Source organism: Rheinheimera soli, assembly GCF_021290985.1.
GTDB lineage: Bacteria > Pseudomonadota > Gammaproteobacteria > Enterobacterales > Alteromonadaceae > Pararheinheimera > Pararheinheimera soli.
In genome coordinates this window covers 1-57,671 of sequence record NZ_JAJOYU010000015.1, presented here as the reverse complement: position 1 = coordinate 57,671, position 57,671 = coordinate 1, and the positions used below count along the sequence as shown (strand labels likewise).

At 45.6% G+C, this 57,671-nt stretch carries 51 protein-coding genes and 9 tRNA genes (1 of these 60 running past the window's edge); 42 read left to right on the top strand and 18 right to left on the bottom strand.

Translation table 11 applies throughout. The annotated features are described in order from the left end of the window. Positions 1-326, bottom strand: the 5' end (the start) of a protein-coding gene (rnt, locus tag LSG37_RS11970) for a ribonuclease T (RefSeq protein ID WP_233080089.1). The gene continues 352 nt to the left of window position 1, outside the view; only the first 326 of its 678 coding nucleotides appear in the window; its start codon is at positions 324-326; its stop codon lies beyond the left edge, outside the window. A gap of 130 nt (positions 327-456) precedes the next feature. Here rnt and LSG37_RS11965 point away from each other — a divergent pair, with 130 nt between their 5' ends. After that, positions 457-1,323 (top strand): OmpA family protein, encoded by an 867-nt coding sequence (locus LSG37_RS11965; RefSeq protein WP_233080088.1) that lies wholly within the window; start codon positions 457-459, stop codon positions 1,321-1,323. A 30-nt stretch (positions 1,324-1,353) separates the two neighbouring features. On the opposite strand, the gene LSG37_RS11960 is transcribed toward LSG37_RS11965, so the two are convergent. The 3 genes from LSG37_RS11960 to mnmC are packed head-to-tail and all read right to left on the bottom strand — an operon-like array spanning position 1,354 to position 4,240. After that, positions 1,354-1,791: a response regulator gene (locus LSG37_RS11960; RefSeq protein WP_233080087.1), complete on the bottom strand. Its 438-nt coding sequence runs from the start codon at positions 1,789-1,791 to the stop codon at positions 1,354-1,356. Then, positions 1,776-2,390 carry a response regulator gene (locus LSG37_RS11955; protein WP_233080086.1) on the bottom strand — a complete coding sequence of 205 codons (615 nt, stop codon included), beginning with the start codon at positions 2,388-2,390 and terminating at the stop codon, positions 1,776-1,778. Before LSG37_RS11955 ends, LSG37_RS11960 begins: the two co-directional genes overlap by 16 nt. A gap of 5 nt (positions 2,391-2,395) precedes the next feature. Then, complete coding sequence (mnmC, locus tag LSG37_RS11950; RefSeq protein WP_233080085.1) at positions 2,396-4,240, bottom strand: bifunctional tRNA (5-methylaminomethyl-2-thiouridine)(34)-methyltransferase MnmC2/FAD-dependent 5-carboxymethylaminomethyl-2-thiouridine(34) oxidoreductase MnmC1; 1,845 nt, start codon at positions 4,238-4,240, stop codon at positions 2,396-2,398. Positions 4,241-4,405: 165 nt separating this feature from the next. On the opposite strand from mnmC, the gene fabB reads away from it, so the two are divergent. The 10 genes from fabB (at position 4,406) to purF (ending at position 17,320) form a co-directional block, all read left to right on the top strand. Continuing rightward, entirely contained in the window at positions 4,406-5,620 is a 1,215-nt protein-coding gene (gene fabB / locus LSG37_RS11945; RefSeq protein WP_233080084.1) for a beta-ketoacyl-ACP synthase I, read from the top strand. Between the two features lie 131 nt (positions 5,621-5,751). Then, entirely contained in the window at positions 5,752-6,900 is a 1,149-nt protein-coding gene (locus LSG37_RS11940; protein ID WP_233080083.1) for a 4-phosphoerythronate dehydrogenase, read from the top strand. A gap of 137 nt (positions 6,901-7,037) precedes the next feature. Beyond that, positions 7,038-8,057: an aspartate-semialdehyde dehydrogenase gene (locus tag LSG37_RS11935; protein WP_233080082.1), complete on the top strand. Its 1,020-nt coding sequence runs from the start codon at positions 7,038-7,040 to the stop codon at positions 8,055-8,057. A 190-nt stretch (positions 8,058-8,247) separates the two neighbouring features. Next, positions 8,248-11,253 (top strand): FimV/HubP family polar landmark protein, encoded by a 3,006-nt coding sequence (locus LSG37_RS11930; protein WP_233080081.1) that lies wholly within the window; start codon positions 8,248-8,250, stop codon positions 11,251-11,253. 181 nt (positions 11,254-11,434) lie between these two features. After that, entirely contained in the window at positions 11,435-12,229 is a 795-nt protein-coding gene (truA, locus tag LSG37_RS11925; RefSeq protein ID WP_233080080.1) for a tRNA pseudouridine(38-40) synthase TruA, read from the top strand. A gap of 135 nt (positions 12,230-12,364) precedes the next feature. Next, positions 12,365-13,237: an acetyl-CoA carboxylase, carboxyltransferase subunit beta gene (gene accD, locus LSG37_RS11920; RefSeq protein ID WP_233080079.1), complete on the top strand. Its 873-nt coding sequence runs from the start codon at positions 12,365-12,367 to the stop codon at positions 13,235-13,237. Positions 13,238-13,246: 9 nt separating this feature from the next. After that, positions 13,247-14,527 (top strand): bifunctional tetrahydrofolate synthase/dihydrofolate synthase, encoded by a 1,281-nt coding sequence (folC, locus tag LSG37_RS11915; protein WP_233080078.1) that lies wholly within the window; start codon positions 13,247-13,249, stop codon positions 14,525-14,527. Beyond that, positions 14,524-15,237 (top strand): SPOR domain-containing protein, encoded by a 714-nt coding sequence (locus LSG37_RS11910; RefSeq protein WP_233080077.1) that lies wholly within the window; start codon positions 14,524-14,526, stop codon positions 15,235-15,237. Before folC ends, LSG37_RS11910 begins: the two co-directional genes overlap by 4 nt. Positions 15,238-15,296: 59 nt before the next feature. Then, positions 15,297-15,785: a CvpA family protein gene (locus LSG37_RS11905; RefSeq protein ID WP_233080076.1), complete on the top strand. Its 489-nt coding sequence runs from the start codon at positions 15,297-15,299 to the stop codon at positions 15,783-15,785. 20 nt (positions 15,786-15,805) lie between these two features. Next, entirely contained in the window at positions 15,806-17,320 is a 1,515-nt protein-coding gene (gene purF, locus LSG37_RS11900; RefSeq protein WP_233080075.1) for an amidophosphoribosyltransferase, read from the top strand. Between the two features lie 100 nt (positions 17,321-17,420). Here purF and LSG37_RS11895 read toward each other — a convergent pair whose 3' ends face one another. The 4 genes from LSG37_RS11895 to LSG37_RS11880 form a co-directional block, all read right to left on the bottom strand. Beyond that, positions 17,421-18,020: a Yip1 family protein gene (locus tag LSG37_RS11895; protein ID WP_233080074.1), complete on the bottom strand. Its 600-nt coding sequence runs from the start codon at positions 18,018-18,020 to the stop codon at positions 17,421-17,423. Positions 18,021-18,194: 174 nt separating this feature from the next. Further along, positions 18,195-18,962: a tRNA isopentenyl-2-thiomethyl-A-37 hydroxylase MiaE gene (gene miaE, locus LSG37_RS11890; protein WP_233080073.1), complete on the bottom strand. Its 768-nt coding sequence runs from the start codon at positions 18,960-18,962 to the stop codon at positions 18,195-18,197. Positions 18,963-18,981: 19 nt separating this feature from the next. After that, positions 18,982-19,731, bottom strand: a complete 750-nt coding sequence (gene lpxH, locus LSG37_RS11885) for a UDP-2,3-diacylglucosamine diphosphatase (protein ID WP_233080072.1) — start codon at positions 19,729-19,731, stop codon at positions 18,982-18,984. Then, positions 19,724-20,218, bottom strand: coding sequence for a peptidylprolyl isomerase (locus tag LSG37_RS11880; protein ID WP_127686255.1), 495 nt, complete (start codon positions 20,216-20,218; stop codon positions 19,724-19,726). The genes lpxH and LSG37_RS11880 overlap by 8 nt, the downstream gene beginning before the upstream one ends. 139 nt (positions 20,219-20,357) lie before the next feature. On the opposite strand from LSG37_RS11880, the gene cysS reads away from it, so the two are divergent. Then, on the top strand, positions 20,358-21,737 hold the full coding sequence (cysS, locus tag LSG37_RS11875) for a cysteine--tRNA ligase (RefSeq protein WP_233080071.1): 1,380 nt from the start codon (positions 20,358-20,360) through the stop codon (positions 21,735-21,737). A gap of 65 nt (positions 21,738-21,802) precedes the next feature. Here the strand turns inward: cysS and folD are convergent, their stop codons facing one another. Then, on the bottom strand, positions 21,803-22,660 hold the full coding sequence (folD, locus tag LSG37_RS11870) for a bifunctional methylenetetrahydrofolate dehydrogenase/methenyltetrahydrofolate cyclohydrolase FolD (protein WP_233080070.1): 858 nt from the start codon (positions 22,658-22,660) through the stop codon (positions 21,803-21,805). 243 nt (positions 22,661-22,903) lie between these two features. Here folD and LSG37_RS11865 point away from each other — a divergent pair. The 4 genes from LSG37_RS11865 to LSG37_RS11850 all read left to right on the top strand — a co-directional run bounded on the left by LSG37_RS11865 (position 22,904) and on the right by LSG37_RS11850 (position 23,286). Beyond that, positions 22,904-22,980, top strand: a tRNA-Pro gene (locus LSG37_RS11865). Positions 22,981-23,009: 29 nt separating this feature from the next. Continuing rightward, positions 23,010-23,086 (top strand) — tRNA-Arg (locus LSG37_RS11860). 27 nt (positions 23,087-23,113) lie between these two features. Next, positions 23,114-23,189, top strand: a tRNA-His gene (locus LSG37_RS11855). A gap of 20 nt (positions 23,190-23,209) precedes the next feature. Further along, positions 23,210-23,286: transfer RNA gene (locus LSG37_RS11850), tRNA-Pro, on the top strand. Between the two features lie 220 nt (positions 23,287-23,506). On the opposite strand, the gene fadE is transcribed toward LSG37_RS11850, so the two are convergent. Further along, positions 23,507-25,969 (bottom strand): acyl-CoA dehydrogenase FadE, encoded by a 2,463-nt coding sequence (gene fadE / locus LSG37_RS11845; RefSeq protein WP_233080069.1) that lies wholly within the window; start codon positions 25,967-25,969, stop codon positions 23,507-23,509. Between the two features lie 160 nt (positions 25,970-26,129). Here fadE and LSG37_RS11840 point away from each other — a divergent pair, with 160 nt between their 5' ends. Next, a complete protein-coding gene (locus tag LSG37_RS11840) occupies positions 26,130-26,894 on the top strand; it encodes a class II glutamine amidotransferase (RefSeq protein ID WP_233080068.1) in 765 nt (254 codons plus the stop codon). Between the two features lie 21 nt (positions 26,895-26,915). Here LSG37_RS11840 and LSG37_RS11835 read toward each other — a convergent pair whose 3' ends face one another. From LSG37_RS11835 to LSG37_RS11800, 8 genes are all read right to left on the bottom strand, one after another. Then, positions 26,916-27,647 (bottom strand): DUF3108 domain-containing protein, encoded by a 732-nt coding sequence (locus tag LSG37_RS11835; protein WP_233080067.1) that lies wholly within the window; start codon positions 27,645-27,647, stop codon positions 26,916-26,918. Beyond that, a complete protein-coding gene (gene purN / locus LSG37_RS11830; RefSeq protein WP_233080066.1) occupies positions 27,628-28,278 on the bottom strand; it encodes a phosphoribosylglycinamide formyltransferase in 651 nt (216 codons plus the stop codon). The genes LSG37_RS11835 and purN overlap by 20 nt, the downstream gene beginning before the upstream one ends. A gap of 8 nt (positions 28,279-28,286) precedes the next feature. After that, entirely contained in the window at positions 28,287-29,330 is a 1,044-nt protein-coding gene (gene purM, locus LSG37_RS11825) for a phosphoribosylformylglycinamidine cyclo-ligase (RefSeq protein WP_233080065.1), read from the bottom strand. 143 nt (positions 29,331-29,473) lie between these two features. Then, complete coding sequence (locus LSG37_RS11820; protein ID WP_233080064.1) at positions 29,474-29,881, bottom strand: hypothetical protein; 408 nt, start codon at positions 29,879-29,881, stop codon at positions 29,474-29,476. A gap of 13 nt (positions 29,882-29,894) precedes the next feature. Continuing rightward, positions 29,895-30,788 carry a LysR family transcriptional regulator gene (locus LSG37_RS11815; RefSeq protein WP_233080063.1) on the bottom strand — a complete coding sequence of 298 codons (894 nt, stop codon included), beginning with the start codon at positions 30,786-30,788 and terminating at the stop codon, positions 29,895-29,897. Between the two features lie 15 nt (positions 30,789-30,803). Next, positions 30,804-31,769, bottom strand: a complete 966-nt coding sequence (gene cmoB / locus LSG37_RS11810) for a tRNA 5-methoxyuridine(34)/uridine 5-oxyacetic acid(34) synthase CmoB (protein ID WP_233080062.1) — start codon at positions 31,767-31,769, stop codon at positions 30,804-30,806. Beyond that, positions 31,766-32,506, bottom strand: coding sequence for a carboxy-S-adenosyl-L-methionine synthase CmoA (gene cmoA / locus LSG37_RS11805; RefSeq protein WP_233080061.1), 741 nt, complete (start codon positions 32,504-32,506; stop codon positions 31,766-31,768). Before cmoA ends, cmoB begins: the two co-directional genes overlap by 4 nt. Before the next feature lie 64 nt (positions 32,507-32,570). Further along, positions 32,571-33,410, bottom strand: a complete 840-nt coding sequence (locus LSG37_RS11800; protein ID WP_233080060.1) for a DUF72 domain-containing protein — start codon at positions 33,408-33,410, stop codon at positions 32,571-32,573. Between the two features lie 95 nt (positions 33,411-33,505). Here LSG37_RS11800 and LSG37_RS11795 point away from each other — a divergent pair, with 95 nt between their 5' ends. The 25 genes from LSG37_RS11795 (at position 33,506) to mobF (ending at position 57,471) form a co-directional block, all read left to right on the top strand. Then, complete coding sequence (locus LSG37_RS11795) at positions 33,506-36,325, top strand: transporter substrate-binding domain-containing protein (RefSeq protein WP_233080059.1); 2,820 nt, start codon at positions 33,506-33,508, stop codon at positions 36,323-36,325. Positions 36,326-36,408: 83 nt separating this feature from the next. Beyond that, positions 36,409-38,184 (top strand): aspartate--tRNA ligase, encoded by a 1,776-nt coding sequence (aspS, locus tag LSG37_RS11790; protein WP_233080058.1) that lies wholly within the window; start codon positions 36,409-36,411, stop codon positions 38,182-38,184. A gap of 100 nt (positions 38,185-38,284) precedes the next feature. Further along, positions 38,285-39,025, top strand: a complete 741-nt coding sequence (locus LSG37_RS11785; protein ID WP_233080057.1) for a YebC/PmpR family DNA-binding transcriptional regulator — start codon at positions 38,285-38,287, stop codon at positions 39,023-39,025. Next, entirely contained in the window at positions 39,025-39,546 is a 522-nt protein-coding gene (gene ruvC, locus LSG37_RS11780) for a crossover junction endodeoxyribonuclease RuvC (protein WP_046520634.1), read from the top strand. Before LSG37_RS11785 ends, ruvC begins: the two co-directional genes overlap by 1 nt. Positions 39,547-39,573: 27 nt before the next feature. After that, positions 39,574-40,197 carry a Holliday junction branch migration protein RuvA gene (ruvA, locus tag LSG37_RS11775; RefSeq protein ID WP_233080056.1) on the top strand — a complete coding sequence of 208 codons (624 nt, stop codon included), beginning with the start codon at positions 39,574-39,576 and terminating at the stop codon, positions 40,195-40,197. A gap of 23 nt (positions 40,198-40,220) precedes the next feature. Continuing rightward, positions 40,221-41,231: a Holliday junction branch migration DNA helicase RuvB gene (gene ruvB / locus LSG37_RS11770; RefSeq protein WP_233009493.1), complete on the top strand. Its 1,011-nt coding sequence runs from the start codon at positions 40,221-40,223 to the stop codon at positions 41,229-41,231. Between the two features lie 827 nt (positions 41,232-42,058). Continuing rightward, a complete protein-coding gene (gene ybgC, locus LSG37_RS11765) occupies positions 42,059-42,484 on the top strand; it encodes a tol-pal system-associated acyl-CoA thioesterase (protein WP_233080055.1) in 426 nt (141 codons plus the stop codon). Then, positions 42,459-43,142, top strand: coding sequence for a protein TolQ (gene tolQ, locus LSG37_RS11760; protein ID WP_233080054.1), 684 nt, complete (start codon positions 42,459-42,461; stop codon positions 43,140-43,142). Before ybgC ends, tolQ begins: the two co-directional genes overlap by 26 nt. After that, positions 43,142-43,573, top strand: a complete 432-nt coding sequence (gene tolR / locus LSG37_RS11755) for a protein TolR (protein WP_008899232.1) — start codon at positions 43,142-43,144, stop codon at positions 43,571-43,573. Before tolQ ends, tolR begins: the two co-directional genes overlap by 1 nt. 1 nt (position 43,574) lies before the next feature. Further along, positions 43,575-44,480 carry a cell envelope integrity protein TolA gene (gene tolA, locus LSG37_RS11750; protein ID WP_233080053.1) on the top strand — a complete coding sequence of 302 codons (906 nt, stop codon included), beginning with the start codon at positions 43,575-43,577 and terminating at the stop codon, positions 44,478-44,480. 4 nt (positions 44,481-44,484) lie between these two features. Beyond that, on the top strand, positions 44,485-45,834 hold the full coding sequence (gene tolB / locus LSG37_RS11745) for a Tol-Pal system beta propeller repeat protein TolB (protein WP_233080052.1): 1,350 nt from the start codon (positions 44,485-44,487) through the stop codon (positions 45,832-45,834). 42 nt (positions 45,835-45,876) lie between these two features. Then, on the top strand, positions 45,877-46,383 hold the full coding sequence (gene pal, locus LSG37_RS11740) for a peptidoglycan-associated lipoprotein Pal (protein WP_233080051.1): 507 nt from the start codon (positions 45,877-45,879) through the stop codon (positions 46,381-46,383). Positions 46,384-46,404: 21 nt separating this feature from the next. Continuing rightward, positions 46,405-47,265, top strand: a complete 861-nt coding sequence (gene ybgF, locus LSG37_RS11735; protein WP_233080050.1) for a tol-pal system protein YbgF — start codon at positions 46,405-46,407, stop codon at positions 47,263-47,265. A gap of 17 nt (positions 47,266-47,282) precedes the next feature. Next, complete coding sequence (locus LSG37_RS11730) at positions 47,283-47,528, top strand: hypothetical protein (protein WP_233080049.1); 246 nt, start codon at positions 47,283-47,285, stop codon at positions 47,526-47,528. Positions 47,529-47,603: 75 nt separating this feature from the next. Next, positions 47,604-47,679, top strand: a tRNA-Lys gene (locus tag LSG37_RS11725). Between the two features lie 27 nt (positions 47,680-47,706). Further along, a tRNA-Lys gene (locus tag LSG37_RS11720) sits at positions 47,707-47,782 on the top strand. 17 nt (positions 47,783-47,799) lie between these two features. After that, positions 47,800-47,875 (top strand) — tRNA-Lys (locus tag LSG37_RS11715). A 21-nt stretch (positions 47,876-47,896) separates the two neighbouring features. After that, positions 47,897-47,972, top strand: a tRNA-Lys gene (locus LSG37_RS11710). 78 nt (positions 47,973-48,050) lie between these two features. Then, complete coding sequence (gene nadA / locus LSG37_RS11705; protein WP_233080048.1) at positions 48,051-49,109, top strand: quinolinate synthase NadA; 1,059 nt, start codon at positions 48,051-48,053, stop codon at positions 49,107-49,109. Between the two features lie 115 nt (positions 49,110-49,224). Continuing rightward, a tRNA-Ser gene (locus tag LSG37_RS11700) sits at positions 49,225-49,314 on the top strand. 96 nt (positions 49,315-49,410) lie between these two features. After that, positions 49,411-50,970, top strand: coding sequence for a site-specific integrase (locus tag LSG37_RS11695; protein ID WP_233080047.1), 1,560 nt, complete (start codon positions 49,411-49,413; stop codon positions 50,968-50,970). A 215-nt stretch (positions 50,971-51,185) separates the two neighbouring features. Next, the gene (locus LSG37_RS11690; protein WP_233080046.1) at positions 51,186-52,748 is read left to right on the top strand and encodes a site-specific integrase; all 1,563 of its coding nucleotides are present in this window, start codon (positions 51,186-51,188) and stop codon (positions 52,746-52,748) included. Positions 52,749-52,928: 180 nt separating this feature from the next. Next, the gene (locus LSG37_RS11685) at positions 52,929-53,219 is read left to right on the top strand and encodes a hypothetical protein (protein ID WP_233080045.1); all 291 of its coding nucleotides are present in this window, start codon (positions 52,929-52,931) and stop codon (positions 53,217-53,219) included. Continuing rightward, positions 53,216-54,886 (top strand): type IV secretion system DNA-binding domain-containing protein, encoded by a 1,671-nt coding sequence (locus LSG37_RS11680; protein ID WP_233080044.1) that lies wholly within the window; start codon positions 53,216-53,218, stop codon positions 54,884-54,886. Before LSG37_RS11685 ends, LSG37_RS11680 begins: the two co-directional genes overlap by 4 nt. Then, complete coding sequence (gene mobF / locus LSG37_RS11675; protein WP_233080043.1) at positions 54,883-57,471, top strand: MobF family relaxase; 2,589 nt, start codon at positions 54,883-54,885, stop codon at positions 57,469-57,471. Before LSG37_RS11680 ends, mobF begins: the two co-directional genes overlap by 4 nt. Positions 57,472-57,671 lie beyond the last annotated feature (200 nt).

The following is a 57,671-nucleotide window of genomic DNA, read 5'->3' as shown; positions in this document are numbered from 1 at the left end:
TCTGCATCCTTCTGAGCTTTACGTACAGCACGGCAAATTTCAGTCAGGGCTTCTCGCTCTGAAACGGCGCCACGAAGCGGGTTGTAGGGGTCTATACCATTAAAAGCCAATGAGCTTGCTTCCATGTTGGCACCCTCAAAAGGTTCAATATGAAAATGCAAAGTTTGGCTTGGAACAAGCATGCCTTTTTCGTCTATAGTCAACAAAGTTGCAGCGATTTCTAACAATGCATCTGTTTTTGCATTAAAGCCTGCGGTTTCTACGTCGATAACAACAGGGAAGTAGCCACGAAAACGTTGTGCTAACGGATGTAAAGCTTGAGTCATAAGACCTGTGTCCTGATAAGATTGGCAGGTATTATGCCAAAGAAATTGCAAAGCGTCTTGTTTGAGTACCTTGTTTGTCTGGGTTGAAGTTGAAAAAACAACGAGTGTTGAGATGAAAAAAGGGAAACCTATGCGATATAAGCTTTGGCTGGTGCTGTTTTTGCTTTCTGCTACGCAGGCAGAAGCAGGATTGCGTCAGTATTCGGCTACATTGGACCAATCCACCTGGTCTTTACAACAAAACTCGCCTTTAGTGTGCGAATTGAGTCATCCGATCCCTCATTTTGGTGAAGCTTTTTTTAGAAGTATGGCCGGGAAAGAGTTGAATATGCAGTTTGAGCTAAGCATGCTGCGCCTGCCGGATCATTATGCTTTAGCTGAAGTTTTGTCAGTACCACCGGTCTGGCGTCCGGGTGAACAGGCAAAAGCCATCAGCAGTATGAAAATGCTGAAGCAGTTTGATGGTGATTTAGGTAAAGCTGAAAGTTGGATTATGCTGACGGAACTGGAACAAGGCTATAGTCCGACCTTTTATTTCTCCGATTGGTACAGCCCTTACGACAAGGTCAGTGTGTCTCTGAATCCAGTGCATTTTATTGGGGCTATGGACCAATTTACCCAATGCGTCAGCGCATTGTTGCCTTATACCTTTGATGATATTGCTTTTACTGTGTTGACTTATGAGTCGGGTGGCGACGAGTTGACCAAAGCCTCGAAAAAACGCCTCGAGCAAATTGCACAGTATTTAAAGCATGATCAGAGTATCGAAAGTATAGATATTCAGGCTTATAGCGATTCTTACGGTGGTCGTTGGATGAACGAACAGTTGTCGATCAAACGTGCAGATTCAATCAAAAGCAAACTGGTTAGCTTTGGTTTGGAAGAAAGCAGAATTCGCACTGAAGGTTTAGGTGAGAAACGCCATGTGGCTTCAAATGAAAGCTCATTAGGCCGCGCCAAAAACCGTCGGGTTGTGATTCAAATGGAAAAGCCCTGATTTTTCAGGGCAGCTAATGAAAACACAGCATTAATCCGCTGTGTTTACTACTTTGTCGAAATAACGATCGAATTGTTTTAACACAGCCAGAATTTTATCTGCGCTAAAAGGTTTGACGACAAAAGAGGCCGCTCCTGCCGCTATACTGGCTTTGACATTGTCCAGTGTACTGACACCACTGACCATCACAACAAAACAATCCGGCTTTTGCTGTTTAAAGCGTTTCAACAGTTCAATGCCGGAGCCGTCCGGTAATTCAATATCAAGGAAGACCAGATCAGGTTGTTGTTGACTAAATGTGAGCAGGGCGGACGCAGCATTATGGGCCTGAAAATAGCTAAAGGCCTTGTGCTTTAAATTGTGCTGAGAAAATAAGGCCGTCAGATTGTGTCTTAATAACTGTCTGTTGTAGTCCAGATCGTCAACCAATAAGATTCTCTGATCACGCACTTTTATTTTATTTTGCATGCTTGGCATTGCTCTAGAAAATAGGTTGCTCTCGCTGGTTTTTGTTGCTCTGAAAGGGTAGTCCAAGTCTGTTGTAACTGGTCAGCGAGCTGACTGATTTCTTCAAAACCAAAGCTGCCAGCACTGCCTTTTAACTGATGCACTATAGCTGAGAAATCAGCCCATTGTGATGAATCTGCCAGCATTTGCAATTGATGCAGCGATTGTTCGACATGAGCTGCATAGGCATTTTTAAGTTCAGGAGGTATCTCTAGCGTTAACTGAGGAATAACATCAAATTGCGCAAGTTTGTGCTGCACCAGTTCCCAGTGCAGCGGTTTTGTTAACGCCAGATCAAAACCAGCATCTGTGACTTTTTCTGCGGACATTGCAATAATAGGTCTGTCGTATCCAAGCTGACGCAGCATTTGCATCGCACTGATGCCGTCGAGCACTGGCATCTGAACATCCATAAAAATCAGATCAAATTGATAACTTAATGCCTGTTGCACTGCAATATCGCCATTTTCTGCCCAAAATACCTGATAACCTACACTTTGTGCCTGTAGCATAAAGAGTTGGGCCAGTAGTGCATCATCTTCAGCAAAAAGTAAGTTCAATTGAATTATTCCGCTGCGCTTTGGTGAAGATACCTTTGGATATCAATACCATCCAGTTGTTGTGTTGTTAAAGGTAGCGGCTCTTTTGCAATCAGACAAGCTAAAACCTCTGCCAGTAAAGGTGCCCAGGTTAAGCCCCGGGCACCCAAAGCACCAAAACGCCACAGCTGCTTTTGCTTACCCAGTACAGGCATATGATCCGGTACTGTGGCACGTAAACCTGCTTTGGCTGACATCACTTCAACGTCCTCAAACCAATCAGGTTGCTCTAATGCCTGATTTACTAAATCGAGGTTTTGTTGATCATCTCCAGCAAGCACTTCACTGTGCCCACTGTTGCGATCAAAGGTGGCTCCGACACAATGCAACTGCTGATAAGCAGGGGTGATATAACCCTGATGACAAACCACAGTTTTTAGCGGCGTCATCCTCTGGCTTTGCAGATGACTGACCTGACCACGAATTTGTCGAAGCGGAAAGGACTCCTGATGATCCAGAGTATTTAATTGTGCGCCTGTTGCCAAAACCACTGTTTTCGCATGCAAAGTTCCGGCAGATGTTTCCAGCATACAATGCTGTTCGTGTTGAGTGATCGCTTGCACTTGAGCGTTGTAGTGAATGTCGACACTTTGGCTGCCAAGCCATTGTGCCATCTGCTGGCAATACTGTTGTGGGCATAACCAGCCTGCGGTTGGAAAAAATAAGCCGTCATAAGGCAAAGCCAGCCCTGCAATTTCTGAAGCCTGCTCTTTGGTGACGCTACTAAACAAGCCACTTAACGCAAAAGGTTGCTGCTGGATTTTATGCTGGCGTTTAGTCAGATTGTCATTGCAGGCCAAAGTTAATACACCACACCAGTCTGCTGCTACTGCTAATTTACCTAACCAGCCAGCATAAAACTGTCTGGCATATAAAAAGCTCTGGCAACTTAAAGACGACATCAGATCGTAAGTCGCATGCAGGTTAGGGTACACAGCTCCCTGACGGTTGTGGGATGCACCCATACCCGCTTCTGCATCCGCACACAGCAATTGGACTTTTAATCCTTTTTGCCATAACGCAAAAGCCGCATTGATGCCTGCGACACCAGCGCCTACAACCGTGATGTTGTCTGGTTGATCTAAGTTCAATTCGGCAGCCTGTTCTGCACTGGCAATCAACATTTCACGCTTTTGACCATGGCCTTTGGTTTTTTTGGCAGAAAAACCTGCGTCATTTAAACCTCGACGGACAAAACCTGCACAGGTAAAGGTAGAGGCCGTAGTGCCGCTGTGGCTCAACCTGAACATCTGGTTAAACAAATTTTGTTGCCACATATCCGGGTTTTTACTGGGTGCAAAACCATCTAAAAACCAGGCATCGACTTTGTTCTGTTCCGGCACTTGTGGCAGTAGTTCATTGACATCACCCAGCCATAAATCCAGCACCACAGCGCCGTCATCAAAGGTCATTCGATGTGGGCCTGGTAAAGCAACAGGGTAGCTCTGTATTAATAAGGCGGTCAGTTCTGCCAGTTGGGGCCAGGCCGCTAAAGCTTTGGTTAAGTCTGCTTTACTCAGGGGGTATTTTTCAAAACTGCTAAAGTACAAACGCTGACAGGTCGTTGACGCTGTTTTGTACTGACGAAAACGCAACCAGGTCAGCAGAAAATTTAAACCAGTACCAAAACCAGTTTCGGCGATATGGAAAAAAGCTCGCGAGTGAGTAAACCAGCGTTCAGGCAGCTGATTTTTATGCAAAAACACATAATCGGTCTCGTCGAGGCCGCCATTGTCGGAAAAATAAATATCGCCAAACAGGTCGGAAACCGGTGTGCCAGCGTCGTTATAGTGAACCTGTGCTTGTTGCAAGGACGTCAAACCCTATCGAAAAAGAATAAGGTATTGTAACTTAGCCGCAATACAAATAGATAATAGTGTACAACTGTGCGCTGAAAGCGGACCAGTTTCTAAAAGAAACTCCGTACAATGTGCCGCAATGATAAAAAGACATCCGATTTTTTGTTTGGAGTAAGCATGAAAAGAGCAGTGATCACAGGGTTAGGCATAGTGTCCAGCATTGGTAATGATAAACAGCAAGTGCTGGAATCATTAAAAACAGGACGCTCTGGTATTAAAGCGTCTCAGGAATTTGCCGATATGGGCCTGAGATCACAGGTCTGGGGCCAGATTGAAATTGATACCGCCGCATTAATCGACCGCAAAGCCTTACGTTTTATGGGCGATGCAGCAGCTTATGCTTATATCTCTATGCAACAAGCCATTGAAGATGCAGGTTTAACTCCAGAGCAAGTGTCGAATTTCCGCACTGGTTTAGTGGTAGGTTCTGGTGGTGCTTCGTCTAAAACTCAAATTGAAGCTGCAGACACTTTACGAGAAAAAGGCGTGAAACGTGTTGGCCCTTACGCTGTGCCTAAAACTATGTCGAGCACCTGTTCGGCTTGTTTAGCCACTCCTTTTGAAATCAAAGGTGTGAACTACTCTATCAGCTCAGCTTGCGCCACCAGTGCACATTGTATTGGTCATGCAGTGGAACTTATCCAGTTAGGTAAACAGGACATTATTTTTGCCGGTGGCGGTGAAGAAGTGCACTGGACCTTAGCGATGGAATTTGACGCTATGGGCGCTTTATCGACTAAATACAATGAAACGCCTGAACTGGCATCCCGTACTTATGACGCTGACCGCGATGGTTTTGTGATCAGCGGTGGTGGCGGTATTTTAGTAGTTGAAGAGCTGGAACATGCGCTGGCACGTGGCGCTAAAATTTATGCTGAAATCGTTGGTTACGGCGCAACTTCAGATGGCTACGACATGGTAGCACCAAGTGGTGAGGGCGCTGTACGTTGTATGGAAATGGCGATGAAAGACGTCAAAGGTCCAATCGACTACGTCAATACCCACGGTACCAGTACGCCAGTTGGTGATGTGAAAGAATTAGGCGCTATTCAGCAAGTCTTTGGTGGCAAATCTCCTGCTATCAGCGCCACTAAAGCTATGACAGGTCATGCTTTAGGTGCTGCTGGTGTGCACGAAGCTATTTATTCACTGTTGATGATGGAGCATAACTTTATTGCCCCTTCCATTAATATCAATACGCTGGACGAAGCTGCTGCTGGTTTAAATATAGTTACTAAAGCGACAGAAGCTAAATTGACCACTGTGATGTCCAACAGCTTTGGTTTTGGTGGTACCAATGCCACTTTAGTGATGCAAAAATATCAGAGCTAATTTTTCCTCTGTCAAAAAAACGCTGCCTGATGCAGCGTTTTTTTATTGGCTTAGCAAAAATTCAGAAATCCGATGGCTCAAAACATAGACCGTCGTTACAATACCGCCATTGTGACAGTGGACTGATACAGATGAAGATATACGCCGACGAAAATATGCCGTACGTCAAAGATTTCTTTGCTGATTTAGGCGAGGTGACGCTGGTTAACGGCCGTACTTTAACTTCAGAACAAATTACAGATGCTGATGTATTGCTGGTGCGTTCTGTGACTAAAGTCAATGAGCAGTTAGTGTCACAAAGCCCAAAGTTGAAGTTTGTCGGTACGGCCACTATTGGCACTGATCATATTGATCAGAACTATCTGCAACAACGGGGTATTGGTTTTAGCAGCGCGCCTGGTTGTAATGCTCAGTCTGTGGTTGAGTATGTCTTGAGTAGTATCTTTGTGCTGGCTGAAAAGTACCAATGGAATTTGCAGCAAAAAACAGTTGGTGTGGTCGGGGTTGGCAATATAGGTCGTGTGCTGGTGAGTGCTCTTCAGGCCTTGTCCATCAAGGTTTTGTGCTGTGACCCACAACGTGCTGCCACTGAACCTGATTTTCCGCATATTCCGTTTGAAGAATTATTGCCTCAGCTCGATATCGTCAGTTTTCATGTGCCTTTGGTAAAGACCGGGCCAGATGCCACAGTGGACTTATTGAATAGCCGGACTTTAAAGCTGCTGAAAGCCGATTGCGCTGTGATCAATGCCTGTCGTGGTGAAGTGACCAATAACGACGCTTTATTGACGGATGCTCAATGTACAGAGGCTCAGTCTGGTCAGAAACGAGCGCTGGTGCTGGATGTTTGGGCCAATGAACCAGAACCTGATTTAAGGTTAATTCCCTTTACAGATGTAGCCACTGCGCATATTGCAGGGCACAGCATCGAAGGCAAAGCTCGTGGTACTGAAATGCTGTATCAGGCATTTTGCCAACAGTTGGGGTTAAGCCCGGCAAAGACCCTGACGCACGTGCTACCAGAGCCGCAAGTTTCAGAGGTGAAAATAAATTCAAATTTTGGACTTTTAGATGTCCAAAATTTAACCCGGCTGTTATATGATGTGCGCCGGGACGATGCTTTGTTTCGTTTCTATATGATGCAAGATAAGAAAACACAAGGTTTTGACTGGCTTAGAAAGTCATACTCACCGCGGCGTGAATACAGCTCGGTGCGGCTGACAGGACAAGAAGTGCCTGAGTTTTTAACAACATTAGGTTTTAACACCCAAATTAATTGACGTTGCAGCGCGGCGACAAGCGAGCGAGACCCCAGGAGCATAGTAGTCCTATGTGACTGGGGCGAAGAGCGTAGTCAACAATGCGGCAGCGTTAAGTAAGAAGGGTAAAGCAGCCAGTAATCAGAGGGGGAATAACCATGGCTCAGCAATACGACGTCGCTGTGTTAGGTGCTACAGGTTTAGTAGGCCAGCATTTAATTGAAATTTTAGAGCAGCGCGATTTTCCGGTAAATAAACTTTATCCTTTAGCCAGCAGCCGCTCTGCCGGTGGCTTTATCACCTTTAAGGGTAAACAAATCGAAGTACTGGATGCTGAGACCTTTGACTGGACTAAGGTGCAGATAGGTTTGTTCTCTGCAGGTGGCAGTGTATCTGCAACTTATGCACCTCGTGCTGCAGATGCAGGTTGTGTGGTGATCGACAACACCTCTCACTACCGTTACGAAGCTGATATTCCATTGGTGGTGCCTGAAGTGAACGCTCATGCTATTGCTGAGTTTCGTAACCGCAATATCATTGCTAACCCAAACTGCTCCACTATTCAGATGCTGGTTGCGTTAAAACCTATTCATGATGCAGTGGGGATCAGCCGTATCAATGTAGCGACTTATCAGTCGGTGGCTGGTGCTGGTCAACAAGGTGTTGAAGCTTTAGCTAAAGAAACGGCGCAGTTACTCAATGGTCGTCCTTTGGAAGAAGGCAGCAAGTTTGCCCGTCAGATTGCTTTTAACTGTATTCCGCAAATTGATGTGTTTTTAGATAACGGCTACACCAAAGAAGAAATGAAAATGCACTGGGAAACCCAAAAAATCATGGGCGATGCCAGCATTTCTGTAAATGCGACTGCGGTTCGTGTGCCTGTGTTTTATGGTCATGCCGAAGCTGTGCATCTGGAAACCCGTATGCCAATCAGTGTTGAACAGGTAAAAGCGCTGTTAGCCAATGCACCTGGTGTGACGCTGATGGAAGACAATGCTGATTATCCGACTCAGGTAGGCAATGCTGCGGGTCAGGATGATGTGTTTGTTGGTCGTATTCGCCAGGATTTCTCCCATGAAAATGGGATTAACTTATGGGTTGTTGCTGACAATATCCGTAAAGGCGCCGCCACCAACAGTATTCAAATCGCTGAGCATTTAATTCGCGACTATCTGTAAACACAGATTAAAACTAAACAAAGGCTCCTGACGGGGCCTTTGTTGTTTCTAAAGCAATTGATTTAGCTGCCGATATGCAGATAGTGTTTAAGCATAGCCAGTCGCATTCATCTGGTTTACTATTCCAGTGTGGAACGATGTTTGCAGTGTTTTTGTGTCAAAAATAATCTCCGGCCTTAAAGGATCATCGATGCGTTTAGTTGGGCTTCTTATTTTCAGTATTCTGTTGCAGATCTGCAGTGTTAACGCCACTGCAGATACCACCTTGCGTCTTAAAGGCCCAAAAAGCACCGAAAATCCGGCTCGTAGTCGGGTAGGCCCTTTGACACCCAACGATACCTTATGGCGTATTGCCGAAGAAGCAAGGCCACATCCAGGTTTAAATATTTATCAGGTGATGCATGCCATCTATCTGAAAAACCCTCAATCTTTCCTTGATGATAACTTCAACCATCTGAATGTCGGCTCTTTTCTGGCTATTCCTAATGTGGATGAAATCATGCAGGTTGATGCTGTGGAGGCGCAACGTAAGTCGGAAGAAGACGATCGGATCTGGGCTGACAGAGTGCGTGCCGCAGCAGCAGCCAAAGTGAAACAAGGTATAAACACTGCACAGCAAAAAGACGTGGATAAAGCCAAGCAGGAAATTAAGCAGGAGTTGAGCCGCGTTGAAGGGCAACAAAAGGGACAACTTCTTGATCTGCAAAGCAAACTAGCGGAATCAAAAATTACAGTCGAAGCTGTGTTGGCGGACAACACTGCGCTAAAAGATAAGCTGGATCAGCTGGCTGACCAAATGCTGCTGATGAAGTCTCAGGTCGATAAAGACAGCGAAATTCAGCAGCAATTGCAGTTGTTGGTGGCCCAGCAGGCTGAAATGTTGGCACAACAAAAGGCCCAGATAGAGCGGGAGCAGCAAGGGACAAGTTTTGCCGAGCTGTGGCAAAATATTTCCTCCAGTAGTTTGACCTGGGTGTTATTAGCCACATTACCGACCTTATTTGTGTTGTTTGCGGTATTGGGCTGGATCAAACGACGGACCAGAAAATCAGAGCAAATAGTCAGCGCTGCTACGGCAGTGCCTCAGCAAGAATCAGGCTATCGTTCACCCTTACCTCCTTTAGATGAAAGTCTGGATTTTGACGAAAGCAGTCTGATGACGCTGGATGAATCTTTGTTGGATACCGGCAGTCAAGGTATACGGCTGGATGATGAACCTATTGATTTACATGATGATATGTTACTGGATACCAGAGCGGACGAGTTTGACGACATTCTGATGAATGACGATGACTTGCTGGACAGCAAAGATCTACTCGACGCCAGTTCAATGGATGATGAGCTGCTGGATGATTTGTTGGATCAACCGACAAAAGCACCAGCCAAAGAGTTTGATCCAAATAATATTTTATCTGGCGCTGATTTATCCGCTCTGTTTGATGAAGAGCCTGAATTGGATGACCCTGACGATATATTCGCTCAGGCTGTCGCTGAGCAGTTAGCGGAAGAGCAAAAACAAGCAGAGCAGACTGACGATGAACAGGATGAACTGATTGAAGAAATTGAACTGGATGAACCAGATAGCGACACTTTTGCTGTAAGTAATAAGGTTTCCGACGAAACAGATGAGTTCAGTCTGGATGAAATAGAAGAAGTTGAAGAAGTCGACTTTGATTCCCTGCTGGATGAATTGGTGGTGACAAACGAAGCGCCTCAAGCTGAAGAAGTGGTATCGGACCGCTCCCCGGAAGTGCCAGTTGAAGAGGCTGCGGACCTACAGGATCTGATGCCAGAGCAACCTCATTTTGACAGCTCAGAGCTGGATGAATTTGCTGAATCACTTGCTGATGAAGAATTATCCATCTCAGAGCCATCATCGACTGAAGATGAAAGCGATATTGATATTGATGCCTTGCTGGATGGCACAACCAACTGGCCTGACAGTGCAAACACAGATAAGGTGAGTGAGCCTGAACCTGATGCTTTTAGTCTGACTGATGAACCGGATCTTGAGCCTGAAACACAAGATGCTGTTGAAACTACTCTGGAATTTGACGAGGATGATTACCCGCTGAGCCCTGGTGATGTCGCTCTGTTGTTATCCGATGAGCCGGCAGAAGAGCAATCAACAGCAATGCCTGCACATTTTCATGCAGATCATGGCGATTTAGCAGAGCTTATCAACGAACTTGAACCTGAAAGTGACATTCTGGCTGATGATCAGACCGCAAGCCTATCAGAACATACAGATGCGATACCGGATCAAGTCTTAGCCGCAGACTCAGATGATCAGGTTGTGGATGAAATTGATAGCCCAGATGAGATACAGCCTGAGGTATCAGATACCGACGCCGCACAAGGCGCTGAGGAGATGTCAGACGACATTGAAGCCAGTGAGGCATGGCAGGAGCTGACTGATCAGGCTGTCGAGCAGCCATCTGGCGAGTCGGTGCCTGATCTTGATCTGCAGGAAGATTTAAGTGTCAGTCGTGTATCTGCTGCCACCTTGTCAGTGGAGAATCCAAGCAAAGTATTAGAAGAATACCCGGATCTGGAGTTTTCTGATGAAGCTGGTTCTGTTGAAGACACTGATGATGATCTTGAATTGGAACAGGACCTTGAGGACACTGCAGAGTCCGAAGTGATATCGCATGACACGCAACAGGCCAATAACGACATTGCATCAGAACTTGAAGCCTTAGATGACACAGACTTTGATGCGTTGTTAGCTGATTATGCTCAAACTGATGCTGAAATCAGGCTGGCAGATGAAGATATAGCTGATGCTGTGTTATCCGAATTAGCTCTGGATAAAGCTGATACAGAAACAGAGAGCGAACCGTTACCGCAAGCAGAAGTTGAAATACAGCAGAACACTCCATCTGATGATTTGGCATTTTCATTATTGGCGCTGGATAAATTACTGGACGATTCTGAAGATGAGCCGCAACTGACTCAAAATCCTGTACGCAATATTGATGTTGGATTGGAAGATTATCAGGATTTTATTGCCGCACAACACGAACCTGAACTGGATCCGGCTGAGCAGGGGTTTGCTGCCGATTTGGATTTAATTCGTGCTTATATCGAAATTGGTGAGCAGGATGGTGCTGAACATCTGATTGATAAAGTATTAAGTTCTACCGCGCCTGAGCATATCAAACAAGAAGCTAAAAGCTTAAAAGACCAGCTGTAAATCTCAGGGTCAGAGTCAAGACTCTGACCCTTCAGTTTTCAATTTCATACTGACCTCATGTCGCCACAAAACCAAATCATGCTTCTGTTTTTAATACCGAGCTTCGCTTGTAACCGTTAAAATTCGTGAGTTTCCTGTAATCCCTGAGTTATACTTCCGCCCCTAAGTGATGGGAGTCAGAATGCGAATTGCGTTAGGTATCGAATACAACGGTGTAGGTTTATTTGGCTGGCAAAGGCAACGTGAAGTGCCAAGCGTACAAGGTCATCTCGAAGCTGCGTTATCCAAAGTTGCGAATGCAACTATTGAATTATCCTGTGCTGGCCGCACTGACGCTGGTGTGCATGCAACTGGTCAGGTCGTGCATTTTGATACCGATGCCAACCGTGATATGCGCGCCTGGATTATGGGGGCCAACTCCAATCTGCCTGATGGCATAGCCGTACGCTGGGCAAAACAAGTTTCAGATGATTTTCATGCCCGCTTTTCTGCCACAGCTCGTCGTTACCGTTATGTGATTTACAACAATAAATTCAGGCCTGCCATTTTGGGGGCAGGCTTAAGTCATTATCATCAGGATTTGAATATTGAACTGATGCAACAAGCTGCTGTCCATTTGCTGGGTGAAAATGATTTCACCTCATTTCGTGCTATCCAGTGTCAGTCGCACAGTCCCTTCCGTAATCTAATGCATCTGCATTTAAGCCGGACAGGACAGTTTATTGTGCTGGATATTAAAGCCAATGCCTTTTTGCACCATATGGTACGCAATATCACCGGCAGTTTGTTACAGGTAGGAATGGGCTTAAAAGAGCCTGAATGGATAGCAGAATTGCTGGCAGCGAAAGATCGGACTTTAGCAGCAGCGACGGCCAAAGCTGAAGGCTTGTATCTGGTGGATGTGGACTACCCTGAACACTTTGGTATTCCGAAAATGCCACTGGGACCACTGTTCCTGCCCGACAGCTTTTGCTAACAACTACGACCAGTTAGCTATAGGTTCTATCATGGCTTTGTGCTTTAATAAGCGCCGTTAGCCGCATGATCGGCGCTTTTTTACACAATAAACTAAGTTTGGGCTCAAGCCCTGCTGCGATACCAAGGAACAACTATGAGTTGGTTAGAAAAAATTCTGCCCAGAACTTCGTCTTCATCCCGTCGTAATATTCCTGAAGGGGTCTGGACTAAATGTACCTCTTGTGAAGCTGTATTGTACAAGGCAGAACTGGATCGGAACTTAGGGGTTTGTCCTAAATGCGACAACCATATGCGTATCAGTGCCAGAGACCGTTTAAACAATTTCCTTGATACCGGTGGTATGGTTGAACTGGCTGCAGAGCTGGAACCTCAGGATCTGTTGAAATTTAAAGACAGCAAAAAATACAAAGACCGTATTGTTGCTGCGCAAAAAGAAACCAATGAAAAAGATGCCATGGTGGTAATGCGCGGCACTTTATTGGGCATGCCGGTCGTTGTGGCTTCGTTTGAATTTGCTTTTATGGGCGGTTCTATGGCGTCTGTAGTGGGTGCCAAGTTTGTCAAAGGTGTCGAATACGCCATTGAAAACAAAGTGCCTTTTATCTGTTTCTCTGCCAGTGGTGGCGCCCGTATGCAAGAAGCTTTGATGTCTTTGATGCAAATGGCAAAAACCAGTGCGGCTTTAGCCAAGCTGAGCGAAGCAGGTTTACCTTATATTTCTGTACTGACCGACCCTACTATGGGTGGTGTATCTGCCAGTTTGGCCATGCTGGGCGATTTAAACATTGGTGAGCCAAAAGCTCTGATCGGTTTTGCTGGTCCCCGTGTTATTGAGCAGACAGTACGTGAAAAATTACCTGAAGGTTTCCAGCGCAGTGAATTCCTGCTGGAACACGGTGCTATCGACATGATTGTTGACCGCCGCCAAATGCGCGATACAATTGCGCGACTTGTGGCTAAATTCATGCGATGGCCAGCTCCTGCCAAGGAACACCGCGTCGCCTAGTAAGGTGTTATGACCAATCTTTTATCGCCTGCAAGCCAATCCTGCCAGACTCTGACGGATTGGCTTTGTTATATAGAACAGAAACATCCGCAACATCAGATTGAACTGGGATTGGGCCGGGTGCTTAACATCGCTCAGCGTGCCGATTTGCATCTGCTGCCTGGTAAAAAAATTCTGATCGCTGGCACCAATGGCAAAGGCACTACTGCCCGCACTCTTGAACAGCTCTGCGCAGTGCAGGGCTTGTCTGTCGGTGTATACAGCTCTCCTCATTTGCTGCAGTTTAACGAGCGCTTACGCATCAACGGCGAAGATGTAGCCGACACTCTTTGGTGTGAAGCTTTTGCTTTTATCGAGCAATTGCGTGGCGATATTGAACTGACCTATTTTGAGTTCACCACACTGGCGTCTTTTTATCTGCTGAAACAACAGCAACCGGATATTTGCCTGATTGAAGTCGGTTTAGGCGGTCGTCTGGATGCCACTAATATTATCGAGCCTGATTTAAGTATTCTGACCACAGTCGATTTAGATCATCAGGATTATTTAGGGCCAGACCGTGAAAGCATTGGTCGTGAAAAAGCCGGTGTATTTCGCGCAAACAAGCCTGCTGTGATTGGTGAGACTGATATTCCACAGTCGGTACTGAAGTACAGTCAGGATATTGCAGCCCAACTGCTTTGTATCAATACGGATTACCAGTACAACGTCACAGAAGCGAGCTTCAGCTGGCAAGGTGTGCAGAGCCGTTTGGAAGAACTACCTCTGGCAACTGTTCCTTTGCAAAATATTGCGACAGCTCTTACTGCACTGGAAGCCTTAGCTTTATTACCTTCGAAGCAACAGGCAACAGAGGTATTGTCTGCTTTAAGTCTGCCCGGTCGTATGCAATGGTTGAGCAAAACCCCCGGTATTTTATTGGATGTAGCGCACAATCCGCAGTCTGCTGGTTATCTGGCGGCTCAGCTTCAGTTCATCAAAGAGCGTTATGCTCGGGTGCATCTGCTGGTGGGGATGTTAAAAGACAAAGATATTCAGCAAAGTTTGGCACCATTCCACCAACTCGCGGATCACTGGCATCTGGTGGACTTACCTGGTGCTCGTGGAGCTTCGGCGAATATGTTGTTGGGGCAGTTGCCAATACAAAGCAGCTATTGCTGTTATTCAGATTTAGAGTCGGGTTACCAAAAAGCGCTGTTGTCTTTGCAGGCTAATGATTTATTGGTGATTTTCGGCTCTTTTGTTACAGTGTCGGCAGTTCTAGCGCTGCAAAAGGAGACAGATGTATGACCAGCGCCTTTAAAAACCGCTTAATTGGCAGCAGTATTTTAATTATTGCTGCCATCGTTTTTTTACCTGATTTGCTGGATGGGCAAAAACAAGTGGTGAAAAACGAGTTTAAAGCTATTCCGGAACGTCCTGAATTTGCCACAGTGCAACAGGAGCAGGTATTTACTAAGCAGCAATTAGCCGAAAAGCAGCAGGAATTATTGGCGACTCCGGTGAATGAGCCTGCTGCTGATGCAGGATTACCTGATAATAGCTTTGCGCAAGTGACTGCTGGCGCGCCAGGCAGCGAAGCTGCAGCAGACAGTGCAACTATGGTGGCAGAGTCTGCTAACGGCACAAGTACAGATCCTATTCCTGTACCGACTGAAAACCCGTTAGCGCCAGTGAATAACGCAACTGTTGCGCCTGTTGCAGAACAACCAGTTGAATCGAAAGGGAATCCAGCACTCAATGAAACGGCTTGGATAGTGCGGGTTGGTAGTTTCGGTAAAGTGGAAAACGCCACTGCTTTAGTGGCTAAACTGAAAGAAGCAGGTTTTACCACCTTTACCCGTTCAACCACTAATGCTCAGGGCCAGTCTATGGTCAGTGTTGTGGTTGGCCCTGAATTGAAAAAAGAACGCTTGGAACAAAAACTGCCTCAATTGCAGCAACTAACCGGAACTCAAGGTCTGAAGCTGACAGCTTTTAAGCCTATCGAAAATAATTAGGTGTTCAGGCGCGTGTTTTGGTAGAATGCGCGCCGTCCCTAAGCATCCTTTGGTAGCAAATGGTTTGGATTGACTATGCCATTCTGGCAATTATCGGCCTGTCGACTGTTATCAGTCTGGTCCGGGGATTTGCCAAAGAAGCGGTTTCACTGATTATCTGGATACTGGCCTTTTTTGTTGCCAGTTATTATTACCCCTATCTGGCAACCTATTTCACTGAATTGCAAGACGCACTGGTGCGTAATGCGGTCTCCATTGCTGTTCTGTTTATTTCTACTCTTATCCTTGGTGCCTTAATTAACTACCTGATAGGCCGTTTGGTTGAATCTACAGGTTTATCCGGCACAGACAGATTACTTGGCCTGATCTTCGGCGCCCTGCGTGGTGTGCTGGTGGTCAGCGCGTTGTTATTTTTCCTGGATGCTTTTACCACTGCAGATCAAACCGACTGGTGGCAAGCGTCCAAACTAATACCCGAATTTGGTTTTATCATTGAATGGTTTTTTGAGTACATCAAAGCCCATTCCAGTTTTATGCAGCGACCCTAAGCGTGGCGAGGAAATAATCGATGTGTGGTATTGTTGGAATCGTAGGTAAGTATCCGGTCAATCAGGCGTTGTACGACGGTTTAACTGTGTTGCAGCACCGTGGTCAGGACGCCGCCGGCATAGTGACAGTAGACAACAAAACCTTACGCTTACGCAAAGCCAATGGCTTAGTGAAAGACGTATTTGAAGCCCGCCATATGCAGCGTTTGTCTGGCAATATGGGCATAGGCCATGTGCGTTACCCAACAGCGGGTTCTGCCAGTACGGCCGAAGCTCAGCCGTTTTATACCAACAGTCCTTTTGGTATAGCGCTGGCGCACAACGGTAACCTGACGAACTCTGAAGAATTAAAAGACGAGTTGTTCCGTACCGCCCGTCGTCATGTCAATACCAACTCAGACTCAGAAGCGCTATTAAACGCTTTTGCTCATGAGCTGGATATTCATGCCGATATGCATGTAAATCCTGACCATATTTTCCGTGCTGTCGCTAATTTACACCGTAAAATCCGCGGTGGTTATGCGGTGGTGGCTGTGGTGATTGGCCATGGTTTAGTGGCGTTTCGTGATCCAAACGGCATCCGTCCTCTGGTGATGGGTAAACGTGAAACTGCACTTGGCACTGAGTATATGGTCGCTTCTGAAAGTGTTGCTTTAGATGCTGACGGTTTTACTGTGCTGCGTGATGTGGCGCCAGGTGAAGCTGTCTATATCACTGAAGACGGTGAGCTGTTCAGCCAGCAATGTGCTGAAAACCCAAGCTATGCCCCATGTATTTTTGAATATGTCTATTTTGCCCGCCCGGATTCAACCATAGACAATGTGTCTGTGTATGCGTCTCGTGTTGCTATGGGTAAAAAGCTCGGTGAAAAAATCAAAAGAGAATGGGCGCATTTAGATATTGATGTAGTGATCCCAATCCCTGAGACCAGTAACGATGCTGCTTTGCAAATTGCCCACGAGTTAGGTTTGCCTTACCGTCAGGGTTATGTGAAAAACCGTTACATTGGCCGTACTTTTATTATGCCGGGTCAAGGGGAGCGTAAAAAGTCCGTCAAGCGTAAGCTGAATGCTATTTGGCAGGAGTTCAAAGGCAAAAACGTCTTGCTGGTGGATGACTCTATAGTTCGCGGTACTACTTCAGAGCAAATCATCGATATGGCGCGTGAAGCTGGTGCCAAGAAAGTGTATTTCGCCTCTGCAGCTCCGGAAATTCGTTTCCCGAACGTCTATGGTATTGATATGCCATCGGCTAACGAGTTGATAGCTCATGGTCACGATGTGGACAGTATCTGCAAAATCATTGGTGCTGATGGTTTGATTTTCCAATCACTGGAAGATTTAGTCGATGCGGTACGTTCTGAAAACCCAGAGCTGAAGCGTTTTGAAACTTCAGTCTTTGACGGTGTTTATGTGACCAACGACATAGATCAGGCGTACCTGAATCGTTTGGATGCACAGCGCAATGAAGCCTCTAAGCGCAAAAAAGAAGCCGAGTTATCTGCAAGTTTAGATTTGCATAACGAAGGCAACTGATCGCTCTTAGTCAGACTTGTTAATCAAAAAGGGGCCAGTTTTTAACTGGCCCCTTTTACTTTTCTGTAATCGCGATTTGAAAAAATTATCTGATAACAAGCTAATGTGTAAATGCCGGACCGAAGCCTGAGCTCCATAAAATAGCGGTAGCTGTCATCACACAGACCAACAGAATTAATCCTGTGGTCACGACTGAACTGGCGTAGATAAAACCACGTTCTTCAGGAATATGCATCAGAATAGGCACGCCCACATAAAGCAAATACACCGAATAGGTTAAGCCTGCCAAACCCACCAGCATCACAAACCAGAGTTCAGGGAATAAAGCGGCAAAACCTACCATAAAAAGTGGAGTGGAGGTGTAGGAGGCTAATTCCAGTGTCTGGGTATAGGTAGGTTCGGAACCAAAAGTGTGAGCCATCCAGTGCGCCAGGTAAGCCAGCGCGAACACCCCACCTATTAAAGCAATATACATAGCGACAGAAAGCATCATGGCGCTTTCAGCGGTTAAACGTATAGGTTCACCCACACCTATGCTCCAGCCGATGTGCACTGCTGAATAATAAGCGCAAAGAGAAGGAATTAAGGCAATAAGCAGGATGTGAATTAAACTGTATCTGAAACTTTCGTGACGAGCGTCTATCGTATGCCATTCTTCTTTAGGATGGGCATACAGTCCCCATAAGTGATTTAAAATCATAGTTGTTATCCTTGGCTACTACGTTGTTCATTACAGGGCACAAACAAACCCTTACCTTTGTTATGGCTAATAGAACGAGGTTCGTCAAGTTTAAGGCAGAAAATCTGTAGCAAGCAGTGTAAAGCTGTTTCAGGGCTGCAGGTACAGGCTTTTTAGCGGCAGAAAACAACAGTACTAAATGGTCGTTGTGGGGGCACCGCTATGGAACTTAAAATCCGCATCCGGGCTTGAAATCAGTTGTGCTTCAAGTTGGCCAAAAAAGCGCACCCGCTCTGTGATATCTGATTTAGAGATCACCTGAGCCAGTTCCAGATAATCGGCAAAATGCCGTGCTTCTGAGCGAAGTAAAGAGGAATAAAAGCTGGCTAACTCCGGGTCAACAAATTCCGCTAATTTCGCAAAACGCTCACAGGAGCGGGCTTCGATATAAGCGCCGCAAATTAGTTTATCGATCAGAATTTGTGGTTCATGGGTTTTGCAGTTCTGGATAAGCATCTTGGCATAACGGCTGGCGCTGATATTTTCGTAAGGAATGCCACGCGCCTGCATAATCTCCAGCACCTGACAAAAATGGTGCAACTCTTCGCGAATTAACAGCACCATGCGATCGATAATACGATCCGAGTGAGCAAAATCAGAACGGCCTATAATACTTTTATTCAGTTTTTCAGCCTGCTTTAAGCTTTGAATATCACCGTTAAAACGATAAGCGAAGTCTTCAAAAGGCTTTAGCCAGTTCAGTAAGGTTAAAGAGCTGTCTTTATCACAGGCATAACGGCGCAGTAGATACATAGCGGTTTGAGCCGCTTTTAATTCACATATCAAGTGGTCCTGTAATAACACGGCCAAACGTTCTGGCTTTTGTGCTTCCACCAGCCAGCTGTCCGGCGTTTCACACTGTAAAAATTGATGTATAGGCTGAAGTAATTCGGTAAAGCTCATAAAGATCTCGGTACGCTGTTTATTCTGAAATCTGGGGCAGGGCGTTAAAGTGTAGTTGCCAAGCGCCGGCTGATACATCCAGATAAGAACTCTGACTGTACCAGTCCCCTAACACATAACGTTGCGCTGATATGCCATCGGCCAATTGCAATGCATGCACTGCAGGCCTGTGGGTATGGCCGTGAATTAAATGCTGCACCTGATATTGAGCCATCACTTTGGGGACTTCATCCGGCGTTACATCCATAATTTCCGATGTTTTTCCTTTTTTATCCATAGCACTGACACGACGTGCTTTACGCGCCAGATGTTGGCGGTACCACAGTGGTAAAGACAAAATCAGTTTTTGCCACCATTTCTGATCCCACCAGGCCCGGAACTTCTGATAACCAATATCCAGAGTGCAGAGCGAATCTCCGTGCATCAGTAAAGTTGGGGTGCCATATAAATCAACCACAGTCAGAGGAGCAAGCAACTGCATGCCGGAGCGCCTGGCAAATTTTTGGCCGAGTAAAAAGTCTCTGTTGCCGTGGCAAAAATAGACCGGTATCGCGCTGTCGGTTAAAGCTTTGATGGCAGCAGCAACTTCAGTCAGTAAAGGCGAGGGGTTATCGTCACCAATCCAGACTTCAAACAAGTCGCCCAGAATATACAAAGCATCAGCCTCTGCTGCTTTTTGCTGTAAAAAAAGCAAAAACGCCGCGGTAATATCCGGGCGTTGTTCGCTTAAATGCAGATCGGCAATAAAAAGGCTGTGGCCTTTAGCCATGGATTTCTGCTTTTTCGATGATCACAGCATCGTTTGGTACATCAGCATGACCAAACTTGCGTCCTGTAGACACAGTTTTGATTTTGTTGATCACATCCATGCCTTCGACTACTTCGCCGAATACACAGTAACCCCAACCCTGAGAGGTTTCAGAGCTGAAATCTAAAAAGTCGTTGTTGGCCACGTTGATAAAGAACTGGCAAGTCGCAGAATGTGGGTCGCTGGTGCGGGCCATAGCCACAGTACCTGCTTTGTTAGCCACTTTGTTATTTGCTTCGTTTTTGATTGGTTTGCCCGGCTCTTTTTGTTCCATGTCAGGAGTAAAACCGCCGCCCTGGATCATAAAGCCATTGATCACACGGTGAAAAATGGTGTTGTCATAAAAACCTTCTTTGACGTAATTCAGAAAGTTTTCGACTGTTGCAGGGGCTTTGTCGGCAAATAATGCCAGTTTAATAACACCAAAATTGGTATGTAAGCTAACCATGATCATCTCCTATGGCTTAAAAACGGCGATAGTGTACCGCAGCTATTGGAGATCACAAAGCGAGGATAGCTCAAGACATTTGCTAATGTTACACTGTTGCACTTTGTGACCGATGATTTGATGATTTCCCGAGGAGCCCATGCTGCAGATTTTTAATACCCTGACCCGTAAAAAAGAGTCCTTTGTGCCTTTAGTGCCTGGCAAAGTTTCTATGTATGTCTGCGGCATCACTATTTATGATTTCTGTCATGTTGGCCACGCCCGTACTTATGTTGCTTTTGATGTAATGAACCGTTACCTACGTTTCAGCGGTTATGACGTCACTTATGTGCGTAACATCACAGATGTAGACGACAAAATTATCAAAAGAGCCAATGAAAACGGTGAAAGCTGTGACGCATTAACGGCCCGCTATACGGTTGCTATGCATGATGACTTTAATGCGCTGGGGTTAATGCCTGCCGATATTGAACCCCGAGTCACTACTCATATGGCCGAAATTATTGAGCTGATAGAAACCTTAGTGGCTAAAGGGTATGCCTATATAGCCTCTGACGGTGATGTGCTGTTTGATGTCAGCAAGTACGCAGCTTATGGACAGTTGAGTCAACAGAATCTGGACATGTTGCAATCTGGCGCCCGGGTGGAAATTGATCAGGCCAAAGACGATCCGCTGGATTTTGTCTTGTGGAAAATGGCTAAACCAAATGAGCCAAGCTGGTCATCGCCATGGGGCGAGGGGCGTCCTGGCTGGCATATTGAATGTTCGGCTATGAGTGCAAAACACTTAGGCAAACATTTTGATATTCACGGTGGTGGTTCAGATTTACAGTTCCCGCACCATGAAAATGAAATTGCTCAGTCTTGCTGCGCTCATGACACGCCGTACGTCAATACCTGGATCCATACAGGTATGGTGCAGGTGGATAAAGAAAAAATGTCTAAATCTTTAGGCAACTTCTTTACTGTGAAAGATGTGCTGGCAGATTACAACGCTGAAGCTGTGCGTTATTTCCTGATCTCCAGCCATTACCGCAGCCAGCTGAACTATTCGGCAGAGAATTTACTGCAGGCGCATTCAGCTTTAGGCCGTTTGTATACCGCCCTACGAGAAGTCGTACCTGCGACAGACGTCGATATGAATAACGACTATGTCAAAACCTTCCGTGCTGCTATGGATGACGACTTCAATACGGCCCTGGCTTTGCCTGTGTTATTTGAACTGGCGCGTGATATCAACAAAGAAAAAGCCACAGATCCAGCCAAAGCTTCACAGCTTGCGGGCTTATTAATTAAACTCGGCAGTGTGATGGGTATTTTGCAGGGCGATGCAGAGACTTTTTTACAATCAGGCACAGATTCTGATGATGTTTCTGAAATTGAAGCTTTAATAGCGCAACGTAATACAGCACGGGCTAACAAAGACTGGGCTGCAGCTGATGCTGCCCGTGACGCTTTGGTGGCTAAGGGTATTATTCTGGAAGATAAAGCAGGTGTTACCACCTGGCGTCGGGGTTAATAGTCTCCAATAAAAAAGGGCAGAGCGTTAACTCTGCCCCATATCTACTTCGTGCCTGTATCTGACTATTGATCGTGGAACTGCTCACAAGCTTCTAAGGTATTTTCAATCAGGCAGGCTACTGTCATAGGGCCTACACCACCTGGCACTGGCGTAATAAAACGCGCATGCTCTTTGGCTTTATCAAATTCAACGTCACCGACCAGTTTGCCGGATTCTAAACGGTTAATACCGACATCAATCACCAGCGCTCCAGGCTTAATCCAGTCGCCTGGAATAAATTCAGGCTTACCTACAGCCACCACCACTAAATCAGCGCGGCGTACATGCTGTTCCAGCTGTTTGGTGAACTTATGACAGACAGTGGTAGTACAACCAGCTAATAACAGCTCCAACGCCATAGGGCGGCCTACAATGTTCGATGCGCCTACCACTACAGCATCCATACCACGGATTTGAATACCGGTGCTTTGCAGCAGCTTAATGATGCCTTTTGGTGTACAAGGGCGCAGGGCAGGCATACGTTGCGCTAAACGGCCTATATTGTACGGGTGAAAACCATCGACATCTTTCAGTGGATGAATGCGTTCCAGAATAGCCGAAGCGTCTAAACCAGCAGGCAAAGGCAATTGCACCAGAATGCCGTCTACTTTTTTATCGGCGTTTAAACTGTCGATTAAATCAAATAGCTCTTGCTGTGTTGTGCTAGACGGCAAGTCGTAAGAAAAAGATTCAAAACCTACTTCTTCACAGGCTTTACGTTTACTGCCTACATAGACCTGAGAGGCTGCATCCATACCTACCAGTACTACCGCAAGGCCAGGAGCTCTTTTCCCTGCTGCGAGGCGTTGCTGAACTCTTAATGCGACCTGTTGACGGGTAGATTGAGCTACCGCTTTGCCATCTATGATTTGTGCTGCCATAAAACTGCTCTATTGACCTGAAACCTGAGGATTTGTATTTTCGCACAGCTACGTCAAAGAGGCCAAGCAGATCAGTTTAAGTGGCGTAAAAAGTTAAAAAATCAGCATATTTTCGCGCTATTGATGCCTTTTACAGCAAATGGGTTCAAATATTAAGCAATCAGTTTTTTAGCTGCAAAAAAGGTTTGACGCTCCAAGGGTTGGGCTGTAATATTCCGCCCCGTTGCAGTAGTGTAGCGAAGTCGGTGATTAGCGCAGCTTGGTAGCGCACTTGGTTTGGGTCCAAGGGGTCGCAAGTTCGAATCTTGCATCACCGACCATTTAAGAGAGCCTAGCGGCCTCGAATTTGGCGCCCGTAGCTCAGCTGGATAGAGCAACGGCCTTCTAAGCCGTGGGTCATAGGTTCGAGTCCTATCGGGCGCGCCATTGCAACATTAGTAAAGTTCTACCGTGGTGGCTGTAGCTCAGTTGGTAGAGTCCCGGATTGTGATTCCGGTTGTCGTGGGTTCGAGCCCCATCAGCCACCCCATTTTAGACTGGTTTATATGTCGGTGATTAGCGCAGCTTGGTAGCGCACTTGGTTTGGGTCCAAGGGGTCGCAAGTTCGAATCTTGCATCACCGACCATTCTCCCAGTAAAAACAATAACAGCAGCAATGCTGTTTTTTGCTTTCTGGCGTTCTGAAAAGTTGCGACGTCACAGACAACAATTCTTCGTCATCTCTGCTCTCTGTTAAATAATCCTCTGGCTCTATTAGGTTTTTCCTTATTTAGTTTTCTGATCCATTTATTTTCACAGGCATAAAAAAAGCCTGCGCAGGGCAGGCTCGATGTGAGCTATTGCAGCTTATGCGGCAACAGACTTCGCTTTTGGTTTTTTATCAAACAAAGACTTATCAGCAGCCAGTTCCAGTGGGTCAAAATCATCCACGTTGATGGTATGCAGGCGGCCTTGTTCAGCTACTCGCAGCTTCTCTGCTTCAGCTTCAGTGATCACACCCAGCTCTAAGCCTAAAGCTGCGACTTCGTGTAAGCGGAAGAATGGCAGGCGTTTATTCGCTGCATGCACCACTTTATCGAAGATAGGCTCAGCGGCCAGAATATCAGTCAGGGCTTTTTCAATTAAACCGATCTGGTTGTTTGGCTCCAGCGTCAGGTAAAGATTAGTACCTAAGCGACTGCGGGCTTCACAAGGAGTCTGCATAATACGGGACACTTGATGATCCAGCTGATCAGAAGGCTTGCGTAAAGTGCGACCCCAAGGGAATAACAGCTTGCCAAGGACAGAACCTACAACTCGATTCGGGAAGTTATCCAGCATTTCATCCAAAGCCACCTGAGCTTTGTACATATTGTCTTCACAAGCCCATTGTACTAAAGGTAAATCCTGTGCCGGACGACCATCGTCGTTATAACGTTTCAGTACAGAAGAGGTCAGATACAACATCGACAACATATCGCCTAAACGGGCAGAGATACGCTCACGGCGTTTTAAGTCACCACCCATGGTGCCCATAGCCACATCAGACATTAACGCCAAGGCAGCACTGTATCTGTTCATTTGTTTGTAGTATTTAGCTGTTGCATCTGCATAAGGGCTTGAAGAAAAGGCTGAATTGCTTAAGCCTAACCATAAAGCACGGAAGAAGTTGCTGATGCTAAAACCAATATGACCAAATAAAGCATGATCAAAAGCAGTAACAGCGGCACGTTCATCTTCTAAACCAGCAGCCTGTAATTCAGCCAATACAAATGGATGGCAACGAATTGCACCCTGACCATAAATAATCATATTACGGGTCAGAATATTGGCGCCTTCCACAGTGATTGCTACAGGAGCGCCCTGATAACCGCGTGCTAAATAGTTGTTCGGGCCCATACAGATGCCTTTACCACCATGAATATCCATCGCATCAATAATGGCCTGACGCATACGCTCCGTCATATGGAACTTGGTGATGGCTGAAATAACAGAAGGCTTTTCACCTAAATCGATAGAACCTACTGACATAGTCGTAGAAGCTTCTGCCATGTAGGCGTAACCACCAATACGGGCTAATGCTTCTTCAATACCTTCCATTTTACCAATAGGCAGTTTGAACTGACGACGAATGCGGGCATAAGCACCTGTCATTAAGGCTGCAGCTTTGATACCACCAGTGCTGTTTGACGGCAGTGTGATAGCACGGCCTACAGACAAACATTCCACCAGCATACGCCAGCCCTGACCAGCCATCTTCGGACCACCTATGATGTAATCCAGTGGCACAAACACTTCTTCACCCTGAGTAGGGCCATTCTGGAATGGTACGTTCAGCGGGAAGTGACGACGGCCAATTTTAACGCCTGGGGTAGAGACAGGGATCAAAGCACAAGTGATACCCAAATCTTTTTTGTCACCTAACAAGCCATCCGGATCGTGCATTTTGAAGGCTAAACCCAATACGGTCGCAATAGGAGCCAGCGTGATATAACGCTTGTTCCAGGTCAGGCGCATACCAATAATTTCCTGGCCTTCCCATTCGCTTTTACAAACTATACCTACGTCCGGAATAGCGCCGGCATCAGAGCCTGCTTCTGGGCTTGTTAAGGCAAAACAAGGAATTTCTAAACCTTTGGCTAAACGAGGCAGGTAGTGGTCCTGCTGCTCTTTAGTGCCATAATGTTGCAACAGCTCACCAGGGCCTAAAGAGTTAGGCACACCAACAACGCTGGATAACACCATGCTTTTGCTGGTTAATTTTTGCAGTACACATGACTGGGCATAAGCAGAAAACTCCAGACCACCGTATTGCTTTTTAATGATCATCGCAAAGAAGCCATGATCTTTCAGGTACTGATACACCTCTGGTGATAAATCAGCACGTTCGTGCGTGGTATGCCAATCGTCTACTATGGCCAGTAATTCTTCACAAGGGCCATCTAAAAACGCCTGCTCTTCCGCACTTAAACGTGGCTTTGGATAGTTGTGCAGTTTGTGCCAGTCTGGCGTGCCACGGAATAAATCGCCTTCCCACCAGGTGGTACCGGCATCAATAGCTTCTTTTTCTGTGGTCGACATTTCCGGCATAATTTTGCGGTACATCTTCAGCAGCGGCTTGGTTAAGTACTGTTGGCGTATGCTGGCGACGTTTAACGGCACTGCGACTATTAAAAACAGGACCCAGCTGACCACACCCACTGTATCAGTGAAAGTTGCGATAGCTAATAAAGCAGCGATAACTGCTGTAAACATAGTTAAACTTGCTCTGTGGTAGGCGAGCACGGCGACTGTGCCAAGCAAGGCTACCCAAAAAAATAACACATCCATAATTTACTCCTGAGAACTAGAGGTCAGACCACTGTGGCCTTAGAGTAGTGTGCCTGTTGCAAAGATGCAAGTAATTCCTTACTTTGCAGTTTGGTTTACTGTCAACTTTTGTTGCAGCTTCAGTGTATCGTGTTACCAAGTATAGGAAGCTATCTGATTTATGTGTGAGTTATTAGGAATGTCAGCCAATGTGCCGACCGACATCTGTTTTAGCTTTAAAGGCTTAAGAGAGCGCGGTGGCAAAACGGGTCCACATAAAGATGGCTGGGGTGTGGCTTTTTATCAGGGCAAAGGTGTCAGTACCTTTAAAGATGCCGATCCGAGTTATCAGTCGGAAATTGCGCGGCTTATCAGTGACTACCCTATTAAAAGCACTGCTGTAGTGGCGCATATCCGCCAAGCCAACAGCGGTGGAGTAGGGCTTGAAAATACCCATCCTTTTACCCGAACTTTATGGGGACGGTACTGGACTTATGCCCACAATGGTCAGTTGCATGGTTTTGAAACTTTAGCGACCGGTAAACATCTTGTGGTAGGACAAACCGACAGCGAGCATGCGTTTTGTTATTTACTCAATGCGCTTGAACAACAGTTTCCTGCGCCACCTGCTGATATGAAACAGGCTTTTGATTACCTGGCGAGCTTGTGTCCGGCTTTACAGCAGTTAGGTGTTTTTAATTTGTTGATATCAGATGGCGACTACTTGCTGGCTTATTGCAGCACCAAATTACACTGGATCACCAGAAGAGCACCTTTTGGGGTGGCACTGTTGTCCGATGTGGATGTGGATATAGATTTTTCAAAAGAAACCACAGAAAAAGATGTGGTGACTATTATTGCTACTTTGCCACTGACTTCAAACGAACAATGGCAGGTGATGACGTCGGGGCAAGCACAGCTGTTTAAAGCAGGAGAGCCGCAATAAGCGGCTCTGGTTGAGATATTTTTATTGCTTTAAAGTTGCCAGCTGAATATCGAACTGTTCAACCTTGTCTTCCGCTTGCCATAAACGCACCAATAAATAATCCAGCTCCGGTGCTACCCAGGCTAATACTTGTTTGTCGGGGCCTGTGCCTGTGCGTTCAATTCGTACCGCCTTCACTTTACCGTAGGGCAGGGATAACCATTCTTCGCCAGCCACTTTGAAACTGTATTTACGCTCTTCACCATGGCGGTTCAGCACCTGATAAACAAATTCAGTTTTGCCGGCTTTTAAATCCAGAGCCAGTTGGCTGTGGTAACTCAAGGGATCAAGCCATTGCTCATTCCACTGTACAGTTTTGAGTTTTTTCGCTTTCTCAACTCTTAACTCTTTAGTGTCCCAATTCAGGTTCAGTTCGTAATAACGGTTTGGGCCTGAGCCTGAGCGCTGCATTACATAACGGCTGGGCTGAATGCGGCCATCTTTGATGCTGAAAAAGGATTGTTCTGAGCGTTTATCTGTGAAAATCAGCCAACTGATATCACTGCTGTAGCCCAACTCGTAACCCTGTTCAGTGACTTTGACATAACGTTTGGCTTCACCGTGTTTTTTATCAGAGCGCAGCACGTTGTAACTGGCTTCAAAAGGTGAAATTTGGTTTGTAGGCGCAGCTGCAGGTTCTTCAGCTGATAAAAGACTTGAAAAGAGTAAAAAAAATGACGCACTAAGGCGCCATTTATTCGTCATCCTGGTCATTTGCATATCCATGGTCAGACAATAAAAGGCCATCTAACAATGCCTTATCTGACTGCTGTTGTAAACGGTTCTGACAAAACCAGCGTACAACTAATGGATAAATACGATGTTCCTGCTCGTGTACACGTTGTGCCACCGCGTCCGCATCATCGCCCGGAAAAACCGGAACCTTGGCTTGCAAAATAACAGGACCGCCGTCTAGCTCTGCAGTAACAAAATGCACTGAGCAGCCATGTTCAGTGTCCCCTGCATCAATAGCGCGCTGATGGGTATTCAAGCCCTGGTATTTCGGCAATAACGAAGGATGAATATTCAGTAAGCGGCCTTGATAATGCTGGACAAATTCAGGCGTTAAAATACGCATAAAACCAGCCAGCACCACCAAATCAGGCTGATGTTGATCAATAGTTTCAATCAAGGCTTGGTCATAAGAAGCCCGGTCGGCATAGACTTTATGGTCCAGCACCAGAGCTTTAGCTCCGGCTTTTTTTGCCCGCTCTAAACCATAAGCTTTGGCTTTGTTTGATACAACAGCTGTGACTTTACCCGCGATAAAACCAGCACTGCAGGCATCTAAAATAGCCTGCAGATTGGAGCCACTCCCTGAAATCAGTACCACAATAGATTTCATGTATGGGTTTAGCCTTCAATAACAACTTGAGCCTGGTCGGCAGCAACCTGATTAATTTCACCTAAGTGCCAGGCGTTTTCGCCAGCTGCTTTTAACTGGGCTAAAGCAGCATCTAAGTGAGTGGCAGGAACTACGACTATCATGCCTACACCACAGTTAAAGGTGCGGTACATTTCGTGACGTTCGACGTTACCTTGCTGCTGTAACCAGCTGAAAATAGCAGGCCACTGCCAGCTGCTTTCGATGATTTTTGCCTGAGTGTTTTCTGGCAGTACACGTGGGATATTTTCCCAAAAACCGCCGCCAGTGATATGGCACAAGGCATGTACCGGCATAGATTTAATCAACGCCAGCAGGTTTTTCACATAAATGCGGGTCGGTTCTAACAAGTGATCGGCAATAGTTTTGCCTTCCAGCATAGTTTGAGGATCCTGACCGCTGACTTCCAGCACTTTACGAATTAACGAAAAACCGTTGGAATGAGGACCTGAAGCAGCTAATGCAATTAGCTGATCGCCAGCTTTTACTTTGCTGCCATCGATGATTTCAGACTTCTCAACCACACCTACGCTAAAACCTGCGATGTCGTAGTCTTCACCGTGGTACATACCTGGCATTTCAGCAGTTTCACCGCCGACCAGAGCACAACCCGCCAGCTCACAGCCTTTGGCAATACCTTCAACTACAGTAGCTGCGGTATTTACATCCAGCTTGCCTGTGGCGTAGTAGTCGAGGAAAAATAAAGGTTCAGCACCTGAAACCACAATGTCGTTGACACACATGGCCACTAAGTCGATACCTACGCTGTCATGGCGTTTTAAATCCATAGCCAGACGCAGTTTAGTACCCACACCGTCAGTGCCCGATACAAGTACCGGCTCTTTATAGCCAGCAGGGATTTGACACAAAGCACCAAAGCCGCCTAAACCGCCCATTACTTCTTTACGGGTTGTGCGTTTTACCGCACCTTTAATACGGTCAACCAAGGCCTCACCGGCATCAATATCCACACCAGCGTCTTTGTAACTTAACGACGTTTTTTGCTCGCTCACGGCAATCCCCAAATGGCTAAAAAGTGAAGGTCCAAAAAAATTGGCGGCATTTTACCTTGTAAAGCCGCCAGACAAAAGGATTTACTGCACAGCATTCTGTGAATGCGGATGGAACCGCTGTAGAACTTTGTGCCAAAGTCCTGTTATTGCATCACGTTATTCATTGCCTGGCCCACATAGTTACGTAAACTGGCGCTTGGGGTTTTGGCAATCTGATGATAAACCAAAGACGCAAAAGGAAATTCTTTACCGTTGTAGCGCACACAAATGTAGGGGGCTTCGGGGGCCGACTCATCGTAATACCACTGGCCACCCACATGATGAATAAAAACTTCACCTGTATAAGCACCAAATACATTAGACAGAGTGAATAAAACCTCATCAGCGTGGCGTTGTTCCTGTTGACGTAAAAACAGTTCGCTGAGTATTTCGTCTACTTTAGTTAAGCTGTCCAGGCTAAAATCTAATAACACTTGGTGCTCTTCCGCTGCGTATACAACAGCATCCTGTGCTGTCACTTTCATTAATTCAGTCACTTCTTGGTGATTCATTATTATCCCCTGATTAGTAGTTTTTATGTTCGGCTAATAACAGCTCTCGTAACTGACGGCTGCCAGGCCCTAGAGTTTCTTCTTTGGGTGTAATTAAAGCTAAAGGCACAACACGGGCTGAGCTTAATGGAATACTAAGGCGGACCAGAACGCCGGCTTTTACCAAATCATCGATTAGAAATTCAGGTAACCAACAAAACCCAATGCCACTTTTCAGAATATCTATTGCTTCAAAAAAATTATTTACAGTCCAGCGTTGTTCTGCCCGCAACCAGCCTACGTCTTTAGGTTTACTGGCGGTATCTCTGATTACTATTTGTAAATGCTGACTCAGCTCATTTAAGTCCAGTTCTGGCTGTTGTGCCAGTACATGGGCTTGCCCCACCACAGGGATCATTTGTGTCACGCTCAAAGGTTCGCCTATATAACCTTTAGGTACACTGGGTGAGGCTGCTATGACTAAATCTGCCTTATGTTCAATAATCATTTCTGTGGAGCCAGTAATGACCGTATCTATGATCTGAATGCGGCTGCCACGAGAAATAGGGTGAAATTTGGCCAGCGCCTGATACAGATATTTTTTCGGGTAAATTAATTCCACTGCAATGCGAATTTCAGGCTCCCAGCCTACGTTAATATTGGAAGCCAACAGCTCTAAATCTTCAATTTGTTGGGTCAATAAACGAGAGCGGCGCAACATGACTTCACCAGCCGATGTTAAAAAGGCTTTACGACCTTTCACTTCCAGCAGTTCCACGCCCAGTTGGTACTGCAATTTAGCGACCGCATGATTCAAGGACGACTGACTTTTATTTAGTAAATCAGCAGCCTGAGCATAACCCCCCGCATCGACCACAGCTTGTAGTATGCGCCATTGTTCCATGGTAGATTTGGGGCGGTACGGCATCGAAATTCCTTCAGTTTAAGCCTGTGCCACTATCACAGCCCGCAGCGGTGCCGGATAGCCTTCAATGGTTTTACTATGATCAGTTGGGTCAAGAAAATCAATCAGACTTTCATTTTCCATCCAGCTGGTTTTACGTTGTTCATCCAGACTGGTGACAGATAAATCCACTACTTTTGCATTTTTAAAGCCCACGCGTTGCATCCACAACAACAGAGCTGCCGTGCTTGGGATAAACCAGACATTACGCATTTTAGCGTAGCGGTCAGTGGGCACTAACACCGCCTGCTCATCGCCTTCAATCACTAGGGTTTCCAGCACCAACTCACCACCAGGGCGCAGTTGCTGTTTTAATTGAGCTAAAAAGTCGATAGGGGAGCGACGGTGATACAACACTCCCATTGAAAACACCGTATCAAAAGCTTTCAGTTCCGGCATATCGTCGATGCCGACCGGCAATAAATGCACTGTCGGGTCAGGATGAAAATGTTTGATGGCTTCAAACTGACAATAAAATAGCTGTGAAGGATCAATGCCTACGACAAATTCTGCGCCTTCACCTTTCATTCGCCATAAGTGATAGCCACTGCCACACCCCACATCCAGCACTGTTCTGTGTGCAAGTGGACTGATATGAGGCAGAACTCTGTCCCATTTCCAGTCAGAGCGCCATTCGGTATCAATGGTTAAACCATGCAAAGTAAAAGGGCCTTTGCGCCATGGCATCAGTTGACGCAACAGCACTTCAAGCCGCTGTTTTTGGCCTTGGTTTAAATCTTCTGGCTGGCCAAATTCGACTTTAGTTTTTAATTCGACACAGATCTTCGCTGCAACTGGCAAATGGTCTAGTACTTTTTGCCATTGCTTAAAGTCACCATGCAAAGCCTCTTGCTCCCAGCTTTTTAATTGAGCCGGTAAGGTTTCCAGCCAGTGCACCAGTTTATTAGCGGCAATTTGCTGATAAAAACTCTGAAAACGGCTCATTGCTGCGCCTCGGCTTTAATGGCCACCATAGAGCAGAAATTAAAGCACTGGAACCACAAACTGATATGTTCAAAACCTGCAGCAGACAGTCGTGCTTTATGTTCGGCCAGACTGTCAGGGCGCATCACATTTTCAAGCGCAGTACGTTTTTGGCTGATTTCCAGCTCGCTATAGCCATTAGCGCGTTTGAAATCGTGGTGTAAGTCAATCAGCAGTTCGTGCGTGGTGGCATCAGTTTCGATAATTTTTTCTGACAATACAAAAATACCACCAGGCTTGAGTGCTTGATAAATACGTTCAATCAGGCGGGCTCTGTCTTCTTTCGCCAGAAACTGCAAGGTGAAATTACTGACCACCACAGCGGCGTTTTCCATCGGAATATCTCGAATATCGGCCAGCAATACGGTCGCTGGCACGTCAGAACGAAAGGCCTGTAAATGACTGGTACAACGTTCCACCATAGCGGCACTGTTGTCGACCCCAATCAACTGACAACCCGGTGCAGTGATCTGACGGCGCATAGCTAAACTAGCCGCTCCCAAAGAGCAGCCCAAATCGTAATAGTTGCTGTTGGCTTGCTGATAACGTTGCGTCAGCTTGCCTATGGTCTGAATAATGGTTTGATAGCCAGGCACAGAGCGTTGGATCATGTCCGGAAACACATCCACGACAGCAGAGTCAAAACAAAAATCCTGAATATGGCCCAAAGGGTCGGCGTAAATATGATCTTTTTGCATCAGTCGAACTACTTCATACCTGTAATTGGCGGACAGTTTAACGTATTTTGGCTTGAGGGCGAAATCAAAGCAGACTCAGTTGGCTCTGATTTTCTGGCCAGGGTGCCAGTATCGGATGCTCTATACCCAGATCCATCACAAACTGCCTTGCCAGCTGTGGAGCCGTTAAATTGTCCGGGCTGTGGAAAAAACAAAAAGGTGTCTTACCTTCATCCAGCCATTGCCGGACTTTCCCAAGCCAAGGCTGATAAAAATGCTGATTGATGGTCATATCGTCAGTGCCGACAAAACGCAGCATCGGCTGTTTGGTCAAGGCCACTGCATGCACCGGTAAATAAGGTTTTTTTCGCTGCGCGTCCAGCAATGCTGCGGTTGTAGCTGGCACTGAGAATAAAGCTCTGCTGTCAAATATCACCCGCTCTGCCTCAAAATCACGCAATAAACGGTTCAAGGTGATTTCATGTTCTGCTTTATCAAAAAACACCGGATGGCGCACCTCAACCGCGACAGAAAAGGAAGAACATAAGCTATTCAGCATTTGTTTAAGCCAGCTTAAATGCTCTGGTGAAAAATAAGCGGGAAGCTGTAAATGCACCAAAGCCAGTTTTTCTGCCAGCGGCGCTATCAGATCCAGCCAGAGTTGTAACTCGGCATGCTGGAATTGTTGAAACTGATGGCTTAATCGTTTGGGGACTTTTAAGGTAAAACGGAAAGCTTCATCGCTTTGCTCTTTCCAGCGATTTACCGTCTGTGGCGACGGATCAGCATAAAAACTGGTGTTGCCCTCTACAGAGTTGAAATACCTACTATAGTTAGCAAGAAAGTCAGACGGATCCAGCTTGCTGTTAAATATCAGGTTTTTCCACTGAGGGTTAGCCCAGACCGGGCAGCCAAGATAAAGCATCCGCGAATCCCGTTGTAAAAAGTTTCATAATCCATAAGGCGCCTATTATCGCTGTATTCGAGCTGTTAAACCAAGGTAAAGATTCTATCTCTATTATGATGAAAAACGTGCTGCTGTTGTTTGTGCTACTTACAGGTTTTACTCTGCAGGCTCAGAGCTCTGCAGTCATCAGTGAACTTCCGGCATCACTGAAAATAGGTATATCCAGCGATACTTATCCTTATATGTTCGTCAATGAGCAAGGGCAGGCTGCAGGTTTAGTGGTGGATTATTGGCTGGAAGTCGCCAGGCAACAAGGCATCAAAGCGGAGTTCGTCGCCGCTGACTGGGCTGATACGTTAAGTATGCTGGACTCAGGCGTTATCGATTTACATGGTGGCCTTGGGCGAACTACAGATCGTGAACAACAGTATTTATTAGGTCTGAGTTATCTGGATATTTTCAGTAATGTGTTTGTGCACAGAGATTTGGGCGGCGTGCATAATCTGACCGATTTAAAGCCCCATCTGGTTGGGGTGGTTGAACGCTCCACTCATATCGACAGCCTGAGCCAACAACAACCTGATCTGGTGTTAAAGCATTACGATTCGGTGTCACAAATGTACGATTCCGCCTTAAGAGGCGAAATTAAAGCCTTTACCGGTCTTGATCGATTGCCGCCACGTTATGCACGCTATCGGGAGCTGATGACGTTTTATCCTGTATATAAAAAAGTACCAGTGAGGAAAATAGAGCTGACCTTTGCGGTCAGGCAAGACCAGGTGGTCTTACTGAAACAGTTAAAAGAAGCGACCGCTACTCTTGATCTGGCTTTCAGAGATCAATTGGAGCGCAAATGGCTCAGTGTGGATACCGACCCAAACACTTTGCTGATCGGCGTGTCTATTGGCAATCAACCTTTTATGCACGTCAGTCCTGTTGGTGATGTGCAAGGTGTTTTTGTTGATTTATGGCGCTTATGGTCAAAAAATACCGGTATCGATATCAGTTTTGTGCCAAATCAGTCAGAAGATTCATTAGCCTATTTGCGTAAAGGCCGTATTGACGTGCAAATGGCGCAGGTTGAAAACAAGGAAAAGTTTACCGGTTTAAAACCGGCTTACCACTTGTACAATATTTATTCCTCGTTGTTTTATAGCAGTGAATCAGAGCTTACAGATCCACAGCAGCTCAAAGATGCGACACTGGGGTTATTGCATACCGCCAGTTTTGGTCCTCAGGTTCAGCAGCAATTCCCGGATGCAAAACTGAAGGTGTTTGATACCGTTGATCAGATGATTGAGGCCGTGTTAAGCAAGCAATTAACCGGCTTTTTAGCCTCTGATGTCATAGTTCGCAGTCGTTTATTACAAAACAGCAGTCAGAACAGTCTTAAAGTGTTTCCCGGAATTCGTTATGAATCTGCTGTTTACTCTCTGACCCGTGCCGAGAACGAAGAGCTGTATCAAACTATTCAGCAAGGTTTTTCACAGATCAGTCTGGATGAAATGGTTGCGATTGAAAATCGCTGGCTGGACAAAGAGGCCGGTGGCTATTTTCAGACATTTCGCGACAAAGTGCCTTTAACTGATGCAGAACGGCAGTGGCTAAATCAACATCAGCAGATCCGGGTTGGCGTGATGAGTGACTGGCGTCCGGTCGAATTTGTCGATGAAAAGGGTGAAGCCCAGGGCATTACCAGCGATATATTGAAGTTACTGAACCAACGTTTAGATGTGCAGTTTGTGCCTCAGCCTTACAGTGATTGGGCGATGTTATTGAAGGATTTTAAAGCCGGAAAACTGCAGATGGTCGCGAATATCTCCGACTTACCAGAACGGCGCAGTTTCAGTAACTTCAGCCTGGATTACTGGACTTTACAATGGATTATGATAGGTAAACACGATGCGTCATTCGACAGCAAGCTGGCGCAAATGCCAGGCCAGCGGATTGCGATAATGCGTGAGTACCAGTTTGTACAGCAACTCAAAACAGATTTTCCAAAACATCAGGTGATTGAAGTCGATAGTTTAAATGACGGTTTGGAGATGGTGGTCGCAGGGCAGGCCGACTTTGTACTGGACACTGTGGTAGCGTCAGGTGTGGCGATGCGGGATCCCCGTTATGTCAATTTACGAGCTTATTTGCCAACAGATTTACCTGTTTATCCTTCTTATTTTGGTGTGCATAAAAATTTACCTGAATTATTGGTGATCCTGAACAAAGGTATTAAAACCATCAATGAAGCAGACAGAAAAAGTCTGCAGGATAAATGGCTGAATCTTGAGATTAAACAAGGCTTGGATCAAAGCCGGGTGATGACGCTGGTACTGCAAATTGCTGCGGTGTCTATGGCGGTTATTGTTGGCTTTTTGATTTGGAACTTTTCCTTACGCCGTGAAGTGAATTTACGCCGTAAAGTGGAAGAAAAAATGCGCTTTATGGCAGGTCACGATGATTTAACTCAGTTGCCCAACCGCAGTCTGCTGATTGAACGCCTGCAAACGGCATTGCATCAGCATGCCCGTCACAACGAAATGCTGGCGCTGATGTTTATTGATTTGGATGGCTTTAAGCTGGTGAATGATCAGTATGGGCATGATGTTGGCGATGAAATGCTGGTGAAGTTGTCCGCTTTATTAAGCCACTGCGTACGGAAAACAGATACAGTGGCCCGTTTTGGTGGCGATGAGTTTGTAATTTTATTAACAGGACTGGTCGATAAAGATGATGCGGCCATAGTGGCTGAAAAAATACTGCTTTACCTGCAGGAACCGCTGGCTTTGTCAGTGTGTCAGGCCAGCGTCGGAGCCAGTATTGGCATTGCGATTTACCCGCATGACGGCACTGACGCTGCTACTTTATTAAAATCTGCCGACAAATTGATGTATCAAGTGAAGCAGCAAGGCAAAAGCCAATATCGTTTTAGTCGTTAAGAGCAGTGACATTAAGCGTCTTTTCTATATAATTAGCGCTCATTTTCACAGGCAGATTAAAGTTCGACTGAAAGGATAAGTTAATGCGTAGCCATTATTGCGGTTCATTAAAGGCAGAAAACATTGGTCAACAGGTTTCATTATGTGGTTGGGTAAACCGCCGTCGTGACTTAGGTGGTTTGATTTTTATTGACCTGCGCGACCGCGAAGGCCTGGTTCAGGTATTTTTTGATCCGGACTTAACTGACTTATTCTCTCAGGCTGCAGATTTACGTAATGAATTTTGTGTGCAATTAACAGGCACTGTGCGCGCTCGTCCAGAATCTCAGGTCAACAGTGAGATGGCCACAGGTGAAGTGGAAGTCTACGCCTCTAGCCTGACTATTTTGAATAAATCTGCGCCAATACCGCTGGATCCAAACCAGAACAACAGCGAAGAACAGCGCTTAAAATACCGTTATATTGATTTACGCCGTCCTCTGATGAGCGATCGCTTAAAGTTCCGCGCTAAAGTGACCAGCTTCGTGCGTAACTTTATGGACAGCCAGGGCTTTTTGGACGTTGAAACGCCCATTCTGACCAAAGCCACTCCTGAAGGTGCCCGTGACTATTTAGTACCAAGCCGCACGCACAAAGGTCAGTTTTTCGCGTTGCCACAGTCACCACAGTTGTTTAAACAATTGCTGATGATGGCGGGTCTGGATCGCTATTACCAAATCGTTAAATGTTTCCGTGACGAAGATTTACGTGCTGACCGTCAGCCTGAATTTACTCAGATTGATATCGAAACTTCGTTCATGACCTCAGAGCAGGTCATGGAAGTGACAGAGCAGATGGTGCATCAGATGTTCCTGCAGCTTTTGGATGTTGATTTAGGCAAAATGCCGCGCATGACCTATAACGAAGCTATGCGTTTATATGGTTCAGACAAACCAGACCTGCGTAACCCAATGCAGTTTGTCGATGTGGCAGATCTTTTAAAAGACGTTGAATTTAAAGTGTTTTCAGGCCCAGCCAACGATAACAAAGGCCGTGTGGTTGCGTTAAAAGTACCAGGCGCTGCAGAAAAAGTGTCACGTAAAGACATCGATAATTACACTGCATTTGTCGGCATTTACGGTGCTAAAGGTTTAGCTTGGTTAAAGGTTAACGATATTAACGCTGGCGCTGAAGGTATTCAGTCTCCTGTTGCTAAATTTTTAACGCCTGAAATTATCAGCGAAATTTTAAGCCGTACCCAAGCGACTACTGGCGACTTAATTTTCTTCGGCGCAGACAGCTATAAAGTAGTCTGTGAAGCGATGGGCGCTTTGCGTCTGAAGTTAGGTGAAGATTTAGGTTTAACGGTGCAAGGCTGGAAACCATTGTGGGTTGTGGACTTCCCAATGTTTGAAGAAAACGATGATGGCAGTTTCTCTGCTGTACACCATCCGTTTACTTCGCCTTTGGACACGGCTGAATTCCTAGCTACCGAAATGGATAAACTGGATCACAGAGCGCTGTTATCCAATGCCTACGACATGGTACTCAACGGTACTGAGTTAGGTGGTGGTTCTGTGCGTATCCACACGCCGGATGTGCAGGCTAAAGTATTCCAGTTACTGGGGATCAGCGATGAAGAAGCGGCTGAGAAGTTTGGTTTCTTACTGGAAGCCTTACGTTATGGCGCGCCGCCACATGCAGGTTTAGCTTTTGGCTTAGACCGTCTGGTGATGTTAATGACTGGCGCCACGTCCATTCGTGATGTAATGGCTTTCCCAAAAACAGCCACTGCTGCTTGTCCTTTGACCGATGCACCAGGTGAAGCCAATCCGGCTCAACTGGCCGAGCTGGGTATTCAGGTGGTAAAAAAACAATAACTGACGAAGTGCCGCAACCCGTTATTGCGCGCTTTTGATGAACTATGTTGAAGCGGCTAAGGCCGCTTCACTTTTATAATTACAATGGAGTTTGATGCACATGGCTGGTCATAGTAAATGGGCTAACATGAAGCACCGCAAGGCTCGTCAGGATGCCAAGCGGGTAAAGATTTTCACCAAACTTGTTCGCGAGCTGACGGTGTCAGCCCGTATCAGTGCTGATGTGGATGCCAATCCACGTTTACGTACTGCTGTTGCCAAAGCACTGTTGAATAATATGACCCGGGATGCAATAGACAGGGCTATCAAACGTGGCGCTGGTGAGCAGGACGGCAGTAATTACGAAGAGCTGGTGTATGAAGGCTATGGCCCTTGTGGTGTGGCTATAGTGGTGGAAACTTTGACCGACAACCATAAGCGCACAGTGGCGGATGTACGCAGTGCTTTTACCAAATACGGCAATATGGGCACTGCAGGTTCTGTCAGCTATTTATTCAGTAAAAAAGGCATTATCTCTTTTGCGCCGGGTTTATCTGAAGATCAGGTGCTGGACATCGCATTAGAGGCGGGCGCTGAAGATGTGGTCAGTCATGAAGATGGCAGTATTGAAGTGATAACCAGCCCTGACAGCTTTAACGATGTATGCGAAGCCTTGGAGGCCGCTAAGTTAGTGGCGGATGATGCTGAAATAACCATGGTGCCTTCCGTCAAAGCTGAAGTGGATGCAGAGCATGTAGTGAAGTTTTTTAAGCTCATTGACATGCTTGAAGATTTCGACGATGTGCAAAACGTCTACCACAATGCAGACATTGCGGAAGACGTGATGGCGTTAGTGCCTTAATGGCTATCATCCTTGGCATTGACCCCGGCAGCCGTTTAACAGGGTACGGGGTTGTGCGCCAGACAGGTCAAAAATTTGAGTATATTGCCAGTGGCTGTATTCGCTTAACGCTAAACGATATACCTGATCGGTTAAAACAAATTTTTGACGGTGTCAGCGAAATAATTCAGCAAACCCAGCCTGATGTATTTGCGATAGAACAAGTCTTTATGGCGCGCAATCCTGACTCGGCTTTAAAACTCGGGCAAGCTCGTGGTGCCGCTATAGTGGCTGCAAAAAATGCTGGTCTTGAAGTCTTTGAATATTCAGCCCGTCAGGTCAAACAAGCTGTAGTCGGTACTGGTGCTGCGGATAAAACTCAGGTGCAGCATATGATCCGCACCTTATTAAAATTACCAGGCAATCCGCAGGCCGACGCAGCCGATGCTCTTGCTGTGGCTATGTGTCACGGGCATACTCACCAAAGTTTATTGCATATGGCAGGGCAGGCCACCAAAACAGTGCGTGGCCGCCTACGCTGATTTTTTTTAATACCGGAGCTTTTGACTGTGATCGGATTATTACGTGGTGTTATTTTAGAAAAGCAGGCGCCGGATTTACTCATTGATGTGGCAGGTGTGGGTTACGAAGTGCAACTGCCTTTAACCAGCTTTTATAAATTGCCGGAAGTTGGCAAAGAAGCCGTGATCTACACCCACTTTGTGGTGCGTGAAGATGCACAACTTCTTTATGGTTTTAATACCAGCACAGAACGTGCTTTGTTTCGCCAACTGATTAAAGCCAATGGCATAGGACCGAAGTTAGCTCTTACTATCTTATCCGGCCTTTCAGCCCAGCAGTTTGTCCGCTGTGTGCAACACGACGATATCAGTACACTGGTGAAGTTACCCGGCGTTGGTAAAAAAACCGCAGAGCGTTTATTGATTGAAATGCGCGATCGTTTGAAAGACTGGGGGCTGAATATCAGTACTCCTGTCACTGACCATTTAGTGCTTAGCGGTGATGAAGTTGATTCGTTTGAACTGGTCGAAAGTGCAGAGCAGGATGCGATCAGTGCATTAGTAGCTTTAGGGTATAGTCAGTTGCAAGCCAGTAAAGCAGTACAAAAAATTAAGCAGGCCGATATGAGCAGTGAACAGCTGATCAAACTGGCTTTGCGCAGTATGATTTAAACCAGATTTAACCGGGAATATTCATGATAGAAGCCGATCGTCTGATCGATACCAAAGCCAGTCGCGAAGACGAGCTGATTGACCGCGCCATCCGGCCAAAATCACTGGCTGATTACACAGGCCAGAGTCATGTGAAAGAGCAAATGGCTATTTTTATTGAAGCGGCCCGCGGTCGTGGCGAGCCTTTGGATCATTTGCTAATTTTCGGTCCGCCAGGTTTAGGTAAAACCACCCTTGCCATGGTGGTTGCCAATGAAATGGGTGTAAATATTAAAAACACCTCAGGCCCTGTGCTGGAGAAAGCCGGTGATTTAGCGGCGCTTCTGACCAACCTCGAACCCAACGATGTGCTTTTTATCGATGAAATCCATCGCTTAAGTCCGGTAGTGGAAGAGATTTTATACCCGGCGATGGAAGACTATCAGCTGGATATCATGATAGGCGAGGGGCCTGCGGCCCGTTCTATCAAGCTGGAGTTACCGCCTTTTACCCTAATAGGCGCCACCACCAGAGCTGGCGCTTTGACATCCCCCTTACGTGATCGCTTTGGCATAGTGCAGCGTCTGGAGTTTTATAAGGTAGATGAGCTGGCGCAAATTATTTTACGCTCAGCGCACTATCTGAATTTAGAGCTGGAACTGCCTGCAGCAACAGAAATTGCCCGACGTTCCCGTGGTACACCTCGTATCGCCAACCGTCTTTTAAGGCGGGTGCGTGATTATGCTCAGGTCAAATCCAGTGGTCTGGTGCCAGTGGAAATTGCCTCAGCCGCTTTGCATATGGTCGACGTAGACGCCAGTGGTTTTGACTATATGGATCGCAAGTTAATGTTATCCATTATTGAGAAGTTCGGTGGCGGTCCTGTAGGGCTGGATAACCTGGCTGCTGCTATAGGCGAAGAAAAAGAAACTATTGAAGATGTGATAGAACCTTTTTTAATTCAACAAGGTTTTATCCAGCGCACGCCACGAGGCCGCATCGTCTCGCCAGCCGCCTACAAACACTTTGGTTTTGATTTACCAGAATCGAATTAACTAAGTATTCCTTCTCATTGGACACACAAAATCGCCGGGAGCGATTTTCACTCACATCGTCCATGATGTTCGCCTTCGGCAGCTAAAGCTGTGAAAAACAGCTATCCTGCTGTTTTTTGAACAGTGTAGGCCACCTGCTGAATGGCGTTATGGATGGCGGCGAAAAAATCGTCTGGAGCGATTTTCAACACAGGAGCGAAGCGACGGTGGCCCGACCGGGCATTTTGCAGGACAGCAAAATGTAAAAAAAAAGCCCGCTAAATTAGCGGGCGAATGCAACAAGTTGAAGTAAATCTTCAAAATCCAGGGAACATGTTGAGAAGCAACATGACCATCTTCGAACAGATAATCACATCACCAGTATTCATCACTAAAGTTGGGGCACAAGGGCCGAAACTTTTGCGCTAGCTCAGAACACGCGGGCATTTTAGGGAGTTAGTGTAATTACTTCAAACTAGAAAAATTGAGATTTCAGATTACTTTTTTTAATCTGAATAAATAGTGATTTTGTGTGAATTTTAATCTCATTTTGTGGTCGCTATATCGCCAGGCCTTGAAAATTAAGGGGTGCTGAATGGGGTGAATATTTACTCCGAATTACTATTTTTTGAGCAAAATTTATCTGACTGAGTAAAATGGTCATTAGTCGCTATTTTTTCCCCTTCTGTCGTGAAGATGAAACTTTTTATGAATATAAGACCCAGAGTTTTTTTGATCGGTCAAAATGGCTGCAAAGGTAAAATATTTTTAACTCTGGTAAGGGTCGCCCTGTTGAGTTCGGCAGTGGCCTCCAATATCATAGCGACCAATTTGGATGGCAAAACAGTATGATGCTTGAGGTATTCGAGTTTCCGGTCAGAGTATATTACGAAGACACCGATGCGGGTGGCGTAGTATATTATGCTAACTATCTGAAATTCTTTGAAAGAGCCAGAACAGAATGGCTTAGAAGTTTAGGCATAGAACAAGACAAGTTGCTCAGTCAGGATATTGGTTTTGTTGTGAAAAGCGTGCAGATGGACAACCACAAACCAGGCAGGTTTAATCAGCTTTTGTTAGTAAAAAGTGAGATTAGACAGTTAAAAAGGGCCAGTTTGGTATTTTGGCAGGAAATCTACAACGCAGATGCAGAATTGCTTTGTTCAGCGCAGGTTAGTATTGCTTGCGTAAAACTATCATTAATGAAAGCGAGTGCAATACCTCGCGACGTTTTAGGGGTGTTATCAGGTGACAGGCGGACTATCAGTTATTGATCTAATTCTCCACGCTAGTGTAGTAGTGCAGCTGGTTATGTTGCTGTTGGTGGGCATGTCTGTGATGTCGTGGGCCATGATCATTCAACGCAACAAAGCTCTGAGTATTGCAGTTGAAGAGACAAAACAATTTGAAGACAAGTTTTGGTCGGGTATAGACCTGTCGAAACTCTACAATGAAGTCAGCGCTAAAGTCACAGTGAACGGTGTGGAAGCTCTGTTTAAAGCAGGTTTTAAAGAGTTTGCCCGTTTACACAAAAACAGCCGTCAATCTGGTGCTGTGATGGAAGGCACTCAACGCGCTATGCGTGTTGGTTTGTCGCGTGAAGTAGAGCGTCTGGAAATGCATTTACCATTTTTGGCTACTGTGGGGTCAATCAGCCCTTACATCGGCTTGTTTGGTACAGTCTGGGGTATCATGAACTCCTTTATCGCTTTAGGTGCTGTACAACAAGCCACATTGGCTATGGTTGCACCAGGTATAGCCGAAGCCTTGATCGCAACAGCTATAGGCTTATTTGCCGCTATCCCGGCTGTAATTGCTTACAACAAGTTTTCTCATAAAGTGGAAATGCTGGAAAGTGCGTACGCAAACTTTGTTGAAGAGTTCGCCAACATTCTGCACCGTCAGGCAATGGCCAACGGAGAAAACAACTAATGTACGTCCGTAAAAAACGCCGTATGGTGGCAGAGATCAACGTAGTTCCATACATCGACGTGATGTTGGTGCTGTTGATTATTTTTATGGTGACGACGCCTATCATTACACAAGGTGTCAAAGTGGAATTACCTAAATCAGATGCTGAACCTATAGAGCAAATGAAAGACGGTAAAACCCCGCTTGTGGCTACAGTGGATGAAGGTGGTTTGTATTATTTTGAGAAAGATGGTGTTAATAAAGGACCATTTAACGCTCAGGAAATGCAATTGGAAGTGGCGGGTACTCTGCAGTTAGAGCCTGGCACCCAAGTGATAATTAAAGGGGATGGTCGCGTTAACTATTCAGCCATTATCCAGTTACTGAACCTGCTGAAAGATGCCGGTGCTCCTTCCGTTGGTTTAATGACTGACGATGTGGAGCAAAACTAAGATGGAACCAGCGTTTAAGAAGTCGCTGATCATCTCGGGTGGTTTGCACCTTTTGGTTGTTGTGCTTTTATTTGCGAATTTTAACTTCTTTAAAAGCAAAGAAGTTTTAGTGATACCAATGCCAGGTGATTTGAGTGCGCCTTTGAATGCAACTGTCGTTGATCAGTCGCAGTTCGATGACATGAAGGAAAAAAATCAGCAGAAAAAAAAGGCTGAGGAAAAGCGTATAAAAGATCTTGAGAAGAAAAAGCAGCAGGAAGAGCGTGATAAACGTCTTGAAGAGCAGCGTTTGAAAAAACAGGAACAAGAGAAAAAGCAGGCTGAAATAGCAGAAAAAAAAGCTGTTGAAGAAAAGAAAAAACAGGCTGTAGAAAAAGAGAAACAACAAAAACTTGCTGCTGAGAAGAAAAAGAAAGATGACGAGAAGAAAAAGCAGCAGGAAATAGAGAAGAAGAAAAAAGAGCAAGCAGCCAAAGAAAAGGCAGCTAAAGAAAAAGCAGCCAAAGAAAAAGCTGAAAAAGCCAAAGCCGAACAAGAAAAACGTGAGCGTGAAGCTGCGGAAGAAATGTTAGCTGAGCAGTTGGAAGAAGAAGCACAAGCACGCCGTGCAGCGAAAGCGGGTCAGATCCTGACCGAGAAGCAACGCTACCTGGCGATGATTGTTGCGAAAATCCAACAAAATTGGTTTGTAGACGATACAATGCGTGGCAAAGAGTGTCGGGTAAATATACGTTTGGCCAGCAATGGTTTTGTTACCGCCAGCACCATCTTAGGTGGAGACAGAGCGCTTTGTGAATCGGCGATGCGTGCAATACAAAAGGCAGGTAACTTCCCAATGTCGCCAGATCCTGATGTATATGACGCATTAAAAGACATCACGACTATTTTACAACCGGAACTGAGATAACAATATGCTGAAGTTGATAGGAAAAAGCCTGGTGGCGTTTGCGCTGGTGCTAAGTGCAAAATCGTATGCCAGTTTAGAAATTGTCATCACAGATGGTGTGGACAGTGCCCGCCCAGTTGCGATAGTGCCATTTAAATTTGAAGGCACTACACTGCCAAATCAACGTATTGCTGATATTGTGTCCGCAGACTTAATGCGCAGCGGTAAATTTAACCCTATCGCAGCAACTCGTATGCCGCAGCAGCCGACCAACAGCAAAGAAATTGATTACCAGCGCTGGATGAAACAAGGTGTTGAAGCTGTAGTTACAGGCACTATCCGCGAAGTAGGAATTAATAGATACGCTGTGCGTTTTGAATTAGTTGACGTATTTAAAGGCGCTTCAGGTGGTGGTTCGTCTTCCGCTATCATTGGCGGTCAGCTCACTACAGGTCTGACTCATGTGCTGGATGCGCGCGAAACAACCATCAGTGGTGACCAGTTCAGACAATATGCTCACCGCATCAGTGATATAGTCTATGAAAAATTAACTGGTGAACGTGGTGCTTTTTTAACTAAAATAGCCTATGTGTTAGTACGTGACAAAGCAGACTTTAGATATCAATTAGTTGTAGCAGATTACGATGGTGAAAACGAACAGGTTTTATTAAGAGCGAAAGAGCCTTTAATGTCTCCGGCTTGGTCACCTGATGGTACTAAATTAGCTTATGTGACATTCGAGAAACGTCAGTCACAAATTTATATTCAAGATATCTACACTGGCCGTCGCAGTATATTAACCAGTTTTAAAGGTATTAATGGTGCACCGAAATGGTCTCCGGATGGTCGTAAGATGGCCATGGTATTGTCAAAAGACGGCAATGCTGAAGTTTATGTAATGGATATTGCGACAAAAGCGCTGACTAAACTGACGAATCACAGACGTATTGATACTGAACCGTCGTGGTCACCAGATGGTTCTAAAATTATTTTTAGTTCAGAACGTGGTGGTAATCCACAGATTTATAGCGTAAATGTAGCTTCTGGTGTTACTGAAAGGGTAACATTTGAAGGAGAAATGAATTTAGCTGCCTCTTATACACCAGATGGGCGTGGTATTGTTATGGTCAACAGAACAAATGGCCAGTATAATATCGCCCGCATGGACGTTGAGAGTCGCTATATGCAGGTGTTGACTCGCACTTATCTGGACGAGTCACCAAGCATTGCGCCAAATGGCTCAATGATAATTTATAGTACTTTGTACGGTTCGTCACAAGTACTGGCACTGGTATCCATGGATGGGCGCTTTAAAGCACGGTTACCGGCGGCAAACGGCAGAGTTAAATCTCCGGCTTGGTCACCATTTTTATAAAAAACGAAAATTTGGTTAATTGATTTACTAAGGACAACAATTATGAACTTAAACAAAGTTTTAAAAGGCTTGTTAGTTGCAGTGCCAGTGTTAACTTTAGCTGCTTGTAGCTCAACTGATGAAGTAGCTGCTACTGATGCAAACACTGGTGCAAACACTAACCAAGTGGTTGAACAAGGCCTGTCAGCTGAAGAATTGCTGCGTCAGCAATTAGAAGCTCTGCGTCAAGACAACACTATTTACTTCGACTTCGACAAGTCTGAAATCCGTTCAGAATTCGCTTCTGTTCTGGAAGCTCACGCTGCCTTCTTACGTGCTCGTACTAACATCACTGTAACTGTTGAAGGTCACACTGATGCTCGTGGTACTCCAGAGTACAACATCGCGTTAGGTGAGCGTCGTGGTCAGTCTGTGACTCAATACTTAGCTAACCTGGGCGTTTCTGCTGGCCAGATGTCAGTAGTTAGCTACGGTGAAGAGAAACCAGCTGTTGAAGGTAACGACGAAAGCGCGTTCTCTAAAAACCGTCGCGCTGTTTTAGTTTACTAATAACTGATACGAAGCAAAGCAGTGAAAAAATATTTAGTTACTGCGCTTTCTGTTATCAGCATTGCCTCGTGGGCAGATCCGGCTCCTGTAGCCGATCTGTCCCGCGCTGGCGGTGGCGCCGTCCAGACTCCAAAATACGCCTCTACAGCGGATCGTATAGCTGCACTGGAACGTATTGTTGAGGCCAGAGCTAATGCTCAGGTTGCAATGCAACAGCAAGTGTCCGCTTTATTAGACGAAGTGTCTGAATTGCGTGGCGTGACTGAAATGCATTCCTACAAATTAGAAGAAATATTGCAGCAACAGCGCAATATTTATCAGGAAATTGACCGAAGATTGGGCAGTGGTGCCACTTCTGGTTCAACTTCAGCCACTCCGACACAGCCAAGCACCCCAACAACACCAGCTGAACAGGCGCCCATAGGCAACCCTGCTGCTTTAGTGAATGGTGGTGAGACCCAGACTGCTGAAACTACAGATACAGCCAGTGCTGCAGCGTCGAGCAGCCCGTCGGAAAGTGATGCTTATGAAAGTGCGGTGAATCTGGTGCTGAAAGATCGCGCTTACGATGCAGCTATCCCTGCATTTGAGAATTTTGTCCGCTCCTACCCGGATTCCAGCTACGCTCCCAACTCTTACTATTGGTTAGGCCAGTTGTTTTTCACTAAAAACGAACTGCTTAAAGCCAAAGCCCAGTTTGAACGTGTGGTGGCACAGTATCCGCAGTCTGCAAAAGCCGCAGATTCTTTAGCTAAATTGGGTCAACTAGCCGAAAGAGAAGGTGATGTGGCTGCTGCCAAGCAGTTTTATCAGCTTTTAGTCAGCAAATACCCACAGTCTAAACCTGCAAAAGCAGCCAAGGCGAAGCTAGAGACTCTCTAAGCGAATTGCAATTCTGAATGAAGACCCTGGCCAGAGCGCCGGGGTTTTTTATTTATACCGAAATCAAAGCCGCTGAAAAATCCATGCACAGAAGTTCTGTTTTCGTAAAAAGTAACAAACGAATGGCAAAAAACATAAAAGTTGGCCATCACAGCAGTGATCGAATGGCGAGAGTTTTGCTGTATATAAATAATACTGCTGTTTTTATTTTCGCCAGACCACTCTCTTTGTGTTGGCTTTATGCTGGCATTTTAAGCAGTTGAACAAAGAAAATGGCCTTTCTGGTAATTTTTGGTTGCACTGGAAATTTAAATAAGTAAGATATGCGTCCGCGGCAGGGGTCATTAGCTCAGCTGGTAGAGCAGCGGACTTTTAATCCGTTGGTCGATGATTCGAATTCATCATGACCCACCACTCCCGCGCAAACTTTGGTATCGAACTGGGTCATTAGCTCAGCTGGTAGAGCAGCGGACTTTTAATCCGTTGGTCGATGATTCGAATTCATCATGACCCACCACTTCGATACCCTTGTTTGGGTCATTAGCTCAGCTGGTAGAGCAGCGGACTTTTAATCCGTTGGTCGATGGTTCAAATCCATCATGACCCACCACTTTCTCGATTCTCCTTGCATGGGTCATTAGCTCAGCTGGTAGAGCAGCGGACTTTTAATCCGTTGGTCGATGGTTCAAATCCATCATGACCCACCATGCAATCGTTACCTTCTTTATGTTTTAAGCTAAGCTTTTTGTGTATAATGCCGCACTTTTTAAAACCGGGTGGCCGTTATGGATCAAGCACTGCACTTCAACGAACTTGACTTTGTATTCCCGAAAAAACCTTTGCCGCTCAATGCGGATCAAAAAGCTGCCTACAAAGAACGTATCAAGCTTTTATTACAGCAACGTGATGCAGTATTGGTTGCGCACTATTACACAGACCCTGAGATTCAAGCGCTCGCTGAAGAGACGGGCGGTTGTGTGTCTGACTCGCTGGAGATGGCACGTTTTGGCAATAAGCATTCAGCCAAAACCTTGATCGTAGCCGGTGTAAAGTTTATGGGCGAAACCGCCAAAATTCTGAACCCTGAAAAAACGGTATTAATGCCAACGCTGGAAGCGACCTGTTCACTGGACTTAGGTTGCCCGGCAGAGGCGTTCAGCGCCTTTTGCGATGAGCATCCTGACCGTGTTGTCGTGGTCTACGCCAATACCTCCGCTGCGGTAAAAGCCCGGGCTGACTGGGTGGTGACGTCGTCTATCGCATTAGACGTGGTGGAGCACTTAGACAGCGAAGGCAAAAAAATTCTGTGGGGCCCGGACCGTCATTTGGGTGCTTATGTGCAAAAACAAACTGGAGCCGACATGCTGTTATGGCAGGGCGCTTGTATTGTGCATGATGAGTTTAAAGCCAAAGCGCTGGTGGAGCTGAAAAAGCAATATCCAAACGCTGCTGTGCTGGTTCACCCTGAGTCTCCAGCCAACGTGGTTGATTTAGCCGATGCGGTTGGCTCGACCAGTCAGTTGATCAAAGCCAGCCAGACCATGCCAAATGACACCTTTATCGTGGCAACAGACAGGGGCATCTTCTACAAGATGCAACAGGCTATGCCGGATAAGACCTTTATCGAAGCTCCAACGGGCGGTAACGGCGCAACGTGCCGCAGCTGCGCTCATTGCCCGTGGATGGCGATGAACGGTCTGAAGGCGATTGAGGACGCTCTGCTGCAATCCGAAGGTCACGAAATTTTTGTTGATGCAGATTTACGCGAACAAGCATTAATCCCGCTGGATCGAATGCTGAACTTTGCAAAATCAGCGCAGATGCCGGTAAAAGGCAACGCCTAAGTTTTTGTTGGTCATTGTTGCTGAAAATTCCAGCAAAAAAACAGGCTTATGTATTTAACTGTTGCACGGCGCGGTGATTTTCAATAGGATAGCCGCGCTTGCTGTAGCAAGCCTCGGAGAGATGGCTGAGTGGCTGAAGGCGCACGCCTGGAAAGTGTGTTTAGGTTAATCCCTAACGAGGGTTCGAATCCCTCTCTCTCCGCCAATTCATTAACCCCATGATTTTATTGGATATTTTCCAGTAGCATCGTGGGGTTTTTTGTTTGCCACAACCCTTTGCCACAGACTCGGAGGCAGGGGCATGCGCGCACATCATTCTTATCTTTATCAAGTCAAAGGCTCTCAGAGCTATTATTTTCGGGTACGCTGGACTTACTTTGGAAGACGAGCAAACGCGCAGATCGGTGGTGGTCACTTTGTAGCGTCACTTGGAACCGCAGATCTCGACAGGGCACTCTGGCTCAGTCGGTTTATCTTGCAGCGACTGAGTCTCTTCACAGCGCACTACGTTCAAGACAGCACACAGGTAAACGTCGTTGAGGCGCTTTGGCAACTGAGTCTGAAGAATGCGGTTAAACGCGTCTATGCCAGTATGTTGGACGAGGCGAACCAACTGCTGGACAGTGGCTTTGGATCGCTAACACTTCCCTCAGGGAGCGTTGACGCCCAAGAGCCGCGACAACATGTATCCATTTCCCAGCAAGAACTCATTATGCAGCAGCTTCAGTCGCTGTATGCTCTGATTGAAAAATCCTCAGCTGCGGCTAAGTTCTCGGAGCTCACGACTAACCCAAGTCGAGAAGGGCAGGAAAAGTACTCAATCGCTAGTCACAACAGCCCACCCTCAACACAACGCAAAGAGTTAGGTTTAGAGCAGCTTGTCCAGGAGTTTTGCAGCAGCAAATTCCGTGAGATTGGTGCCAGTGCCCAGCAGCAGTATACAAAATCACTCGATACATTAGTTGCCGTTCTGGGAAGAGAGTTTTCAGTGGTCGCGCTTGATCATGATCAGGCGCAAAAAGTGAAACATGCCGTCCTTTGCATGTCGTCTGGACGGAAAAATGCAGATGGCTCGGACGCCATCCTATCCGTGAAATCCGTCAATAAATACCTGACCAATATGCTCACTTTCACAGACTGGCTGGTCAAACAACGGCGCCTCCTATCATCAAATCCTTTTGTGGGCTGTTTACTCAAATTAGAGTCAAAGCATCAGCTTAAGCGACGCCCTTTTGAGTTGAATGAAATAAACGCAATTTTAAATTACAAGCCGCGCCATAAGCTAGAAGCGGCTTACTTTAGAGATGCAGCGAAGTGGTTGCCAAGCATTTCATTATTCAGCGGCATGCGCTTAGACGAAATAGCCGGTATTCGCCTTCGAGATGTGCGTTTTGATGAAGGTATTTGGTTTTTTGATCTGAGTAGCTATAGATTGAAAACAGACAATGCCAGTCGGTTGATCCCAATCCATAGTCGTCTGATTGATATGGGATTTATTGATTTTGTCGATAGCCAGACGGGGAAGGGCGAGCAGTTCCTTTTCCCTGAGCTTCAGTCTGAACAGGCCCTCACCAAGCGAGACGGCCCTGGCACACCTGTAGGGAAGTGGTTCAATCGGACCTTACTTGATGCGATTGGCATAGACAAACAGGAAGAGAGAGCAAATTGGTGGTTAGTAGACTTTCATAGTTGTCGTCATACCGTTGCATCCCGATTCAAATTTCATGGCGTCCCGGCGTATTTAGCCAAGCAAATTTTAGGGCATGAGCTTGATGGCGACATCACCTGGGGAGTCTATTCCGGACAAGTATCCACAAAACTTGCGGCGCTAAAAGCGGCTATTGAGGCGCTTGATTACTGATAAATTGAAAATATTTTTATGCTTGAGTCTTGTTGTTAAACAGTTGTTTTGTAACAAAAACTGCATGTAAAAATCCATGTGCGCACTATAAGTTATTGAAAATAAAGAAAAAAATATATTTACGAGGATTTTTTGATGTGATTTAATTTCGTTGCAGTCAGTTGTTTGATTGCCTGATTGACGGGTCAGTTTCAAGTTGTTTGGAGTGAGGCTGTATGAATATTAACCCTGTGTCTTCTGTTTGTAAGTTTTCGAATCTTATGGGTAAGCGACGTCTGTCGCTTAGTGCGAAATCTTTTGAAGCAGATGTTCATCGATATCTACGAAATACATTTGAGCGAATAATTTTTCTTGTAAAGCAAGCAATGCATGAAGGTGTTTTTAATCATGAATTGTTAGAGTCTTTTCGTCATGTCCCAGTCGGGATTTGGAAGAAGCACTATTCTTTTCAAGAAATACCTGAAAAACATCATTCCATTTCCGCCTCTGTAATTGCTGCATTTGCCGCAGACTCTGCTTTGCAGGATCTTAACTACTCGCCTTGGTTAGATGATGCGTTGATGCAACAGTCGTTAATTGCGGAGCTTCAAAAAATAGGTCGAGAATTTCGTGAGTTTCGAGCAGGAACACTAAAAATTGAACGCAGTCTTAGTGAGACTGAATTAGATGAGCTCTATCACGCTCTAAAAATGCTCAAAGAATTTTTAAATCAATCACGTAGCATTGAGCGTGAACAATATCGAAAAGATAACGAGCAGCTTCAATTGCAAGTTTGTATTGATGAATTTCTTAGTGTCCACACATTAGGCACAGCAAGAGCTCAATATGAGTTGTCTTTTAAGCGATTAGTTAGATTGTTTGGTCCAAAATTTCTCGTTCCTGAATTCTCAACTTCTCAAGCCGACATCTTTATAAATCACTTGAAGTCGACATCGAATGGGCGGCCTCGCTGGATTCCAAACGGCACAGATGAAGATTTAATTTGCACACTCAAACCCAAGACGATTAACAAATTTATTAGTAACTGTCACTTTTTCTTTGCTTGGTTAATCAAGCGCGAGCGATATCAGCTAAACAATCCTTTCGGGCTCGCAGCGCTACCAAAAGCATCTAGCTATTCACTTACCCGGCGTTCGTATGTTGCGGATGAAATTGCGAAGATTGTCAATTACCAGCCATCTGACCCAAGAGAAGCAAAGTACTTCAGGTTGGCAGCAAAGTGGGTCCCGTTGCTATGCCTATATACGGGAATGCGGCCGATTGAAATTGTGAGCTTACGTGTGATTCAAATACGCAATAGAAGAGGCATTGATTTTATTTCACTGATAGACCAACGCGGAAAATCTATAAACAGTCGTCGATTTATACCCATTCACAGCAAATTAAAAGCGATGGGATTCTTGGAGCATGTCAACCTCATGCGCACTAGAGGTGAAACGGTTGTGTTCCCAGAGCTTTACCCAAAAAATGATTTTCAGGAGAGGGCTAAGGCGCTTGATACCATCAGTAAATGGTTCAACAGAACAGCGATGGTAAAAATGGGATTTGATAAGAGTGCTGAACTCAAGTTTTCCACTTTACTCGATCTTTATTGTTGCCGACACACTGTTATTTCGATGTTTAAAGAAAAAGGCGCTAATGGGTACATAGTGAAATCGTTGTTAGGTCATTACCCAGACGATGAGGTGACGTGGGGTATTTACGGTGGCAGAGTCTGCATATCCCTTGAAGCGCTGCGAGATACTATCGAGCTTCTCGAGTATGGAAGCGGTACTTAATTCGACTAAAAAATTGTCTTACACACCTGCACCTTCGGTGCATTTAAGAACAGCACAAATTCAGTTGAAAGACGCTGGCAATCAATACTCAGAGTGAATTTGGCCGCAAAACCAATTCAAAGGAAACCACGATGAAACCCCTTTTTTTTCCTAGGGTTTCAACGAAACCAGGAACAAATTATGAATAACAAACATTCAACTCAGCAAATCAGTCTCAGAATGCCGCTCGCTGATCATCAACGCTTAGTGCTAGATGCTGAAAAAAGAGGGACGACGGTAGCTGATATTGCTCGTCAGCGAATTCAGCTAGCTGAACAACAGATTGAGTTAAAAGACATGCTCTCAAGCGTAGTCAACATTTTAACTAGTCACATGTTTACTATCACATCTGTGGTCGCTGGATTAAACCCGGATGAGAAAGAAAATGCCCGAGCGTTAATTGAAGCTCAGTTAAAGAGAAAGATTAAATGACCTCTCAGCATGGGGCCATGTGGCGAGAACATTGCAAAGTCATTGCAATGTTCAGCTTCTACATGTTTTCAATCACGACGGCAGTACTAGTCATTTTAAACGATCTCAAGTCTGACGTAGCTGAAGCATTCAGTTACTTTGCCGTTTTAGTCTGGTCTTTACTGACTCGAACCCAAGCACATTTTAACAACGAATTTCCAATATCAACTGAGTTAACTGCCGTTGTAGTCTTGTCATTGTTAGGCAGCGTAGCGGTTAGTGTGGCGCTTGTCTGGTGGTTCAGAATTCGTAATTTCGACAACTCGCCAAACACACATTTAGCAGGCCCGGTGCTTCTCAAATACAAAAACGCTGAAAAACATTTTGCGAAGAAAACAAAATTTGATCGCAAAAAAGGACTTCGCATGCATCAGAAGATATGGCTACCAATGTCGTATGAGTTGGGAAATATTCTGATCTGGGGCATGCAAGGTTCGGGTAAGTCAAACTTGATAAAGTGGCTAATAAGTCAGTTAATCAGCCGTTTAGACCGGGTTGTTATTTACGACATTAAAGGTGAATACACAGAATTATTTCTAGATGAAAACAGTTTGCTATTAAGTCCAAAAGACGAGCGAAGCGTCCATTGGTGCCTCGGGATGGACATCACCAATATCGGATTAGCAGAGGTTTTCGCTGAAGCTGTGATTTCTTCCAGTTCAATATCAGACTCCTTTTGGACAGATTCAGCACGTCTCGTTGTGATCGGTGTTATTGCCGGATTGATTAAAGAAAAAGAAGACTGGTCCTGGGCTGAGTTAGCAAAGCGCTTGTTTTCTGAAGATAAAGAACTTGCATACTTTTTACAAAAGCATCATCCCCAAGCCGCGACATTAATTCAGGCTGATGATAAGACCACAGCCTCAATCCGAGCCGTAGTTGCAGCACAGTTAGCCTGGATCAAGACTATTGACCAAAGCAGTGGTGCAACCTTTTCAGTGCAGAAATGGCTGAGCAGTAAGGAAGAGAAAACCTTGATTATTCAGGGAGATCTTACAGCTCCACTAATGAGTTCTGCCCTGATCACAGCATTAATGGCTGTCCTCAGCAGTTATGTATTATCCGGCCCTGATGTAACAAACAATGACATTTGGCTTGTGATTGATGAGCTTTCAACACTAAACAAGTCTAAAAGTCTCGAGCGTTGGTTAGCGCTAGGGCGGTCTAAAGGCTGCAGAGCAATAGCTGGGGTTCAGCTTTTATCTCAACTTGATTCGATCTATGGGAAAGATGATGCCAATACAGTGTTGGGTTTATTCAACATTGTTGTAACGTTCAAACTCGCCCCAACCGGTGATTCGGCAGAAAAGGCATCGAAGGGAATGGGGCAGAGGCGGGTGGAGTATCGAACAAAATCAACTAACGAAAAAGGGGAAGCGAGTTATTCCTTGCATCAAGAACATATCCCGGTTGTTAGCGCTGAAAACATTGTTCACTTACCGCCCCCTTCATTTAAATATGGCATCGAAGGTTTCCTCTTTATCGGCGGCGTAGATGCTGTGTATCAACTTCATTGGCCCATCACGCAGCTACAAAAAATTGCTGACGCGGTTGTGAAAAAGAAGGCTCCCATTGTACCTGCCACACCCAACAAAGCTAATCGTCTTAACAGGAGATCCACTGAATGATGTCACTCGCTAAAATTCATGGGGAAGGTAAGTATTATCTCGAGTTAGCCAAGGATGATTATTACCTCAGTGGTGGTGAGCCTGACGGTATTTGGTATGGCTCTGCAGCGAGATTGCTAAAATTAAAAGGCAAAGTTGTCGGTGACAAATTTAAAAATCTTCTGCGCGGCTATTCGCCCTGCGGGAAAACAGCATTGTGTCAGAATGCAGGTCAACACCGCACGTCTGGTTTTGATCTTACATTCAATGCGCCAAAGTCAGTTTCTTTGCTGTGGGCCGTTGCTGATGAAAAGTTGCGACATGATATACAGGCAGCTCAATACTATGCTGTGCGACAAGCCATCTCTTTCATTGAAGAATACGCAGCTTTTACCAGGCGAGGTGAAGCTGGCGTTGAGCGAGAAAAAGTAGAAGGGCTGGTTGTTGCACTATTTGAACATTCGACAAGTCGAGCTTTAGATCCGCATCTTCATACGCATGCAGTTGTGGCAAATTTAGCGCCTAGAAGCGATGGTTCGTGGGGTACGCTTGAGTTACGTACGATCATGTTGTGGCAAAAAGCAGCAGGAATGGCCTACAACCTCAGTCTTGCAGAATCAATCCGAACGCTAGGATTTCAAACAGAAGCCGATGGCGGCTCTTTTCACATTTCCTGCATATCTAAGTCAATTTGTGATCACTTCTCAAAACGCTCAAAACAAATTATAGATGCACTGAAAGACCGAGGGATTAAAAACCGTGCGTCTGCTGCTGGAGATATTGCTTCGCTCAGTACCCGAAGCTCTAAAGGCGATATTAATAGAAGCCAACTTTTAGCTACCTGGCAGAAAGAGTTATCCGAATTTGGGCTCTCGGGGTCAACGCTGCATTTAGCCCAACTGCAGCAGAAAAACACAACGCCACTAATGAAAGATGTGTTAACTGCGGGATCGCTTGCAGATGAATTAACAGAATCAAAGTCAGTGTTTAGCACGCAAGATATGTTTGTGTCTGGGGGGCTTAGAGCATTAGAAAATGAACAATCGCTCTGTTCTCTGCGAGCAATAGTGACGCAGTTACAACAATCAGATGTTTCAGTGAAACTGGGGAAAGATTGGCGACATAGTCAGATATTCACAACAAAAAGTATGCTGAACGCAGAACAATCGCTCATATCAAATGCTAAGCAACTCTTTGCTAAATCTTGGTGCCATCTATCATCAGATTTGATTGATGCGTGGATTAATAGGCAAACATTGCGACTAAGCGAAGAGCAGAGAACGGCTGTTCGAAATGTTTGTAATACTCAACAGATTGCCATTTTACAAGGATCGGCAGGTGCTGGGAAATCAGCATCAATGCGATGTGTCAGAGACATCTACCAGTCAATAGGTCGGAAGGTCGTTGGAGCTTCTATCGCTAGATCCGCTGCAAAAAATCTTGAAAATGAAGCTGGGATCGAAACCCATACCATTGCACGACTTTTAGCTTGGTTAGATAGTGATAAACCGCCTATTTCCTCCGGGGACGTCTTAATCATTGATGAAGCTGGTCAAGTCGGGACTATGTATCTCGAACAGCTTATGAATTTCGCGAAAGAACAAAACTTCAAAATTATTCTGGTCGGAGAAGACAAGCAACTTGACGCCATCGAGCATGGCGGTGTTTTAAGGTACTTATCTTCGTTAAAAGATATTGGTACAACACGTGTTGAAACAATACGCAGACAAAATAACTTGTGGGATCGGCAAGCTGTAGCTGATTTTCGCGACGGCTATGCAGATAAAGCCTTGGCGCAATATCGAGCTCACAATCAGCTTCACATCTGTACAGATGAAGAGTCGGCTAAACGAGCAATGATAGATGCTTGGACATTGTTTAGAGAAACTAACCCGAGTAAACAAGCCATGGTAATTGCTCAAAGCTGGACCGATGTTGTTGAGCTTAACAATGCTATGCGATTAAAGCTGCAATCTGAGGGCTCACTTGGTTATGAGAATATCTTATTAAAAGGGACTGTTAGTGAGCGAGATATTGATGTTCAAATCTCTTTGGGAGAGCGAGTAAGATTCACTAAAAACGACTATAAACGGAATTTTACAAACGGTGATTTGGGTACCGTAACCAAGGTACAAATCATGGATGACGGTGATATTTGGATCCGGGTAAGGCTGGACTCTGGCCTCGAAACACAGTTCATGACGTCTACATATTGCAATGATCAGGGGCGTGTTTTCATTACCCAAGCTTATGCGCAAACTGTTTACAGCTCACAAGGGCTAACCATTGAAGGTAACGTTTTTGTTTATTACAGCCAGAATATGGACAGAGCGCACACCTATGTTGCTTGTTCAAGACACAAAGATGCCGCTCATATTTTCGCGAATGCACAAGAGTTTGAAGCAGAAATTCCCGAAAAACTTCAAGATGCTCCTAAACATATTGGATTGGAAAAAGCGATCGCCAACAGCATGTCTCGCAATCTTCGACCAAAACTCGCAAGTGAATATTTGACACCGGAGCAAGTCGAACTGGCTTTAGATGGCAATGAAAGACAACAAGTTGACGCAAAAGAGCTTGAAAACGTACCTGCAGCGTGTAAGTAACCGTAACCTTAAACAGAGCTGTCATTCCCTGTGACAGCTCTTGATTCAACGCGACAACCCCTCACAATAACTGTCGCATCATTCATCAGCCTGGATCAAAAAATCTTTTCCAACTGGGATCGGCTGGCTTGGTTTTTTAATTTCAAATCCTCTCAATCTATGCATAAAAAAAGCGACAAAATTGATGGATATATGTTTAG

Coding starts and splice junctions, on each gene's coding strand:
- LSG37_RS11930 (WP_233080081.1), top strand. CDS start 8,248: ATGCGTTTAGTTGGGCTTCTTATTTTCAGTATTCTGTTGCAGATCTGC.
- LSG37_RS11785 (WP_233080057.1), top strand. CDS start 38,285: ATGGCTGGTCATAGTAAATGGGCTAACATGAAGCACCGCAAGGCTCGT.
- LSG37_RS11730 (WP_233080049.1), top strand. CDS start 47,283: ATGAAGACCCTGGCCAGAGCGCCGGGGTTTTTTATTTATACCGAAATC.
- LSG37_RS11800 (WP_233080060.1), bottom strand. CDS start 33,410: ATGCTTTATCTTGGCTGCCCGGTCTGGGCTAACCCTCAGTGGAAAAAC.
- ruvB (WP_233009493.1), top strand. CDS start 40,221: ATGATAGAAGCCGATCGTCTGATCGATACCAAAGCCAGTCGCGAAGAC.
- LSG37_RS11910 (WP_233080077.1), top strand. CDS start 14,524: ATGACCAGCGCCTTTAAAAACCGCTTAATTGGCAGCAGTATTTTAATT.
- LSG37_RS11940 (WP_233080083.1), top strand. CDS start 5,752: ATGAAGATATACGCCGACGAAAATATGCCGTACGTCAAAGATTTCTTT.
- cysS (WP_233080071.1), top strand. CDS start 20,358: ATGCTGCAGATTTTTAATACCCTGACCCGTAAAAAAGAGTCCTTTGTG.
- LSG37_RS11695 (WP_233080047.1), top strand. CDS start 49,411: ATGCGCGCACATCATTCTTATCTTTATCAAGTCAAAGGCTCTCAGAGC.
- LSG37_RS11690 (WP_233080046.1), top strand. CDS start 51,186: ATGAATATTAACCCTGTGTCTTCTGTTTGTAAGTTTTCGAATCTTATG.
- fabB (WP_233080084.1), top strand. CDS start 4,406: ATGAAAAGAGCAGTGATCACAGGGTTAGGCATAGTGTCCAGCATTGGT.
- purN (WP_233080066.1), bottom strand. CDS start 28,278: ATGAAATCTATTGTGGTACTGATTTCAGGGAGTGGCTCCAATCTGCAG.
- ruvC (WP_046520634.1), top strand. CDS start 39,025: ATGGCTATCATCCTTGGCATTGACCCCGGCAGCCGTTTAACAGGGTAC.
- cmoB (WP_233080062.1), bottom strand. CDS start 31,769: ATGAGCCGTTTTCAGAGTTTTTATCAGCAAATTGCCGCTAATAAACTG.
- fadE (WP_233080069.1), bottom strand. CDS start 25,969: ATGGATGTGTTATTTTTTTGGGTAGCCTTGCTTGGCACAGTCGCCGTG.
- folC (WP_233080078.1), top strand. CDS start 13,247: ATGACCAATCTTTTATCGCCTGCAAGCCAATCCTGCCAGACTCTGACG.
- LSG37_RS11835 (WP_233080067.1), bottom strand. CDS start 27,647: ATGACCAGGATGACGAATAAATGGCGCCTTAGTGCGTCATTTTTTTTA.
- tolR (WP_008899232.1), top strand. CDS start 43,142: ATGTACGTCCGTAAAAAACGCCGTATGGTGGCAGAGATCAACGTAGTT.
- aspS (WP_233080058.1), top strand. CDS start 36,409: ATGCGTAGCCATTATTGCGGTTCATTAAAGGCAGAAAACATTGGTCAA.
- miaE (WP_233080073.1), bottom strand. CDS start 18,962: ATGAGCTTTACCGAATTACTTCAGCCTATACATCAATTTTTACAGTGT.
- LSG37_RS11795 (WP_233080059.1), top strand. CDS start 33,506: ATGATGAAAAACGTGCTGCTGTTGTTTGTGCTACTTACAGGTTTTACT.
- LSG37_RS11895 (WP_233080074.1), bottom strand. CDS start 18,020: ATGATTTTAAATCACTTATGGGGACTGTATGCCCATCCTAAAGAAGAA.
- tolA (WP_233080053.1), top strand. CDS start 43,575: ATGGAACCAGCGTTTAAGAAGTCGCTGATCATCTCGGGTGGTTTGCAC.
- LSG37_RS11905 (WP_233080076.1), top strand. CDS start 15,297: ATGGTTTGGATTGACTATGCCATTCTGGCAATTATCGGCCTGTCGACT.
- mobF (WP_233080043.1), top strand. CDS start 54,883: ATGATGTCACTCGCTAAAATTCATGGGGAAGGTAAGTATTATCTCGAG.
- LSG37_RS11935 (WP_233080082.1), top strand. CDS start 7,038: ATGGCTCAGCAATACGACGTCGCTGTGTTAGGTGCTACAGGTTTAGTA.
- LSG37_RS11965 (WP_233080088.1), top strand. CDS start 457: ATGCGATATAAGCTTTGGCTGGTGCTGTTTTTGCTTTCTGCTACGCAG.
- nadA (WP_233080048.1), top strand. CDS start 48,051: ATGGATCAAGCACTGCACTTCAACGAACTTGACTTTGTATTCCCGAAA.
- LSG37_RS11880 (WP_127686255.1), bottom strand. CDS start 20,218: ATGGTTAGCTTACATACCAATTTTGGTGTTATTAAACTGGCATTATTT.
- LSG37_RS11680 (WP_233080044.1), top strand. CDS start 53,216: ATGACCTCTCAGCATGGGGCCATGTGGCGAGAACATTGCAAAGTCATT.
- LSG37_RS11820 (WP_233080064.1), bottom strand. CDS start 29,881: ATGAATCACCAAGAAGTGACTGAATTAATGAAAGTGACAGCACAGGAT.
- ybgC (WP_233080055.1), top strand. CDS start 42,059: ATGATGCTTGAGGTATTCGAGTTTCCGGTCAGAGTATATTACGAAGAC.
- truA (WP_233080080.1), top strand. CDS start 11,435: ATGCGAATTGCGTTAGGTATCGAATACAACGGTGTAGGTTTATTTGGC.
- LSG37_RS11960 (WP_233080087.1), bottom strand. CDS start 1,791: ATGCAAAATAAAATAAAAGTGCGTGATCAGAGAATCTTATTGGTTGAC.
- pal (WP_233080051.1), top strand. CDS start 45,877: ATGAACTTAAACAAAGTTTTAAAAGGCTTGTTAGTTGCAGTGCCAGTG.
- tolB (WP_233080052.1), top strand. CDS start 44,485: ATGCTGAAGTTGATAGGAAAAAGCCTGGTGGCGTTTGCGCTGGTGCTA.
- folD (WP_233080070.1), bottom strand. CDS start 22,660: ATGGCAGCACAAATCATAGATGGCAAAGCGGTAGCTCAATCTACCCGT.
- cmoA (WP_233080061.1), bottom strand. CDS start 32,506: ATGCAAAAAGATCATATTTACGCCGACCCTTTGGGCCATATTCAGGAT.
- accD (WP_233080079.1), top strand. CDS start 12,365: ATGAGTTGGTTAGAAAAAATTCTGCCCAGAACTTCGTCTTCATCCCGT.
- lpxH (WP_233080072.1), bottom strand. CDS start 19,731: ATGGCTAAAGGCCACAGCCTTTTTATTGCCGATCTGCATTTAAGCGAA.
- LSG37_RS11685 (WP_233080045.1), top strand. CDS start 52,929: ATGAATAACAAACATTCAACTCAGCAAATCAGTCTCAGAATGCCGCTC.
- LSG37_RS11840 (WP_233080068.1), top strand. CDS start 26,130: ATGTGTGAGTTATTAGGAATGTCAGCCAATGTGCCGACCGACATCTGT.
- LSG37_RS11815 (WP_233080063.1), bottom strand. CDS start 30,788: ATGCCGTACCGCCCCAAATCTACCATGGAACAATGGCGCATACTACAA.
- purF (WP_233080075.1), top strand. CDS start 15,806: ATGTGTGGTATTGTTGGAATCGTAGGTAAGTATCCGGTCAATCAGGCG.